Below are 55588 nucleotides of genomic sequence, written 5' to 3'. Positions count from 1 at the left end.
CACGTCGGCGACCGTGACCGGCCTGACGCCCTCGACGTCGTACTCGTTCCAGGTCGCGGCGGCCAACTCGGCCGGCGAGTCGGCGAAGTCGGCGGCGGTGACGGCCCGGACGGCCGCGTCCGGCGACAGCGGGGGGTCCGACCTGCCCGCGCACGCCGTGACCGGGTACTGGCAGAACTTCAACAACGGCGCGACGGTCCAGAAGATCTCGGACGTCCCGGCCGCGTACGACATCATCGCCGTCGCCTTCGCGGACGCGACCACGACGCCGGGCGCGGTGACCTTCAACCTGGACTCGGCGGGACTGAACGGCTACACGGTCGACCAGTTCAAGGCGGACGTCGCGGCGAAGCGGGCGGCCGGCAAGAAGGTCATCATCTCGGTCGGCGGCGAGAAGGGCACGGTGTCGGTCGCGGACGCGACCTCGGCGACGAACTTCGCGAACTCGGTCTACTCCCTGATGCAGACGTACGGCTTCGACGGCGTCGACATCGACCTGGAGAACGGCCTCAATCCGACGTACATGACCCAGGCCCTGCGCGCGCTGTCGGCGAAGGCGGGCCCGGACATGATCCTGACGATGGCGCCGCAGACCATCGACATGCAGTCGACGTCGGGGTCGTACTTCCAGACGGCGCTGAACGTGAAGGACATCCTCACGGTCGTCAACATGCAGTACTACAACAGCGGTTCGATGCTGGGCTGTGACGGCAAGGTCTACAGCCAGGGTTCGGTGGACTTCCTGACCGCGCTGGCCTGCATCCAGTTGGAGGGCGGCCTGGCTCCGTCCCAGGTCGGCCTGGGCGTACCGGCCTCGACCCAGGGCGCGGGCAGCGGGTATGTGGCGCCCTCGGTGGTCAACAACGCCCTGGACTGCCTGACCAGGCTGACCAACTGCGGCTCGTTCAAGCCGTCGAAGGCGTACCCGGAGCTGCGGGGCGCGATGACCTGGTCGACGAACTGGGACGCGACGGCGGGCAACGCGTGGTCGTCGGCGGTGGGTCCGCACGTGGACGCGCTGCCGTAGTCCCGCCGTTCAGTACGCCGCCGCGCTCGCCCTCGGCAGGGTCGCCCACATCCGGGTCCCGCCGCCGGGTTCCCTCGCCTCGCCGAAACCCCAGGTGCCGTCACAGGCCCGGGTGACGCGGGCGAGGACCCGCAGGGCGGCGCGGCGGCGTCCGTCGCAGGCGGTGGCGAGGTGGGGGTGGGTGTGCCGGGGGTGGTCGTCGTAGGCGATCACCCGAAGGGCGCCGAAGCGGTAACGCAGGCTCAGGTAGAAGTCGTCGGCGTCCGCGAACCGGTAGGCCACGGCGGCGAGTTCACCGGCCGCCTGGACGGGCGGGTCCGTCAGCTCCGCCAGCCCGTGCACCCGCAGCACGTGGCGCGTCGCCGCGCGGGCGAGGGCGGGGCTGGTCGCGGCGGCGGGGAGCGTGAGGCTGTAGGCGAGGGTTTCGGGGCGGGGGGTGGTGGGTTCCGCGGGGTGGGGGATCAGGCAGCGGGATGTGGACATCGATGACTCCTCAGTAGTCGGCGCGTCACTGAAAGTAGGCTCACGACAGTCACTGTGTCCATCGATTCGGAGATAATTACCCCCAGAGGCTGATGGACCCGAGCGGCACGCTCGCGGCAAACTGTCGCCCATGTCCACCAGAGCAGCTCCGACGCAACGGCAGAAGCGGCTCGGCGCCGAGCTGCGCAAAATGCGCCTGGCAGCGGGAGTCACCACCGAGTACGCCGCGTCCTTGCTCGGCATCGACAGGACCCGGCTGTCCAATATGGAGTCGGGCATCCGGCCCTTCTCCCCGGAGCGCATCCGCACACTGGCCTGCAACTACACCTGCACCGACGGCGACTACATCGAGGCGCTGGTGAGCATGGCCGAAGGAAAGGAGCGCGGGTGGTGGGAACGGCACCGCGGGACACTGTCCGCCGGACTTCTGGACATCGCGGAACTGGAGTGGCACGCGAAGCGCGTACGGACCGCCCAAGTCATGCACGTCCCCGGGCTGCTGCAAACCGAGGAGTATGCCCGAGGGGTCTTCGCTGCCGTGCTGCCCCCGCTCACCCGACTGGAGATCGAACTGCGCGTCGCGCACAGGAGGGAACGGCAACAAGTCTTCGACCGGCCGGACCCGCTGCCGTACGTCGCCTACGTCCACGAGGCCGCGTTGCGCATGCCCTACGGCGGTGTGAAGGCGACCCGGCAGCAGCTCGACCATCTGGTCGACCAGTCCCACCGCGAGAACATCGAGCTGAGGGTGATCCCGACTTCCAGGGGTGACTTCCCCGGCGCGGGCCACGCGTTGCTCTTCGCAGAGGGCGCGGTTCCACGGCTCGACACCGTACAACTGGACTCGGCCCACGGTCCGGAATTCACCGACGCCGAAGCGCAGCTCACCAAGTACCGCGCCCATCTGGACTGGATGGACGCGGCAGGATTGCCTCCGGCGTCGTCACGAACACTCGTCCACAAGATCGCCCACGAGCTGTAGGAGACTCAGTGACCCACCACATCGCCTGGGAAGACCCGTTCTGCGGCGAAGGAAACAACTGTTTCCGCATCGGCACCGACCCCGAAGGCAACGCCTATATCGCCATAGCCGGTGCCGAAGGCGAGTACCTCACCGACAGCCGTGACGCGCTGCGCCGCATGATTCTCGACATCAAGGCGGGCAAAGCCGACCACCTGCTCTGATGCCCGACTCGATGACACTTCGGCCCCGACTGTTCACCGTTCCGCCCGGACCCCCGGCAGGCCGGCCGCCGCGGTATCGGCCAGGTCCTGCGCCAGGCGGCACAGCGCGGCGACGGGACGGTCGCCGTCGCCCCTGATCGCGATGTCCAGGGTTTCCGCCAGTGGCCGGTCCGGGCCGGCGGAGTACGTCCGTTGCACCACCCGGACCTGGCACATGTCCGCGTCGTCCAGCTCCGGCTGGACGAACGCGCGGCGGCCCCGGACCCGGGTGGGTGTGCCCTCCCCCGCCATCGGCGGCCGGCCCCGGTCGAAGCGCAGGGCGACCTGGAGGTGACTGGTCGTGCTCCACCAGGTGCACGACCAGTTGCCGAACCCGGTGTCCGGATCGTCGGCGTCGACCCCCGGCACCGCCTCCAGCGCCGCACCGTCCAGCAGCGTGCACGCGTCGGTGCGGAAGAGGGAGTCCGCCGGGAACGTCTCCGGACGGGCGGGCAGCCGTCCCTCGGCGAGACCCTTGCTGAGCGCCTCGGCCGCGTACACGATGGCGGCATCGGCCATCTCGCACAGCGGCGCCGTCGTGCTGTCGCCGGTCTTCGCCAGAACGGTCACCGTGACGTCGTCGCCGTCCGGCAGCAGTTCCCGTACGCACCGATCGCTCGCCGCCGGCTGCCGTACCACCGCGATGCCGCCCCGGGCGCCGGCCGGGGACCGCTCCTGGCCGTGCTCGAAACCGACCATGACGTCGATCTCGGCGCCGTCCGCGCGTTCCACCAGGACGTCGCAGCGTTCGAAGCCGCCGTACGCGGGGTCCTGACCGGCCCGTCCGAAGCGGCCGAGCCCGGCGGGGTCGGTGAGCGCGCAGGGGTCGGCGGCGCGGTAGTCGATCGCGGGGGGCCGGTCGTCCGCGGGAGGCGTCGGCGGCAGCCGGGCCGGGGAGGTGGCCGCGAGGACGACGGCGGCGGTGGCGGCGGCCTGGCACAGCGCCCGGAAGCGTCGCTGCCAGCCGGCCGGCGGCAGGGGCCGGGCACCGCGTCCGCCGCGGTTGCGGACGAGGGTGATCTCATGGCCGACCCCCGTCGCCAGGTCCTTGGGCTCCGGCAGGCCCCGCGCGTTCAGGGCCTGCCGTACCTGGACGAAGAGATCCCGCATCGGCAACGGGTCGGGGGCGCCCGGGACACCGCGCGCGACGGCGCGGATCAGCGCGCCGGTGAACGCCGGGTACGTCTCCCCGTGCGGGGCGAAGGCCGCCTCCTGGGCGGCGCAGGACGTCATCAGGTAGGAACGCTCGACGGCCACCCGGTCCGTGATCTCCTCGGCGCCCCCCATGGTCTCCTCGACCGCCGCTCCGGAGTAGCAGCAGTCGAGGATCACCACCTGGTTCGCCGCCCGGCGTTCCTCCAGCAGGACGCGCCGCAGATCGCTGTACCGCACCGCGCCGTAGAGCGCGCCGGGGTGCGCCGCCGGCAGCATGAGGCGCAGGTCGGTGCCGCCGACCAGCCGGCCGTGGCCCGCGAAGTAGACGACCAGCGTGTCGGTGGCGGCCCGCGCCGCCTCGTACACCGTGTGCAGGATCTCGTCCGACGAGCCCGGGTTGGGCAGGACCTCGCAGTGGCCGTGGGGCAGGCCCCAGACCGCGGGATCGGTCAGCAGTTCCTTGAGCCGCCACACGCCGGCCGCGACCGACGGCAGCGGGTGCAGCGGCGGCTCCCGGTACGCGTCCACGCCGATCAGGACCGCCCGGGACCTGGCGGGGTCCGGCTGGGGCACTACGCGGGCTCCCGCGCCGCGCGGTCGAGGAGTTCGGCGATCCGGCGGACCGTCGCCTCGTCGCACTCGCCCTCCACCCTGATCGAGACGTCGTGCACGGTGAAGGTCACGGCGGGGGTCGGCGGCGCGGCGGGCCGGGTACCGCGCCAGGCGGCGTAGGACAGGGCCAGGTTGAGTGCCGCGACGCCCTGGCCGACCACGAGTTCCACCACGTCGAACGTCCCCATGGTGGCGGTGTCCGGCCGCGAGGACCCAAGGCGCAGCTCCGCGTGCCGCCGTACCCGGGGGTCCTGGCACAGCCAACGGTGCAGGTCGGCCGCCGCCGGCCCGCCGCCCTGGCCCAGCCGGATGTCGATGCGCATGCGTGTCCCTGCCGTTTCTCCTCGGGACACCACACCGTAGTTTCGCCGCTCCGGTGCCTCAGGCGACCGGAGGGCGGCCACCCGAACGGGCGACGTACCAGACAGGCATTCTTGACCCGTTCATGCCAGGCCGCCACTATGGGCGCCACATCCGCACCACCCGCCCGTCGCACTGAGACAACCCCCCACTCAGGAGAATTCATGCGACTTCACAGACGGGGCACGAGGCACACCACCGTCCTCGCCGCCCTGCTCGCGCTGGCGCTCGGCGCACCGCTCACCGCCTCGGTCACCACCGCCACGGCGACCAGCGCGCAGGCGCCCAGGGAATCGGCGGACGACATCCGCCAGTACGAGATCCACCAGCGCACCACCCCGGTGACCCGTACCGCGGTCCAGGCGTCCGGCGTCACTGTGGACGAGGCCGACGAGGAGACCGTCGTGGTCTCCGGCCGCGCCGACCAGATCAAGAAGCTCCGCGCGCAGGGCTACGAGGTCACCGCGCTGGGCGCCGCGCCCGACCGGTCGGCCGGCTCCGACGACGTACGGCTGCTCGACTTCCCCTCGGCCGACTCGCGCTACCACAACTACGCCGAGACGAACACGGAGATCGACCAGCGGCTCGCCGCCTACCCCGGCATCATGAGCAAGCGCGTGATCGGCAAGTCCTACCAGGGCCGGGACATCGTCGCGGTCAAGGTCAGCGACAACGTGGCGACGGACGAGTCCGAGCCCGAGGTGCTGTTCACCTTTCACCAGCACGCCCGCGAGCACCTCACCGTCGAGATGGCGCTCTACCTGCTGCGCGAACTCGGCGCGGGGTACGGCTCCGACTCCCGGGTCACGAACATGGTGAGCAACCGGGAGATCTGGATCGTCCCGGACCTCAACCCGGACGGCGGCGAGTACGACATCGCCACCGGGTCGTACCGGTCGTGGCGGAAGAACCGGCAGCCCAACAGCGGGTCCTCGTACGTCGGGACCGACCTCAATCGCAACTGGGCCTATCAGTTCGGCTGCTGCGGCGGGTCGTCCGGCTCACCGTCGTCGGAGACGTACCGCGGCGCGGCCGGCGAGTCGGCCCCCGAGGTGAAGGTGGTCGCCGACTTCGTGCGCTCCCGGGTGGTCGGCGGACAGCAGCAGATCACCGCCGGGATCGACTTCCACACGTACAGCGAACTGGTGCTGTGGCCGTTCGGGTACACCTACTCCGACACCACGACCGGCATGACGGCGGACGACCGCGACGCCTTCGCCACGGTCGGCGGCAAGATGGCGGCCAGCAACGGGTACACCGCCGAGCAGTCCAGCGACCTGTACATCACGGACGGCTCGATCGACGACTGGCTGTGGGGCAGCCAGAAGATCTTCGGGTACACCTTCGAGATGTACCCGACCTCCAGCGGCGCGGGCGGCTTCTACCCGCCCGACGAGGTCATCGAGCGGGAGACGTCCCGCAACCGGGACGCGGTGCTCCAGCTCCTGGAGAACGCCGACTGCATGTACCGGTCGATCGGCAAGGAGGCGCAGTACTGCTGACCGGCCGGCCCGGCGCCTACTCGCCGTCGCCCGGGAGGTTGAGCAGGTGGTCGACGAAGGCCCGGTAGGCGCCGGCGTTGCGTGAGTCGCCCTCCAGCTTGGCCTCCTCGTCGCTCAGCTCCGCGGAGAGCGGGGACCGCATCAGGTAGTCGCGAAGGTGCTGTCCGCCGACCCAGCGGCCGAGGTCCTTGGTGGCGGCGGCTTGGTCGCTGAACTTCCCCATCCGGTCCTGCTCCTGCATCCTGTCCAGGGCCGCCGCGGCGGCCGCGAACTGCGGTCGCTGCGGCGCCAGGGCGGGCTTGCGCTGGTCGAAGTCCGCGCTGAGCGCCGCGATGCTCTGGATGTCCGACTGGCTCACCCCGGCACCCTGGTACAGCGCCTGCCGGAACGCCTGGCTCTGCTCCATGCCGATGCTCTCGTACATGATGGTCTTGCCGGCCGAGAGCGCCTCGGAGGTGCTCTGGTTGCCGGTCGCCATCATGATCGGCTCGCTCGCCTTGATCAGTGTGAGCATGTCGTCGTGCGGGACGCGGTTAGTGGTGATCCAGTGCATCGTCTTGCCGGTGCCGCCGGTGCTCACGTCCGTACTGGTCAGCGTGGAACTCTTGCCGTCCACCGTCACCACCCGGACCCGGCCCACGCCGAGCGCGGCCAATTCGGCCTTCACCCGGTCGTCCAGCTCGGGCATCCCCTTGGGCGTGGACTGCACGATGTGCACGTCGTGTCCCTTGTCCCGCTCCAGCTCGGCCACGGTGCGCGCGAACCGCTGGGCGCTCTTGTTGGAGTAGGCGAAGTACAGCCGCGAGGAGGCGGCGGCCGCGAAGTCGCGCGCCGCCTGCTGCTGGTTCTCCGGGAAGAGCCCGGCGAGCAGTTCGGGGGACCTGAGCGCCTGGAGGTTCTCCAGGCGGGCGGCCCGCTTGGCATCCTCGCCCTGGATCTGGTCCTGCTGCTTCTTGTAGGCCCGCAGACCGGCGTCGAAGGTGATGCCGACCTCTTTCGGCGCGAGACCGGTGGTGTGGTCGTTGGCCCCGCCGGCGTTCGGCTTCGAGTACTCGGTCATCGCGGAGGCCGTGCTGCCCCACTTGCCGACGCTCTGCTCGAAGTCCTTGGTGACGGGGAGCTGCGGGGCGACGACGGTATGGAGCGGCCCCCGGCCGGGCAGGTCCGGTGCGCCGGGGCGGGTGCCCGGAAGCACCGTGAACGGGTGCCCGGCGTCGGCGAAGACGCCCGGTTGCTTCGTGACGGCCGCTTCGGCGGTCATCAGGGAGATGTCGTTCTTGTTGCGCTCGGTGCGGGGGAAGTTCGCGCGCAGCGCGTCGGCGGTCTTGACGCCGAGCATCAGGTCGCCCTTGCCCTGCGCCTCGTGGGTGAAGACCGCGATGGGTGCGCGGCCGGTCCACTCCAGGCAGCTGTAGAGCTGGTCGGTGAGGTGGCGCACGACCTTCTTCCGGTCGAACCCGGCGCCGGCGACGGACTTGGCCATTTGCTGGAACACCTCGTCGTCCAGCCCGTTCGCCGCGCGTCGGCGCAGGTACTTGCGCGGGGTGGTCAGCTCGTCGTCCAGTTCGTCCCTGGCCTGCGCGGCGTTGGCCGCGAAGTCCTCCACCGAGACGCGCTCGGAGGTCGCCCGTTCCCCGGCCGTCACGGGCACCGGAGGTGCGGCGGTGGCCCGGGTGGGCGGGGCCAGGGTGGATACGGGGGCGGCCTGCTCCGCGGTGACCGCCGCCGAGGACGACTGCTGCCCCGGACCGCCGAGCTTGGCCGGCTTGGGCTTCACCGGGGGCCGCGGCGGGCGGCCGGCCGGGGTCGCGGCCGACGGCGCGGGCGTCGTCACGGGCGTCGTCACGGCGGGCTGCGGGGCCGGCGCGGACGTGGACTGCTGCGCCTGCCCGATGCCCAGCGCCGCCGCCAGCTCCTCGATGGAGGAGTAGACCGTCGTGGGGTCGTCGTACGCCGCCTTGACCGCGCTGTACCGCACGGTCTGCCCCGGGTAACGGCTGCGGAGCTGCGCCATGACGTGCTGCACACCGAGGGACCCCAGCTCGCCCCCGAAGGACCGCTGCACGGGCGCGGTCTCCTGCCGCTGGGTCAGCGCGCGCTGCACCGCCGCGTTGCCCGCCTTGCCCTGTAGTGCGGAGACGGACCGGGTCGTCCACTCCGGGGCGCCGGCACCCCGGACCGAGGTGTCGACCGGCGGTGCGACGACGACCGGCCGGTGTTCACCGGCGCCACGGCCGCCCGGTCGCTCCTCTTGCGCGCGCATCGCCACTCCCCACACTCAGGCACAGAAAGTCAAGGATGCCGCCGTGGCCCCGCAGGGGCACAAGGGCCTCGGGGGCAGACCTGGGGGCAGACGGCCGGGGCCCGGCGAAGACGTCGGCCGCGCGCTAGAAGAACTCCGACCACGGCTGGTCCCAGACCTGCTTCACGCACAGCACCAGGAAGAGCAGGCCGGCCACCGCCAGCATGCCGTTGCTCAGGTGACCGTTGCGCCACTCGCGCGGGGTACGGGCGGAGTTGAGGAGCCAGACCAGGGTCAGGGCGAGGAACGGCATGAACGCCGCGCCCAGCACGCCGTAGACGATGACCAGCCGGAAGGGCTGGCCCTGGAAGAGCAGGGCGATGGGCGGGAAGGTCAGCCACAGCAGGTAGGCGCGGAACGGCCAGGAGCGTTCGCGGGCGCCGGAGGCGACCTTCTCGGCGGTCGCCGCCCGGGTGCCGGCCCGCAGCCGCGCCACGAAGTCCGCGAACATCAGGCTGACCCCGTGCCAGACGCCGATCAGCGAGGTGAAGGAGGCGGCGAAGAAGCCGATCAGGAAGAACTTCGCGGTCGCCGTGCCGTACTCGTCCGCCAGGATGTCACTGAGCTGGACCAGGCCCTGGTCGCCGCTGGCGATCGCGAGGTGCGCCGCGTGCAGCATCTCGGCGCCGACGAACAGCATGGCGACGACGAAGACGCCGGTGGTGGCGTACGCGACCCGGTTGTCCAGCCGCATGACCTTCATCCAGCCGGTGCCGGTCCAGCCCTTGGCGTTGACCCAGTAGCCGTAGGCGGCCAGCGTGATGGTGCCGCCGACGCCGCCGATCAGGCCGAGGGTGTTGAGGACGGAGTCCTTCTCGTCCGGGAGCACGGGCAGCAGGCCCGCGAAGGCGTCGCCGAGGTTCGGGGTGACGCGGACCGCCAGGTACACCGTGACCACGAACATGACGCCGACCAGCACCGTCATGACCTTCTCGAAGACCGCGTACTTGTTGAACCAGACGAAGACCAGGCCGACCACGCCGCAGGCCACGCCCCACCACTTCAGGTCCATCACGTCGGGGAACAGCGCCTGCAGCGGGAGCGCGCTGGAGGACATCGCCGCCGCGCCGTAGACGAAGCCCCAGACGACCACGTAGACCGCGAAGAACCAGGTGGTCCAGGGGCCGAGACTGGCCCAGCCGTCGAAGAGGGTGCGGCCGGTGGCCAGGTGCCAGCGGCCCGCCGCCTCGGCCAGGGAGATCTTCACCAGGCAGCCGATGACCGCCGCCCACAGCAGGGTGTAGCCGAAGTTCGCGCCCGCGATCAGCGTGGCGACCAGGTCGCCGGCGCCGACCCCGGTCGCCGCGACGACGATGCCGGGGCCGATGTGGCGCCAACTGGAGGTGCGGGGAGTGCCGGTGTCACTGAGGTTGCCCGTGGTGTCCGCCATGCAGGTCAACAAAGCTCACGGCGGACGGTCGGGCAAGAGGGCGTGCGGGGATCCTCACGCCTCCTGCGGTTCCTCCTGCTCCGCTTCCGGCTCCGCCGCGTCCTCGAAGTACGCGTCCAGCACCGCGTCCAGCGCGTTCTCCCACTCGGCGAAGCGGCTGCGGGCGGCCGCCTCGATCTCCAGGAAGTACCAGCGCCGGTCCGGCGTGTGCACGGTCACCGTGAACCGCTTGCCGAAGCGCGGCGTCTCCGTCTCGACCGCGCCGATCTCGTCCCAGCGGAACTCGCACTCCTGGTCGTCCAGGCTCAGGCGTACGCCCCTGTGGTCGGCGACGATCCGGGCGCGGCGGTCGGCCGCCTCGAAGACCGGGCCGTCGGCGGCCGGCTCGTCCGGAGCCTCCTCGTCGGCCTGCTCGGGCTCCTCCCGTGCGACGTCCGCCGGTTCGGTGTCCGTCGGCTCGGCGTCCGCCGACGCCACGTCCGCCGGCTTGGCGTCCGCCGGTTCGCCGGACCCGGGCGCGGTGAGCCCGGGGACGAAGGCCGGGTCGAATCCGGCGCCTTCCAGGGGCTGGCTGCTCGATCCAATGCGCTGCTCCACAGCGGGCAGTATGGTCGACAAACCTGTGCCGCACACAGCCGCCCCCGGCATCGTTACACGAGGGGAACGTCAGCCCAGTACGGCCAGCGCGTCGATCTCGATCAGCAGCCCGGCGGGCAGGCCGACGTAGACCGTGGTGCGGGCGGCCGGCGGCTGGCTGAGGCCCTGCTCCTCGAAGTACGCGTTGTAGATCGCGTTCATCTCGGCGAAGTGGTCCACGTCGGTGAGGTAGACGCGGATCATCATCGCGTCGTCCCAGCTCGCGCCGCCCTCCTCGAGGATCGCCTGGACGTTGGCGAGGGTCTGGAGGGTCTGCTCGCGCAGCGTCGGGCCGGCCGGGGTCGGGGCCTTGCCCTCCTCGTGCGGGAGGAAGCCGACCTGGCCGGCGACCTGGAGGATGTTGCCCCTCTTTACTCCGTGGCTGAACTTCGCCGGGGGGACGGTGTGGGTGGAGGGGGTGAGGGCGATCTTGTCGGTCATGTGCTGACTTCCTTGACGGGGGTCCGGCCGGAGTACTCGCCGCTGATCGCGTCCGCCGTACGGCGCACCAGCGGGAGCAGGGTGAGGAGTTCGTCGGCGGTGACGACGACGTTCGGCGCGGAGACCGACATCGCGGCGACCACCCGGCCGGCCGCGTCCCTGACGGGGGCGGCGACGCAGTTGATGGACTCCTCGTGGCCGCCGAGATCGGTGGCCCAGCCCTGTTCGCGCACCTTCTCCAGCTCGCGCAGGAAGGCGGCGGAGTTGGGCGTCGAACGGGCCGTGTACAGGGGGTAGTCGAGCGAGTCGGCGAGCGCCCGCCGCTCGGGCTCGGGGAGGTCGGCGAGCAGCAGTTTGGCGACGGCGGCGACGGTGAGGGCGACCGGCTTGCCGATCCGGGAGTACATCCGGACCGGGTAGCGGCTCTCCACCTTGTCGATGTAGAGGACCTCGTCCTCCTCGTGCACGGCGAGGTGCACCGTGTGGCCGCAGCTCTCGTTGAGGCGGACCAGGTGCGGGTGGGCGATCTCGCGGACGTCCAGGTTCTCCATCGCCTCCTGGGCCAGCGAGATGAGCCGGGCGCCGAGGCGGTAGCGCTGGTCGGACTGGCGGTAGACGAAGCCGTGTTCGTGCAGGGTGCGCAGCAGGCGCAGGGCCGTGGACTTGTGCACGCCGAGGGTGTCGGCGACCCGGCCCAGGTCGGCGGGGCCCTCGGCGAGCAGCGGCAGGATGCTGAGCGCGCGGTCGACGGTCTGGCTCATGGGCTGCGTACCTCCTCGGCGGCCCCCGGGACGTCCGGTGTCCAGCCGGGGCCAAGGCGCAGTCTCCCCCACTCCGCGTCGTCCAGGGCGACCAGCCGGTCGGCGTGGTCGCGGGCGGGGGGTGCGGCGAGGTCGCCGGGGACGGTGAGGGCCGCGGCGGCGGCGAGGTGCCCGTGCCGCAGCCGGTCCCGTACCGGCAGTCCGCGCAGGGTGGCGGAGAGGAACCCGGCGGCGAAGGCGTCGCCGGCGCCGACCGCGGCCACGACGTCGACCTGGGGAGCCGGGACGAAGGTGGCGTGCGGGCCGTGGAAGGCGGTGGCACCGGCGGCGCCCTGCTTGACGACCAGCAGGTCGGGTTCGGGCAGCGCGGCCCGGACGGCCTCGGGTCCGCCCAGGTCCCACGCCTCGTCGTCCCCGGCGAACACGAGGTCCGCGCCCCGCGCCAGCTCCCGCAGCACCTCGGGACCGTCCCCCCGGCCGCGCCACAGCCCCGGCCGGTAGTTGACGTCGAAGGAGACCAGCGGCCGCCCCGCGCGGCGGGCGGTCAGCTCCCGCATCAGCTCCAGGCAGCCCGCGGACAGCGCCGCCGTGATCCCGGACAGATGCAGGACCCGCCCGGAGCGGACCGCGGCCAGGTCCACCGTCCGCGGCGACATCGCGGAGGCGGCCGAGCCGGCCCGGTAGTACGCCACCTCGTGCGCGTCGGTGGCCCGGTCGCCGGCGGTGCGGAAGTACACGCCGGTCGGGCGGTCGGGATCGCGGCGCACCGCGCTCACGTCGACCCCGTGGCCGCCGATCGTCGCCACCAGGTGGTCGCCGAAGCCGTCCGCGCCGACCCGGCCGACCCAGCGGACCCGGTGCCCGGCGGCGGCCAGCGCGCAGGCGACGTTGGACTCGGCGCCGCCGATGGCCCGGTCGAAGGAGGGCACGTCGGCCAGCCGGCCGGGGCGCGAGGGCAGAAACGTGACCATGGACTCGCCGAGTGCGACGACATCGACGGCGTCCAGGTCCATGAGCAGACTCCTTGTCGTTGACCCCGGGTTCGTCGAGATGTTAGACAGCGGGGAGCGATATACGCAATGGTCGTTGCATTGTACGCAACGCACCTGAACAGGGAGGCTGGCATGGCCCTCGACACCGGTACCGAAGCCCTGGCCGAACTCGCCAAGCTCGCCGAGGAGCATGTCGACCACCGTTTCAAGGGCCTGCCGCCGGACGCGTACGGCCTGACCGTCGCCGAGCTGGCCGGTCAGCGCCGCAACCTCTTCACCGGCGGTTTCACCACCCCCGTACTGGCCCTGTCCGCCGAGCGCCTGGCGCACAACCTCGCGCTCATGGAGACCTACTCGGCCCGGCACGGCCTGGCCTTCGCGCCGCACGGCAAGACCTCGATGGCCCCGCAGCTCTTCCACCGCCAGCTCGAACACGGCGCCTGGGGCATCACGCTGGCCGTCCCGCACCAGGTGCGGGTGGCCCGCGCCTTCGGCGTCCGGCGGATCTTCCTGGCCAACGAGCTGGTCGACGCGGCCGCGCTGCGCTGGATCGCCGCCGAGCAGGACGCCGACCCGGACTTCCGGCTCGTCGCCTACGTCGACTCCGTGCCCGGCGTGGAGCTGATGGCCGCGGCGCTCGCGGGGGCGGTCCGGCCGCTGGACGTGGTGGTGGAGCTGGCGGCGGGCGCGGGCGCCCGGACCGGGGCGCGCACGGAGGCGGAGTGCGCGGCGGTCGCCGACGCGGTGACGGCCGCCGCGGGGCTGCGGCTGGCCGGGGTCGCCGGGTACGAGGGCGAGGTGCCGGACGCCGACCCGGAGCGGGTGCGGGCCTATCTGCGACGGCTGGTCGCGCTCGCCGCCGGCCTGGACCGGCGGGGGCACTTCGGCGAGGCGGCGGAGATCGTGCTGAGCGCGGGCGGCAGCGCCTGGTTCGACGCGGTGGCCGACGTGTTCGCCGAGGTCCCGGCGCTCTCCCGGCCGGTCCTGAAGCTGCTGCGCTCGGGCGCGTACGTCTCGCACGACGACGGCCACTACCGCGAGCTGACCCCCTTCAACCGGGTCCCCGGGGAAGGCGCCCTGGAGCCCGCGTTCCGGCTGTGGAGCCAGGTAGTCTCCCGCCCCGCCGCCGAGCAGGCGTTCACCAACGCGGGCAAGCGGGACGCGGCCCACGACCTGCACCTGCCCTTCGCCCAGGTGGTCCGGCGCGGCGGCGCGGAGCGGCCGGCCACCGGCGTCACCGTGACCGGCCTGTCCGACCAGCACGCCTGGCTGCGCACCGGCCCGGACGCGGACCTGGCGGTCGGCGACTGGGTCGGCATGGGCCTGTCCCATCCGTGCACGTCCTTCGACAAATGGCAGCTGATCCCGGTCGCCGAGGCGGACGGTACGGTCGTCGACTACATCCGTACGTTCTTCTAGGAGGCGGCCGTGGCGGAACTGGTCATCCGGGACGCGGACGTCGTCGACGGCTCCGGCGCGAGCTCCTACCGGGCGGACGTGGTGGTGGACGGCGGCCGGATCGTGTCGATCGTCAAGGAGGCGGCCCAGGCCGGCTGCCAGCGCCCCACCGCCCGCCGCGAACTGGACGCCGAGGGACTGACCCTCTCCCCCGGCTTCGTCGACATGCACGCGCACAGCGACCTCGCGCTGCTGCGCGACCCCGACCACAGCGCGAAGGCCGCGCAGGGCGTCACCCTGGAGGTGCTCGGCCAGGACGGCCTGTCCTACGCGCCGGTCGACGACCGCGTCCTCGGCGAGGTGCGCCGCGCCATCGCCGGCTGGAACGGCCCCGGCGACGACCTCGACCTCGACTGGCGCTCGGTCGGCGAGTACCTGGACCGCCTGGACCGGGGCGTCGCCGTCAACGCCGCCTACCTGATCCCCCAGGGCACGGTCCGCGCGCTCGCCGTCGGCTGGGACGACCGGGCGGCGACCGACGCCGAGCTGGACCGGATGCGGCGGCTGGTCGCCGAGGGCATGGAGCAGGGCGCGGTCGGCATGTCGTCCGGGCTGACGTACACGCCGGGCATGTACGCCAAGGACGCCGAGCTGACCGAACTGTGCCGGGTGGTGGCCCGGTACGGCGGCTACTACTGCCCGCACCACCGCTCGTACGGGGCGGGCGCGCTTCAGGCGTACGCGGAGATGGTGGACCTGGCCCGGGAGGCCGGCTGCTCCCTGCACCTCGCCCACGCCACCATGAACTTCGGCGTCAACAAGGGCCGTGCCGCCGAGCTGCTGACCCTCCTGGACGAGGCGCTGGCCGCCGGCGCCGACATCACCCTGGACACCTACCCCTACACCCCCGGCTCCACCACCCTGGCCGCGCTGCTGCCGAGCTGGGCGAGCGAGGGCGGCCCGGAGCAGATCCTCGAGCGCCTCGCCGACGACGGCACCGCCGAGCGGATCCGGCACGACCTGGAGGTGACCGGCGCCGACGGCTGCCACGGGGTGCCCGTCGAGTGGGACACCGTCGAGATCTCCGGGGTCGGCGACCCGGCCCTCGCCGACCATGTGGGCCGCACGGTCCAGGAGACGGCGACGGCCCGCGGCGAGACCCCGTGGACGGTGGCCCGCCGGCTGCTGCGCCGGGACCGGCTGGCGCCCAGCATCCTCCAGCACGTCGGCCACGAGGAGAACGTCCGCGCGATCATGCGGCACCGCGTGCACACCGGCGGCTCGGACGGCATCCTGCACGGCGCGAAACCGCACCCGCGCGCCTACGGCACCTTCCCGCACTACCTCGGGCACTACGTGCGCGAGCTGGGCGTGCTGTCGCTGGAGGAGTGCGTGGCCCACCTCACCTCGCGTCCGGCGGCCCGGCTGCGGCTGCCCGACCGGGGCCTGGTCCGCGAGGGCTACCGCGCCGACCTGGTCCTCTTCGACCCGGTCACGGTCGCGGCGGGCGCCACCTTCGCCGACCCGCGCCGGCTGCCGACCGGCATCCCGCACGTGCTGGTGGACGGCCGGTTCGTGATCGAGGACGGCCGGCGGACGGACGTACTGGCGGGGCGGTCGGTACGGCGGGCGCCGCGCTGAGAACGCGCCAGGGAACGGAAAATCCTCGCAAACCACCCGTCTCACGTGGCGGAAAACACGGCCCGGCGACCGTTACCTGCCCGTAAGCTCGCGGACATGCAGGTGATCCAGTCGACCAAGCTCGCCAACGTCTGTTACGAGATCCGGGGCCCGGTGCTCGAGGAGGCGATGCGGCTGGAAGCGGCCGGTCACCGCATCCTGAAGCTGAACACCGGCAATCCGGCCGCCTTCGGGTTCGAGTGCCCGCCGGAGATCCTGGAGGACATCCTCCGCAACGTCTCCACGGCCCACGGGTACGGCGACGCCAAGGGGCTGCTGGCCGCGCGCCGGGCGGTCGTCATGCACAACCAGACCCTCGGCATCGAGACCGACGTCGAGCACGTCTTCATCGGCAACGGCGTCTCCGAGCTGATCGTGATGGCGATGCAGGGGCTGCTCGACGACGGCGACGAGGTCCTCGTCCCGGCGCCGGACTACCCGCTGTGGACGGCGGCCGTCTCGCTCTCCGGCGGCACCGCCGTGCACTACCGCTGCGACGAGCAGGCCGACTGGATGCCGGACCTCGCCGACATCGAGCGCAAGGTCACCGACCGCACCAAGGCCATCGTCATCATCAACCCGAACAACCCGACGGGCGCGGTCTACGACGAGGCGCTGCTGCGCGGCCTGACCGACATCGCCCGCCGGCACAACCTGCTGGTCTGCTCGGACGAGATCTACGACAAGATCCTCTACGACGACGCCGTACACGTGCCGACCGCGTCGGTCGCCCCGGACCTGCTCACCCTCACCTTCAACGGCATGTCGAAGGCGTACCGGGTGGCCGGCTACCGGGTCGGCTGGATGTCGGTGTCCGGTCCGCGCGCGCACGCCGAGTCGTACATCGAGGGCCTGACGATCCTGGCGAACATGCGGCTGTGCGCCAACATGCCGGGCCAGCACGGGGTGGTCGCGGCGCTCAGCGGGCGGCAGACCATCAAGGACCTGGTGCTGCCGGGCGGCCGGCTGCGGGAGCAGCGCGACACGGCGTACGAGCTGCTGACCCAGATCCCGGGGGTGACGTGCGTGAAGCCGAAGGGGGCGCTGTATCTGTTCCCCCGGCTCGACCCCGACGTGTTCAAGATCAAGGACGACCGGCAGATGGTCCTGGACCTGCTCCGGCAGGAGAAGATCATGGTCGTCCAGGGCACCGGCTTCAACTGGCCGGAACCGGACCACTTCCGGGTGGTGACGCTGCCCTCGGCGGTGGACCTGCGGGACGCGGTGGGCCGGATCGGCCGCTTCCTGGACGGGTACGGCCAGCCCTGACCTGCTTCATTGGGGAACAGCTCAACTTTAGAATCAATCCAATGTAGGATGGTTTCCTGATTCACTAGGAGGCCGTCCATGTACGAACCGATCCGCACCAAGTCGGTCCACAGCACGACGGCCGGCCGCGCCCCGGAGTTCCCCCATCGGTCCCGTGAGGAAGAGCTGGACATCCAGCTCGCCGGCCATCTCGGCGCGCTGCTCGCCGTGACGGACCAGTTGCGGGCGCTCACCCCCGGCGCCGAGCTGGACACGGCGGCGGAGCGGATCGCCGCGCAGGTGGCGCGGTTGCGGGGCGGCGAGGTGCCGGCCCGTGTTCCGGTCGTCGACGCCGCCGAGAGTGCGCCGTTGGGCGCCCTGCATCGACGGGCGCATGCCCTGGCCGGGCGGGCGCTGGTCGTCGCCGCGTCCCGGGCGGACACGGCGGTGGCGATTCTGTCCGCCGAGATGATGGATCTGCACGCGGCGGCGTCGGAGCGGGGGGTCGCGCTGGCGCCGTAGGGGCCGCGCCCCTGACCGCGTTGCAGTCCCGGAGCCGATCCGACACCCCCCGTTCATGATCGAACACGGGGAATGTTCCGTTCCGGGAGCAGGCTTCCCGGTGTGAGACGAATCGCAGGGATAGTCCTCGCGGTCCTGCTGGTCGGCGGTGTGGTGGTGGCCGTCGTCGCGGGCCGGGGAACCGAGGACGCCGGCCCGGCAACGAAGACCGTGCGTGCCGTGATCGGGTCGGAGAAGGCGGAGTTCTTCGCCGACCCCGCCGTGGTCGAGGCCCTCGCCGCCAAGGGCTGGGCCGTGACCACCGAGACCTCCGGGTCCTGGGCGATGGAGCAGCTCGACCTCAAGGGCTACGACCTCGCCTTCCCCTCCAGCCAGGCCCCCGCCGACGAACTCGCGAAGCGGTACGGCGTCCGGGAGCCGCTGCCCCGGCCGTTCTACTCGCCGCTGGTCGTCGTCGCCCACCGGGCCGCCGCCGACGTACTGGCGGACAACGGGCTGGCCACCCTCGACCGCGACCACGGCGGCACCCTGAAGACGGCCGCCTTCCTGGACGCCGCCGCCGAGGACCGCACCTGGCAGCAGCTCAAGGGCGCGGAGGAACACGGGGAGTTGAGCGGGACGGTCTACGTCTCCACCACCGACCCGGAGTCCTCCAACTCCGGCGCCCTGTGGCTGGCCGCCGCCTCCTATGTCGCGGGCGGCAACCAGGTCGCCGCCTCGGCCGCCGACGTGGCCCGCACCGCACCGCTGATGCGCAAGCTGGTGCAAGTGCAGGGCGCCCAGCAGTCCAGCTCGGACGCCGCGTTCCGGGACTTCGTCAGCGGCGTCGGCAACCCGCTGGTGCTGGTCTACGAGTCCCAGGTCACCGCCCTGCTCCAGGAGGACCAGGACGTCGGCGACCTCACCGTCCTCTACCCGGACACCACCACGACCAGCGACCACACGGTCGTACCGCTGACCGAGGACGGCCGGAAGCTGGGGGAACTGCTGGCCGGGGACCCGGAGTTGCGCACGCTCGCCGTCCGGCACGGGTTCCGGCCGCAGGGTGCGACCGCCGAGTTCGGCCGGGCCACCCAGGACCACACCGCGTATCTCAACCAACAGCTGACCGGCGTCCGGCAGGCGCCCGTGCCCACCTCGAAGGTGCTGCGCGAGATCGCCCGCCGGGCCCGTGGATGACGGGGGACCCGGACATGACCGACCAGGACACGGACACGACCTTCACGCTCACCCCGCCCGAGCCGGTGGCCGCCGTGCCCCGGGAGAAGGCCGGCGGACTCGTCCCGGTGGACGCGGAAGTCCGCGCCGAGACGGCCCGCAGGGCCGCCGCCTTCGCGCGGTCGCTGGCGGCGCTGGACGCCCGCTCCCCGGAGTTCGCCGGCCAGGTCGGCGAGGTCACCGCACTGGGCGCCGGCGAGCTGCGGGCCGCCGCCGCGCAGTCCAACCGGATGCTGGAGCGCACCGTGCGCAGCCTGCCCGGCAAGGGCGGCGACGCCCAGGCCCAGGTGGCCGGCTCGCTGGTGGAGCTGCGCCGGGTGGTCGAGGACCTCGACCCGCGCGACCTGCCGGCCGCCAAGGCCCGCCGGTTCCTGTCCCGGCTGCCCGGTGGCAGCAAACTGCGCGACCACCTCGCCAAGTACGCCTCCGCGCAGGGCACGCTCAACGCGATCGTGGGCGCGCTGCGCGGCGGGCAGGACGAACTGCGCCGTGACAACGCCGCGTTGCAGACGGAGCGGGTCCGGCTGTGGGAGACGATGGGCAAGCTCCAGGAGTACGTGGTGCTGACCGAGGCGCTGGACACCGCCGTCGAGGAGCACATCGCCGGCGTCGGCGACCCCCAGCAGGCCGACGCGCTCCGCGCCGACGTACTCTTCCCCATCCGGCAGAAGCACCAGGACCTGCTGACCCAGCTCGCGGTGTGCGCGCAGGGCTACCTCGCCATGGACGTCGTACGCCGCAACAACGAGGAGCTGATCAAGGGCGTCGACCGGGCCGCCACGACCACCGTGTCCGCACTGCGCATCTCGGTGATGCTGGCCTCCGCGCTCGACCATCAGAAGAAGGTCGTCGAGCAGGTCGACGCGTTGCGGGGGACGACCGAGGACCTGATCCGGGGCAACGCGGAGATGCTCGCCACGCAGAGCGGCGAGATCCAGCGGATCGCCGCCGACCCGGCGGTCGGCGCGGACACCCTGCGCCAGGCGTTCCAGCAGATCTACCGCACCCTGGACACCATCGACAGCTACAAGGTGCGGGCCACCGAGGCGATGGCCAGCACGGTCGAGTCGCTGACCGCCGAGCTTCAGCAGGCGAGCACCTACCTGGAGCGCAGCCGCTCCAAGGGCGTCCTGGAAGGCGGCCCGGCATGAGACCCCGCCTCCTCGCCCTCGGCCTGACGGCCGCCCTCGCCCTGCTGACCGCCTGCACCCCCGCCGACGACGACGGCCCGCCGGCCGGCATCTCCACCCCCGGCGTCCCCGGCCCCGCCGCACCCGGCACCCTGCGCGTCCTCGCCTCCAGCGAGCTGACCGACCTGGCACCGGTCCTGGAGCAGGTCAGGAAGGACACCGGCGTCACCGTCCGGCTGACCGCGATGGGCACCCTGGACGCCGTCGACATGCTGGCCAAGGGGAAGACGGACGGGCAGTACGACGCGGTGTGGCTGTCGTCCAACGACTATCTGCGGCTGCGCCCGGAGGCCGCGAAGCGGGTCGTGTCCGAGACGCCGGTGATGACCAGCCCGGTCGCCATCGGCGTACGGACCGCCACCGTGAAGAAGCTCGGGTGGCAGCCGAACGACGTCACCTGGTCCCAGGTCGAGGAGGCCGTCGCGGCCGGGCAGCTGACATACGGCATGACCGACCCGGCCCGCTCCAACTCCGGTTTCGCCACCCTCGTCTCGGTGGCCTCGGCGCTCTCCGGTGCCGAGGCGGCGCTGACCGACGCGGACGTGGCGAAGGCCCGGCCCCGGCTGACGGAGTTCTTCCAGGGGCAGCAGCTGACCTCGGGCTCCTCGGCCTGGCTGGCGGCTGCCTACGAGCGGCGCGGCACCGTGGACGCGCTGCTCAACTACGAGTCCGTCCTCAAGGGCATCGACGGTCTCACCGTGATCCGCCCCCGGGACGGCGTGGTCACCGCCGACTACCCGCTCTCCTCGCTCACCGCCACCTCCGCCGCGACCCGCGAGGACGTCCGCGAGGTGGCCGCCGCGCTGCGCACCCCCGCGCGCCAGCGGCAGATCACCGAGACCACCCTGCGCCGCCCGGTGGTCCCCTCCGTGGCCCCCGCCGTTGGCCTCGACCCCGAACGCCGCCGCGAACTCCCCTTCCCCGGCACCCGCTCGGTCGCCGACGGCCTGCTCGACTCCTACGAGAACGAACTGCGCCGCCCCTCGCGCACGGTGTACGTGCTGGACACCTCCGGCTCCATGAAGGGCGACCGGCTGGACCGCCTGAAGACCGCGCTGACCGGTCTGACCGGCGACTTCCGGGAACGCGAGGAGGTCACGCTGATGCCGTTCGGCTCCGCGGTGAAGAGCGTGCGCCGCCATGTGGTCGACCCGTCCGATCCGCAGCGCGGCCTGACGGCGATCCGCGCCGACACCGACGCGCTCACCGCGTCGGGCGACACCGCCGTCTACACCTCGCTGGAGAAGGCGTACGACCATCTGGGCACCGGCACGGACACGTTCACGTCGATCGTGCTGATGACGGACGGCGAGAACACCACCGGCGCCGACGCGGCCGACTTCGACGGCTTCTACCGCGCGCTGAGCCGCGACCGGCAGCAGATCCCCGTCTTCCCCATCCTGTTCGGCGACTCCGACCGGGCGGAGCTGGCGCACATCGCCGAGCTGACCGGCGGCCGGCTGTTCGACGCCCAGCGGGGCTCGCTGGACGGCGCCTTCGAGGAGATCCGTGGCTATCAATGAGTACCTGGAGTCCCGGAAGAACATCGCGGGCAGCGTCTGCGGGCTGGCCGGGCTGGTGCTGACCTTCACCGGGGTGGCCGGTCCGTACTGGCCGGTGGTGGTCGCCGGTCTGTACGGCGCGGGCGCGCTGATCGCCCCGCCGGAGCGGCCCGCCCCGCCCGCCTTCCCCGACCCGTCGGCCCGGCTCGACGAGATCCGCGCCGACCTGGAACGGCTGCACGCCTACCTCGCCGACGTCGACCTGCCGCCGGCCGCCGCCGGGCGTCTCACCGAGCTGATGGACCTGCTGGGCGGGCTGCTGACGCCGGGCTGGGCCACCGAGGTGCTGGCCGAGGACCCGGAGGGCGTGCACACGCTGACCCGGGCGGTACGGCAGGACGTCCCCGAATCCGTCGACGCGTATGTGCGCACCCGCTGGTGGAGCCGGATGACGCCGGGCGGCGAGCCGCCGGAACGGCACCTGGAACGCCAGCTCGGTCTGCTGCACGAGGAGGCGGCGGCGCTGGCGGCGCGGCTGCGGGAGACCGAGGAGCGGCGCCAGGAGTCGCACACCCGGTATCTGGAGGACCGCTCCAACTGACAGTTTGGGCCGGGTCCGTCGCACGCCGTTGTGCGGGGACCCGGCCCGGACGAGGTCCGCCCCGATGCTCCGGGACATCGAGCTACTGGAGCGGGGCGGATCCCCCTCAACGGCCGGCCTTCGTGACGACAACGCTGGTCAGGGCTTGCCGGACCGGCCGCGGAGTTCTTGTGGACGGGAGCTCAGCCCAGGCGCTCCACCAGCGCCCGGTACTGGTCCCACAGCTCCTTCGGGGTGTGGTCGCCGAAGGTGTTCAGGTGCTCGGGGACCAGGGCCGCCTCCTCGCGCCAGACCTCCTTGTCGACGCTGAGCAGGAAGTCCAGGTCGGCCTCGGACAGGTCCAGGCCGTCGGTGTCCAGCGCGCCCTTGGCCGGCAGCACGCCGATCGGCGTCTCGACGCCCGCCGCCTTGCCCTCAAGCCGTTCCACGATCCACTTCAGGACGCGGCCGTTCTCCCCGAAGCCGGGCCACACGAACCGGCCGTCGTCGTCCTTGCGGAACCAGTTGACGTAGTAGATCTTCGGCAGCTTGGCCTGGTCCTTGTCCCTGGCGACGTCGATCCAGTGACCCATGTAGTCGCCCATGTTGTAGCCGCAGAACGGCAGCATGGCGAACGGGTCGCGGCGCAGCTCACCGACCTTGCCCTCGGCGGCGGCGGTCTTCTCGGACGCCACGTTGGCGCCGAGGAAGACGCCGTGGTTCCAGTCGAAGGACTCGGTGACCAGCGGTACGGCGGTGGCGCGGCGCCCGCCGAACAGGATCGCGGAGATCGGCACGCCTCCCGGGTCCTCCCACTCCGGCGCGATGATCGGGCACTGCGCGGCGGGGGTGGTGAAGCGGGCGTTGGGGTGCGCGGCCGGGGTCTGCGAGGCGGGCGTCCAGTCGTTGCCCTTCCAGTCCGTGAGGTGCGCCGGGGTCTCCTCGGTCATCCCCTCCCACCACACGTCATTGTCGTCGGTGAGGGCGACGTTGGTGAAGACCGAGTTGCCCCACAGCGTCTTCATCGCGTTGGCGTTGGTGTGCTCGCCGGTGCCGGGCGCGACGCCGAAGAAGCCGGCCTCCGGGTTGATCGCGTAGAGCCGGCCGTCCTCGCCGAACCGCATCCAGGCGATGTCGTCGCCGATGGTCTCCACCGTCCAGCCGGGGATGGTCGGCTCCAGCATGGCGAGGTTGGTCTTGCCGCAGGCGGACGGGAAGGCGGCGGCCACGTACTTGGACTCACCGCGCGGCGGGGTCAGCTTCAGGATCAGCATGTGCTCGGCGAGCCAGCCCTCGTCGCGGGCCATGACGGAGGCGATGCGCAGCGCGTAGCACTTCTTGCCGAGCAGCGCGTTGCCGCCGTAGCCGGAGCCGTAGGACCAGATCTCGCGGTCCTCGGGGAAGTGCGAGATGTACTTGGTGCTGTTGCACGGCCAGGGCACGTCCTGCTGTCCTTCGCCGAGCGGGGCGCCCAGCGAGTGCACGGCCTTGACGAAGAAGCCGCGCTCGCCCAGTTCGTCGAGGACCGGCTGTCCCATGCGGGTCATCGTGCGCATCGAGACGGCGACGTACGCCGAGTCGGTGATCTCGACGCCGATCGCGGACAGCGGGGAGCCCAGCGGCCCCATGCAGAACGGGACGACGTACATGGTCCGGCCGCGCATCGAGCCGCGGAACAGGCCGTTCGCCCCGCTGAAGGTCTCCCGCATCTCGGCGGGGTCTTTCCAGTGGTTGGTGGGACCGGCGTCCTCCTCCTTGGCGGAGCAGATGAAGGTGCGGTCCTCGACGCGGGCGACGTCGCTGGGGTCGGAGGCCGCGTAGTAGGAGTTGGGGCGCTTGATCGGGTCGAGTTTGCGGAAGGTGCCCTTGGCGACGAGCTCCTCGCACAGCCGCTCGTACTCGGCCTCGGATCCGTCACACCAGACCACGTTGTCCGGCTGCGTCAGTTCGGCGATCTCGGTCACCCACGAGATCAGCTCCTGGTGCTGGGTGGGGACGGGGGAAGCCGCGATGTCGCGCGCCACGATTGCTCCTAACTGAGGGATGTGGTGTTGGAGGCCCCGTGGGGGCTGCGACCCGGACGCCTGCCCAGGATCACTCGGGCGCTCATCCGGTGCCGACCGCACTCATTTGATCATCCGACGCCCTCGCCCATCTGTCCAGAGGGGCGCACACCTGAGCGGCGTGAGGAACGCCACGCACCTTGGCGAATCTCCGCGCGGGTCCCGGTTTTTTTTGCGTATACGTGGAGTTCACCTGGCACTTCTTTTACTCGACACCCGTGAGATCATGGAATGCGCGACCGAATTCGTACGGCTGTACTGACGCGTAACTTACGGTTCCGTAGGTACTCTTCGGCGTATGACTGCGTCCGCCTCCGATGCGCACACGGATTCCCCGGCCGCCGGCCGCGGTCCCGTCGCGCTCTCCCTGCCGCATCCGGTCAAGCCCAAGCTCCGCGGCTGGCTGCATCTCGGAATGTTCCCGGCCGTGCTCGTCGCGGGCCTCGCGCTCACCGCACTCGCCGACTCGACCAGAGCACGCGTCGCCTGCGGGGTCTACGTCCTGACCGCCTGCCTGCTGTTCGGCGTCAGCGCCCTGTACCACCGGGGCGACTGGAGCCCGCGGATGGACGGCGTGCTGCGCCGCCTGGACCACGCCAACATCTTCCTGATCATCGCGGGCACCTACACCCCGCTGACCATGCTGCTGCTCCCGGCGTCCCAGGGCCGGTGGCTGCTGTGGGGCATCTGGGCCGCCGCGGCGGCCGGCATCGCCTTCCGGGTCTTCTGGGTCGGCGCCCCGCGCTGGCTCTACACCCCCTGCTACCTGGCCATGGGCTGGGCGGCCGTCTTCTACCTGCCCGACTTCATGCGGGCCGGCGGCATCGCGGTCCTGGTCCTGGTGATCGTGGGCGGGGTGCTCTACAGCGTCGGCGGCGTGGTCTACGGCATCAAGCGGCCGAACCCGTCACCGCGCTGGTTCGGCTTCCACGAGGTCTTCCACTCCTTCACGCTGGCCGCGTTCATCGCGCACTACGTGGGGATCTCGCTGGTCGCCTACTAGACCTGTACCTGGACCGACAAGGGACCGACAAGGGAAGGCATGCCCCCGGCGCACACCCCCGCCTCCGCACCGGCCCGCCCGCCGGGCCTGCGGGAGCGGAAGAAGCTCAAGACCCGGCTCGCGATCAGGGCGGCGACGTACGCCCTGATCCGCGAACGGGGCTACGACGCCACCGGCGTCGAGCGGATCGCCGAGCGGGCCGAGGTCTCGCCGAGCACCGTGCTGCGCTACTTCCCCACCAAGGAGGACATCGTCCTGTGGGACGAGTACGAGCCCCTGGTGGAGGAACTGCTGGAGCACCGCCCGGCCGACGAACCGCTCCCGCAGGCGCTGCGCCGGGCCCTGCACCGCGCGACCGCCCTCACCCTCGGCGAGAACCCGCACTTCGGCCGGGACGACATGCTGCTCCGGGTCCGCCTGGTGGCCGAGGTCCCGGCCGTCCGGGCCCGGCTGATGGAGAGCATGTCCGTCACCGGCCGCCTGATGTGCCGCGCCCTGGCCGGCCGCACCGGCCAGGGCGAGAGCGACCTGGAGGTCCGGGTCTACGCGATGGGCCTGATGGGAGCCCTGCTGGAGACGGTGGTCCACTGGGTCGAGCAGGGCTGCCGGGACGACCTGACGCTGCTGACCGACCGCGCCCTCGCCGTCTTCCGCGACCTGCCCGAGACCCGGCGATCATGACATCCTGAACGGGTGAACGGTCCCGAGATCCACGTCGAGTTCGCCCCCGAGCTGCTCCTCTTCGTCCCCCGGGCACGGCCCACCGGTTCCACCCCGGCCGCCACCGACGGCGTCTCCACCCTCGGCCACGTCGTGGAGTCCCTCGGCGTCCCGCTGACCGAGGTCGGCACCCTGCTCGTCGACGGCCGCCCGGTGCCGCCCGGCCACGTCCCGGCGCCCGGCGAGTCGGTCACCGTCCGCCCCGTGGACCGCCCGCAGCGGGTGCCGGGCGCCCCGCTGCGCTTCCTCCTCGACGTCCACCTCGGCACCCTGGCCCGCCGGCTGCGCCTGCTCGGCGTGGACGCCGCCTACGAGTCGACCGACATCGGCGACCCGGCGCTGGCCGCCCGCTCCGCCGCCGAACGCCGGGTACTGCTCAGCCGCGACCGGGGCCTGCTGCGCCGCCGCGAACTGTGGGCCGGCGCCTTCGTCTACAGCACCCGCCCCGACGACCAGCTCACCGACATCCTGAACCGCTTCGCCCCCGCCCTGCACCCCTGGACCCGCTGCACGGCCTGCAACGGCCCGCTCCGCGAGGCGACGAAGGAGGAGGTGGCGGACCAGTTGGAAAGCGGCACGCAGCGGTCGTACGACGTGTTCGCCCGGTGCGAGTCATGCGGCCGGGCCTACTGGCGGGGAGCGCACCACGGGCAACTGGAAGCGATCGTCAGCACATACGTGCCCCGTTAGGGGCGCGGGGCTGTGTCATATGCGGCTCCGCCGCGTGGGCGCGACCAGCCACGACGCGCCGTCACTGAACCGCCTCCCGCAACCGCCCCACATCAGTGGTCGGCGCCTCACAGACAAACCCCCGGCACACATACGCCGCCGCCTCCCCACCGACCAGCCCCCGCCCGGCGAGCAGCGGAAACTCCTCACTCCCCTCCTCGCCGAAGGCCACCACCATCCCCGGCGCGGTCCCGAGCAGCGCGGCCCGCCGCAGCTCCCCGTCCCCCACCACCGCGACCTCCCGGGGCCCGTCGAGATACGCCTCCCCCACCGCCAGCCCCCACCCCACGAACCTCGGCACCCGCGGCCCGAGCGCCTTCACCACCCCCAGCGCGTGCTCCGCCGCCTCCCGGTGCGGCCCGGACCCGGTGTGCGCGGCGTACGTCAGCAACGCCCCCGCCGCCGCCGTCCACCCGGAGGGCGCCGCGTTGTCCGTCGGGTCCTGGGGCCGCCGGATCAGCCGCTCCGCGTCCACCGCCGTGTCGTACAGCGACCCGTCCGCGTCCCGGAACCGCGTCAGCACGTGGTCGAGCAGCAACCCGGCGAAATCCAGCCAGACGCCCTCCCCGGTGACGGAGGCCAGCGCGAGGAAGCCCTCGGCGACATCGGCGTAGTCCTCCAGTACCCCGGCGTTGCCACCCGCCCGCCCGTCGCGGCTGGTGCGGGTGAGCCGGCCCTGGTCGTCCAGATGCAGCCGGACCAGCAGATCGGCGGCGGCGACCGCCGCCTCCACCAGATCCGGCCGGTCGAAGTAGGCGCCGGTCTCGGCCAGCGCGGCGATCGCGAGGCCGTTCCAGGCGGCCACGACCTTGTCGTCCCGCCCGGGCGCGGGCCGTTGGGTCCGCGCGGCCAGCAGCCGTTCCCGTACCGACCGGACCCGCTCGGCGTCGAACACGCCCTCGTGCTGCGGGAGCTGGAGCACCGAGGCACCGTGCTCGAAGGTGCCCTCCTCGGTGATGCCGAAGTACTGCGTGGCGAGCTCGGCGTCGGCCTCGCCGAGCACCGCGCGCACCTGCTCGGGCGTCCACACGTAGTACGCGCCCTCGACGTGCTTGCCCGTGCCGTCGTCGCTGTCGGCGTCCAGCGCGGAGGCGAACCCGCCCTCGGCGGTGCGCAGTTCGCGGACCAGGAAGTCGGCGGTCTCCAGGGCGACCCGGCGGGCGAGGTCCGACCCGGTGGAGCGCCACAGGTGCGCGTACACCCGGCCCAGCAGCGCGTTGTCGTACAGCATCTTCTCGAAGTGCGGCACGACCCACTCCCGGTCGACCGAGTACCGCGCGAATCCCCCGCCCAACTGGTCGTAGATCCCGCCCCGGGCCATCCGCTCACAGGTGTCGGCCGCCATCTGCAACGCACCCTCGGCGCCGGTACGGGCGTGGTGGCGCAGCAGGAACTCCAGCACCATGGACGGCGGGAACTTCGGCGCCCCGCCGAACCCGCCGCGCCGCGCGTCGTACTCCCGGGTCAGCCCCAGCAGCGCCGCCGCGAGCTCCTCCTCGCCCGGCACCTGGGCGTCGCCGTAGGAGATCTCCCGCCCGGCCAGGTCCCGGACGATCTTCCCGGCCACGTCGGTGACCTCCCCGCGCCGCTCGGTCCACGCCTGCTGGACACCGGCCAGCACCTGCCGGAAGGACGGCATGCCCTGGCGCGGCGCGGGCGGATAGTACGTACCGAAGTAGAACGGCTCGGCGTCCGGCGTGAGGAAGACCGTCATCGGCCAGCCGCCCTGCCCGGTCGCCGCCTGCACCGCCTCCATGTAGACGGCGTCGACGTCGGGGCGCTCCTCGCGGTCGACCTTGACGGACACGAAGTGCTCGTTCAGGTAGGCGGCGGTGGCGGCGTCCTCGAACGACTCGTGGGCCATGACGTGGCACCAGTGGCAACTGCTGTACCCCACACTCAGCAGCACCGGCACATCCCGCCGCCGCGCCTCCTCGAACGCCTCGGCCGACCAGGGCCACCAGTCGACCGGGTTCTCGGCGTGCTGGAGCAGGTAGGGGGACGTCTCGCGGGCCAGTCGGTTCGCCATGGGGTCCATCCTGCCCCAGTACCCGCGGCGCGCCGGACAGCACACCGCCGGGGCTCTCCCCAGGGAGTTCACACGGCAGGACACTTGACCCGCCCGCCAGGTGGGAAGGACCCGAGGATGGGCGGGGCGACGCAGGGGACGACCGGGGCCCTCGGAGGGGGACGGGACATGCGGGACAGTCATCGGGTGGAGGCCGAACGGCTGCTGGTGCGGGCCGTGGAGGAGGAGGTGCGGCGCACCGGCGGGCGGGTGGACGGCGGGGTGCTGCTGTCCCGGGCGCGCGGCGCGCTGGACTCGATGGCGCGTACCGCCGCCGAGGAGTACGACGCCTACACCCGGGCGCTGGACGAGGCCGGCGCCGGGCAGCTCACGTTCCGCCAGCGCTGGGCCCGCGAGGGCGCCGGCACTCCGCTGCTGGTGGCGGCCGTCGCGGCGGTCGCGGCGGTGGTGGCCGACGTCGCGCTGGGCACCGGCACCGGCACCGCGGTGGGCGCGGGCCTCGCGGTCGGGGTGGTGGGCGCGGCGGCGGCCGTGGTGAAGGTGATGGGTGCGCATCTGCCGGCCGCGCACCACCAGGCGGGGGCCGTCAACCAGCCGGGCGGTCCCGGGCAGTTGCGGCTCCAGTGGCTCACCGCGCTGGAGGTGCGCGGCATCCGGCCGTTCCTGGACCAGCAGCGGGTGCTCGCCGCGTCGACGGCACCGAGCAAGCCGGGGCCGAAGCTGCGCGGCGCCGACAAGAGCGCGGCGGCCCGGGGACGGACGGTGCTCGAGCAGTCGTTCGGGCAGTTGCCGGTGCCGGACGGCGTGTTCGTGGGCCGCCGGCCGGAGACGGACCGGCTGCGGCAGTGGGTGCGGGCGGCCCGCGCCAGTACCGAGACCAAGCCGACGGTGGTGGTACTGCACGGGGCGCCCGGCAGCGGCCGTACGACACTCGCGGTGCGCGCCGCCCACGATCTGAAGGACTACTTCCGCGGCGCCTGCGTCGTCGATCTGCGCGGCGAGAGTGCCGGTGAGCCGCTGCCCACCCGGGATGCCCTGCTGCACCTGCTCAACCGGCTCGGCGCACCCCGGGAGCAGTTGCTGTTCCGCGAGCGGTCCTCGGCAGACCAGCAGGTCAGACGGCTGATTGAGCTGTACCACCAGCATCTGACCGGCGTCCCGGTCGTCGTCGTCCTGGACGACGCGAGTGACGTGGAACAGGTGCGCGCGCTGATCCCGGAACGGTCCGACAGTCTGGTACTGGTCACCGCGCGCCGGCCGCTCGACCTGCCCGCGGACCTGCCCGCCCGGGTGCACCACCTGCCGGTCGAGCCGCTGGACGCGGCGGGCGCGGAGGAGTTGCTGCGGGCCGGCGCGCAGGACACCGACGGGCCCTACGACGCCGAGTCCGCCGACCTGATCCGGGACCTGTGCGGCGGGCTGCCGCTGGCGCTGCGCGTCGCCGGTTCCGCGCTCGGCCCGCGCTCACCGCGCGCCCTCGCCGCCGACCTGGGCGCCTACGGTCCGGTGGAGCCGGTGGAGCGGGCGCTGTGGCTGCGTTACACCGACCAGTCCGAGCCCGCCCGCAAGCTGCTGCGCCGGCTCGCGCTGGCCGGCCGTACCTCGCTGGGCGCCGCCGCCGCGGCCGCGCTGCTGGCCACCGACGAGACGGAGGCCACCAAGCAGCTGACGGCACTGTCCCGGGCCGGGCTCATCGACCACGTCCGCGGCAGCCGCTACCGGCTGCACGACGTGGTGCGCGCCTTCGCCCAGGCCCGGCTGCTCGACGAGGAGGAACCGGCCGAGCGGACGGCGGCGCAGGAACGGCTGATCGCCAACTACGGCGAGCTGGCCGACTCGGTGCTGCGGCTGGTCGACGGCAACATGTCGACCCGCTCGGACCGGTTCGGCCCGCACGGCTTCACCTCGCTGGACGAGGCGCTGCGCTGGCTGGACGACGAGTCCAGCTTCATCACGGCGACGCTCCGGTACGCCGAGGGCGTCGACCAGGGCGCGGTGCTCAATCTGCTGGGCGCGCTGTGCGACTACTGCCTGCTGCGCGGCGACCTGTACCGGCTCGGCGAGATCAGCGACCTGGCGCAGGCCGTCGACCAGGGGCTGCTGCTGCGCTCGGTGCAGTGGCGCACCGGTATCGCGGCCCGGCAGGTCGGTGAGCTGGACAAGGCGCGCACCACGCTGGCCTCCGTGGTCGACCTGTATCTGGAGGCCCAGCACGACGCGGGCGCGGCGCGGGCGCTGACCTCGCTCGGCATCACCCTGCACCACCAGGGCAACCTGACCGGTGCGGCGGCCAAGCTGCACGAGGCGCTCGACCTCCAGGCCGCCCCCGACCTGGCCACCGACCGGGCGTGGACGCTGCACGCGCTGGCGGCGGTCCAGCGCGACCGCTCCCGGCTGGCGGAGGCCCTGGAACTGCTGGAGGAGTCGCTCGTCCTGCACCGCGCGGGCGAGTCGGTGCACGGGCAGGCGTGGGCGCACTTCCAGCTCGGCCAGCTCCATCTGCGCCGCGGTGACGTGCCGCGCGCGGAGGCCGAGCTGCGGGCCGCCCTCGGCCTGTACGGCCGTACCCAGGACCGGCGCGGCGAGGCGTGGGCGCTGACCCAGCTGGCCCGGGCCCGGCTGGTCGCCGGGGACGCGGCGCGGGCGGTGGAGGAGCTGCGCGGGGCGGTCGGCCGGCACCGGGACAACGAGGACGCGCGCGGCGAGGCGTGGACCCTGTACTACCTGGGCCAGGCGCTGGAGGAGACCGGCGACCTGGACCGGTCGGTACGCGAACTGGAGCGGTCCCGCACGATGTTCTCCCGGATGCGGGACGTCTACGGGCTGGCCTGCGCCCGGCACCACTCGGCCCGGGTCACCCGCGACCAGCGCGCCGCGCAGACCGGTTCGCTGCGCAACTCCGGGTTCGCCCGCCAGCTCCTGGTCGACGCCCGCGCCGACTTCCACCGCATCGGCGTCGCGCACGGCGAGGCGTGGACCTGCCTGGAGCTGGCCGTGGTCGACGCGGGCAACGGCCGCACCCCGCAGGCGCTCGCCCTGTGCGACGAGGCGGTCACCCTGTTCGCCTCCTACGGCGACCGGCGCGGCGACGACTGGGCCCGCTTCCTGCGCTGCACCCTGCTGCCGTACGCCGCGCCCGGCGGCGTCGAGATCGGCACGGCGGTCGCCCAGGAGGAACTGGCCCAGCTGACTCGCGCCACCCACCCGGCCCGCGACGAACGCCTGGAAGAGGGCCTGACCGCCTATGGCCTGCTGCTGGAACGCGGCGTCCGCCTGGACTCCGGCTGGCAGGCCTGGCGCCTGGGCATGGTGCCCAACCGGCACGCCCGGGAGGTCATGGGGGTGGAGGTGGAAGTCAAGCAGGGCTGACAATATGAGGAGTCATCACCGGGGGGATCGATGGACGAAGTGCTGCGCGGGCCGATTCCGCCGCTGCCGGTTCCGGAACCGTTCGCCGGGCGGGACGACGAGGTGCGGGAGCTGTCGTCGTGGCTGTCCGGCCCCGACGGAGTGGCACGGAGTCTGGTGCTGCACGGTCCGGCCGGGGTGGGGAAGTCCGCGCTGGCCGCCGTGCTCGTGCGCCGGCTGGGCGACGCGCTGCCGGTGCACTGGATCACCGCCGGTGCCGACGAGCACCCGGAAACGGTCCTGCTGCGGCTCCTCGCCGCGCACCGGGCACCCCGGCTGCCCATGCTCGAAGCGGCGGTGCGGACGGACCGGACGGTCTTCGCCGACCTGCTGCGCGACCAGTGCCGGCGGCACATCACCGGTTCCGTACTGGTGCTGGACGGCGTACGGCCGACCCTGGGCCGGGCCGTGCTGGACGCCGTGCGGCCGGGCACCAACATGGTCATCGTCACCGCCCGGCAGCGCGGCCGGTGGGCCGGCCCGACCGTCCGCCAACACCAGGTGCGTCCGCTGGGCGTGCGGGACGCGGCCGGACTGGTCGGCTCCCTCGCGGGCCCGGCCGCGACGGAAGACGCCGTGCGCCCGCTGGTCCGGGCGGCCCGGGGACTGCCGCTGTGGCTGCGGGTGGCGGGCGCGGTGCTGTCCGAGACCGGCAGCGGTTCGGCGCCGCGCACACCGGACGACCTGTTCGCACTCGCCGCCGGTCTGCTCGACGACCGGGCCCGGCAGACACTCACCCGGCTGGCGCTGCGGTCCCCGGACGGCAGGCCCGTCGCCGCCCGGCTGGCCGAGGAACTGATCGCCGCGACCGGTGATCCGGACCCGTTGCTGGGCGTTTTCGACAGCCTGCGGGCGTACGGACTGCTGCGGCCGGGCCGGGAGGGCACCCTCGTCCTGCCCGCGCCGGTCGCGCTCGCCGCGCTGCGCGGGACACCGGGCGGCGAGCGGGCCCGGGTGACCGCGGACCTGAGGGGCATCGCGTACGCCCTCGCCCGCCGTGCGGTGGGCACGCTCGACGGCCGCACCCCCGCCGCCCGGCCGCTGACCGACGGCGCGACAGCCGCCGGACTGGCCGCGCACATCGACGAGTTCATGGAACTGGCCGCCCGCGACGAGGAACTCGCCGAAGCGCTGGCCACCCTGCTGGCCGTCGGCGGCGACGCGCACCGGCTGGTCGCCCTGCACCGCACGTCGGGCCGCACGACCGGGGTCGCCCTGGCGGGTCTGCTGCGCGACCTGGGCCGGCCCGGGGCGGCGGGCCCCTTGTTCCAGGCGGGGCGCCGGGGGCAGGAGCTTTTGGCAGCGGAGGCGTGGGACCCCTGGCGCCGGGGCTACGTCGAGAACATGTACAGCTCCGGTGAGCTGACCCGCGTCCTGACCGCCGCGCAACGGGCCGAGCCCCGGGACGAAGCCGAGTTGGCCTGGCTGGCGACGGTGCAGGGGGCCGCGCTGTGCGACCAGGGACGCCCGCTCGAAGCGCTGGCGGCGATCGAGTCGGCGATCGAGGGGCACCGCCGCACCGGTTGCGCCCGGGGGCACGGCTGGGCGCTGCTGCACCACGCCCGGACCCTGCTGTCGACCGGCCGACTGCTCCAGGCCGAGCACTCCCTGGGCCAGGCCGCCGCGTCGCTGGCCGGCGCGGGCGACACCCGCGGCCGCAACTGGGTCGCCACCGAATCCGTCCGGCTCCTTCTGCTGCGGGAACGCGGCCGGGAGGCCCTTGACGCGGCTCAGCGGGCGCTCACCGCGCACGAGGTGGCCGAGGACGCCCGTGGGCTGGGCTGGACCTGCCTCTACTTGGGGCTCGCCCAGGAACTGCGGGGGAGGACCGGTGAGGCCCGGGTGGCATTGCGGGCCGCCTCCAGGCACTTCCTGGACTGCGGGGACCAGGTGGGCGCGGCGTGGGCCCGGCACCGCTTCCTGCTGCTGAGGCCCGGCCGGAGCCGGGCCGGGGAGCTGGAGGCCGTGGCGAAGGAGTTCGCCGCCGCCGGCTGCCCCGTCGGCCGGGCGTGGTCGCTGGTCGAGAGCGTCCTACGCGCCGACGGACCGGACCGTGCCGACCGGCTGCTGTGGCCCGCCCGGTCCACGTTCCGGGACCTCGACGACCAGGTGGGGCTCGCCTGGCTGGAGGCGGTACGGCGGTTCCGCGAGGGGTACGACGAGGTGCACGTCCCCGCGCCCGCCCGGCGGGCCCCCTTCCCCGCGGACTTCGCCGGGCGGGAGGCTCTGGATGCCGGTCTCCGGGCGTTCTGGCGGGTTGTGGACGCCGGGAAGCTGCCCGCTATCCCGATGCGCGCCCGCGACATCGTCGGTGTCCCCGTCCGCCATCGGACCAAGCCACTGGCGCCGTACATCACGAACCGCGCGGGCTCCAGCCCTCTCCCCCGCTGCCAGGTCCGCCTCACCCTCCTCGACCCCTCCCGCATCCTGCTGCGCGTGATCCCCGCCGAGGACCACCCCTGGGCCGCGGCCGACGACGACCGCCCCTGGCTCACCGCGGTGGCCCTCCCCCTCACCCCCGCCACGGTGGAACCGGCCACCGCCCTGCTGCGACCGTCCGAACGGGAAACCCACGGTGCCGAGTTCGACTTCACGGCGGCCCGCCCGGGCCTGCACGTCATCCGCTTCACCGTCGCCCTGGAACGCACCGGCACGGTCCTCCAGCAGGTCGAGACCGAACTGGAGATCCTGGACGCCGACCGGGCGGACGGCCTCGCCGCACCGCACGCGGTCTCGGGGTGGGGACGGTAACGGCGTATGAGCACCGAACTGCGCGTACGGATCGTGCAGGACCCCAGCGACGGCTTCACCCGGCTCCCGGACGACCTGGCCGAGGGCCCCGACATCACCGTCAGCCTCGACGCCCTGGCCGACGGCCGGATACGCGCCCGGCTGTACGGGCCCGCCGTGCCGTACCAGTACGGAACCGAGCACCGGGTGGACCTGGCCGTGCGCCCGGAGGAGGTACGCGCGGCCGCCGCGCGGCTGTGCCGGCACTGGAAGGACCTGCTGATCGACTTCCGGGCGCTCGCCCCAGACGGCCGCCCGCTCCCGACCGGGCCCGAACAGCCGTACGCCTCTCTGGTCGACCTGCGGTCCCGGCCGCCGGGCGAGCTGTACGACTTGCTGCACGAACTGGCGCTGGCCGGGTCGGAGTTGCTGTTCGGCACGCTGCTCGGCGGGGACGATCCCCGGGTCCGGCGGTTCAGCGCCCACCTGGCGCAGGCGCTGGACGGCCGGGAGGGGCTGCGGGTCAGGTTCGACTCAGAACTGTACGTTCCCTGGCCGATGGTCTGCCTGCCGCTCGACGATCTGCCGCCGCCCGGCGAGGGCGGCGATCCCCACACCCTCTTCCCGCGCTTCCTGGGCCACCGCCACCAGATCGAGCAGACCGGCGGCGCCTACCCGTGGCTGGACAGCCGGCGCGAGCCGCCCGTGGTGCCGTCGGTCAGCCTCAACCACGACCTGCGGGTCGACCGCCAGGGCCGGACCCGGGCCGCCGAGGTCGCCGCGGTGCTGGCCAAGGACACCCGCTTCGTGGAGCGCACCACGCGCGCCGAGTTCGTACGGGCGCTCGCGGACGCCTCCCTCGACGAGCACCTGATGTACTTCTGGTGCCACGGTCACTTCGTCGCCAACGGCGCCCAGCCCGCCTGTCTGGCCGTGCGGCTGACCGACCAGGTGCCGATCGACGCCCAGACGGTCCGGGACCGGCGGCGCCGTTTCTCCCACACCAGTCCGTTCCAGCCGTTCGTCGTGCTCAACGCCTGCCACGCGGGGGTTCCCGAAGGCGGCGGCGACGTGGCGTTCCTGGGCCGGGAACTGATCCGGGCCGGTGCCCGCGGTGTGCTCGGCCCTCAGATCGAGATGCCGCAGATGTTCGCCGCCGAGTACGCCCTGGAGTTCGTCACCCGCTATCTGCGCGGTACGGCGACGGCCGGCGCGGTGGCCCACGCCGTGACCCGGCACTTCACCGACGAGCTGGGCAATCCGCTCGGCCTCGCCTACGCCTTGCACCACGGCATGGACAGCCGGCTGGAGCGGGCCGTCACCGACACCGCCGGCGGAACCGGCGCCGGCCAGGAGATCACCGTATGACCGAGCATGTCCTCGACCACAGCGTCCGCGTCGTCGACCTTGCAGCGGACGGCTGGTTGCTGGAGGACACCGCCTCGGGCCCCCGGCCGGTCCCCGCCGACCGGCTGGCGAACCACTTCGCCGAGGAGCTGGCGCCGCCCGACTGGGCGACGGACCTGATCGTCTACGTCCACGGCTGGCAGACCGGCCCGGAGTCCGCGCTCGACGCGGTGCGCCGGCTGCTGGCCCTGACAGCCGCGCGGTACGGCGCCGGGGACTATCCGCGGCTGAAGCCGTGGCGGCCGTGGACGGTGCTGGTCCGCTGGCCGTCCCGCTCGCTGTACTCCTTCGGCGGCTACCGCCGTATCCGGGACCGGGCGCACGCCATGAGCACGGAGGGACACGCGGCCAAGGTCATCGGCCGGCTGCTCGGCTATCTGGACCGGCACCGGGCGGACCCTGCCGCACCGCCCGTTCTGGCCAATCGCGACGGGCAGTACCTGCACCTGATCGGGCACTCCTTCGGCTGCCGGTTCCTGTGCGAGGCCGTGCAGTGGGCGGCGGACGAACCGCTCACGCTGGGCTGGAGCGCACCGGAACCGGCGGGCCGGCCGTTCACCGTCGACTCGATGCTGCTGTTGCAGATGGCGGCGCCCCGTGACGCCTTCACGACCACCTTCACCGCGCTCGGTGAGGCCCCATTGCGCGGCCCGGTCGTGGCCACCTACTCGCAGCACGACCGGGCCACCGGGTTCTGGCATCTGCGAGCTGAGAAGACGGCGGGCATCGGCCACGCGGGCATCGGCACGGCGCCCGCGCCGGTGTCCACGATCCGCATGCTGCCGCCGGGCGAGCCCTATCCCCTCGCCATCCTCGACCACCGCTTCGTCAGCGTGGACGCGAGCGACGTGTTTGTGCACGGCAACGGCTTCGCGGGGGCCCACTCCGACCATCTCCGGTCGGAGTCGGCCCATCTGCTGCTGTCCCTGGCCGAACACTCCAGGTGACGGGGTGCTGCGTCAGGCCGCCCCGGAGCCGGAGGTGAGGTCGGCACGCGGTGGTTCCTTCCCGCAGGGGCGCACCGAGTGGGAGCCCCTCGGCCGTCCTTGAGACCTCCCGCGAGCGGGAGACGACCCGTGCCGCCGACGGCGGCCGCACCGTCCACCGCACCGCGTCCCTGCCCGCCCACGACGACGTCCTCAACCTCCTCGGTCCACCCGCCTGGACCGAGACGCGCCACCCGCGCGGAGCCCAGCACAACCAACTCCCCATCACCGGCCCTCATCCCCCGGGTCCGCACCGTCTGCAGCATTACAACGAGGCGTCGGGTCGTCTCTCTCCCCCGCCAGTGGCACTCCGCCAGCCGGCGTCCCTTACACGGCATTGGACGCGAGTCGAGGCAGAGGTCTCAGATGCTCTGATCATCTTCGGAATATCCCACGTCATGTCGTAACTGTGGTCAGCGCTGCCCGTTCCGGCCTCCACCAAGGCGCCCGGCAGCGACGAACCCGCACGAACGCTGTCGACACAACCGCCCTGTGCCTCACTGAGGACGGTGCGATCAGACATCCGGTAGACGCGTGCCACGCTCGCGCGCCATCAGATCATCCAGTCGATCCCGCACGCCCTTCACGCCGCAACCCCGAGGTCTGACGCCCACGCGGCCTTGATCTCGGCGCCCCGCACGCCCTCGAAGACACCGTGCAGGACCGCGAGCGTCAGCGCCAGCCACTGATCGTCGGCCAAGTAGTCCGGCTGCGTGACAGCCATAGGCGGGCACTGTTCCGCCTGCGGCATAGCCGCTTCTTCGTCTCGCACAGCAGTTGACCGCCCGCCCTGGTTCGCCTGTCCCGATCAAATGATCAAGAGCACTCATACGATCGGGTGAACGCAGCCGCTCACCGCAACCACACCAGCCCTTTACGAGTCATACACGCACACCGCACGAACCGATCCTCGGGGGCAACGTGAACCAGCAGTACCCGCAGCAACCCGGCCAGCCCCAGCAGCCGGCCCAGCCGTACCCGCAGCAGCAGCCGGGGTGGGGCGGTCCGCATCCCGGCGGCCACGCGGCACCCGGCTATGTCCCCCCGGGCCCTCAGCCTCCGAAGAAGAACAGCACCGGCAAGATCGTCGGCTTCGGGTGCCTCAGCGTCGTCGCCCTCTTCGTCCTCGTCGCGATCATCGGCACGATCGGCAGTGGCAACGACACTTCCGGCAACACCGACAACAAGGCTGCCAGCGCCGAGCAGCCCTCCGAGGCCGAGGACAAGCCGGCGTCCGAGGACAGCAAAGCGGGCGACCAGGAGCAAGAGCCTGCCGCAGAAAACCCGTCCGTGAAGATCACGGCGAAGCCCACCGCCTTCTCCCCCTCCGTCATCGCCCAGGGCACCGACTACACCAGCGTCCTCGTGGAGATCACCAACAACAGCGACGACACCATTGACGTCAACCCGCTGTACTTCGCCATCACCGACAGCGACGGCACCAAGCACGCCTCCGAACTCGCCGTCGACACCCACCAGATCGACACCGTGAAGATCGCTCCCGGCGAAAACGTCAGCGGTGCGATCACCGGTGAAGGCAAGTTCACCGCGAAGACCGTCACCTACACCGACGGCCTCCTCGGCGACCCCGTCCGCATCGACATCTCCTGACCGCTCCACCCCTGGGAGATTCCATGCGTCGAGCCATCGCACTCATCGCAGGCGGCGCCCTGATCCTCGCCGGCGGAGTGACCGGCACCGCCATCTGGCTCAGCCAGCCGTCGTACGACGACATCGCCGCCGACTGCGCCGCGGCACTGACCGAGCGCGCCGAAGGCAACAAGGCCAAGCCGAGCGCCTGCCACGGGGTGAATGAGGACGACTACCAGGCGCTCGTCATGTCGGCAGTCATCGACGACCTCGGCTGGATCGACGAAGAGGGCAACGTCGACAAGAACGAGATACTCAAAGACGCCCTCGAAGCCACGCCGTAGCCGTCACGCTGACGAAACCACCGCACCGCGCCACCCCACTCGCGGGGTCCTCGCTCCACGGGGAGAGCATCCGTGAAGCGAGGACCGGCTCCCATGAGAAAAGCATGGGAGATGATCTCGCCGAGTAACCCGGAAGGCTCTGCAGGTATCGCTACCTACTCGCCGCTTCGGTCCTTGCTTACGGGCGTGCGCCCACCAGCGTCACCGCCAGTCGACGCGCCGGCCTCGGCATTCTCGCTTTCAGCGAAGTCGACCTTGCCCATGTGCCGGTTCATGCTCTTCATCAGGAACCACACCGCCACGGCCAGTACCGCGAAGACGATGAAGCCGAGGACACCGGGGGTGACCTTGTCCTCGTCCACCTCGGCGAGGGTGACGAGGTGTGCCATTGCCAGGCTTGCGCTTGCGCTCATGTCAGGCATTGTCCCGGATGCCCGCGAAGAGGTCGCCCTCGGGGAGGGAAGTGTCCACGAGGGACTTCGCGAGCTCGTACTCCTCGGTGGGCCAGACCTCCTTCTGGAGATCCATCGGAATCCGGAACCAGCCGCCGTCGGGGTCGATCTGGGTGGCGTGCGCGATCAGCGCCTTGTCGCGGATCTCGAAGAACTCGGCGCACGGCACATGCGTGGTGAGCGTGCGCTCCACCCGCTCCATCTCGTTCCACCGCTTGAGCCACTCCCCGTACGGCGACTCCAGGCCGCGCTGGAGCATCGCGTGGTGCAGCGCCTCGGTGCGCTGCCGGTTGAAGCCCTGGTTGTAGTACACCTTCTGCGGCTGGTACGCCGGTCCGTACTCGCTCTCCGGGTACTTCTCGGTGTCCGTCGCCCCTTCGAACGCCACCATCGTGATCTTGTGGGTCATGATGTGGTCGGGGTGCGGGTAGCCGCCGTTCTCGTCGTAGGTGGTGATCACCTGGGGGCGGAAGGCGCGGATCTTGCGCACCAGCTCACCGGCCGCCTTGTCGACGTCCTCCAGGGCGAAGCAGCCCTCCGGCAGCGGCGGCAGCGGGTCGCCCTCGGGCAGTCCCGAGTCGACGAAGCCGAGCCACTCCTGCTTGACGCCCAGGATCTCGCGGGCCTCGTCCATCTCCTTCCTGCGCACCTCGTGGATGTTCTCCTCGATGTACGGGTCGCCCTGGAGCTTCGGGTTGAGGATGGAGCCGCGTTCCCCTCCCGTGCAGGTCACCACGAGCACGTCCACCCCTTCGGACACGTACTTCGCCATGGTGGCCGCGCCCTTGCTCGACTCGTCGTCGGGGTGGGCGTGGACGGCCATCAGTCGCAGCTGGTCAGTCAAGACTCGATCCTCGGTTAAGTCGGCGCCCCGGTGTCGGTGAGGGCGTTCGGCGGCTTCTATAGTGACCGAATCGGGGGGCGAATAATTCCGGGGCCCGGCTCCGGGGGCCCTGCCGGGGCTTCCGTCCCGCTCCTGCCGAGAGGACGATCATGAGTACGGCGACCACGCGCCCGCCCGAGAGCCGCTACGGCCGCTCCTCGGACGCCCAGGCCGACCGCACTCTCAAGGTCGTCGGCACCGTTCTCGGCATCGCCCTGCTCGCGCTGATCGGCTGGTTCGGCTACCACTACGTGGCGCAGAGCGAGATCAGCGGCGAGGTGATCACCTTCGAGACCGGCGAGAAGTCGGTCAAGATCCACCTCGAGGTCCGCAAGGACGCCGGCGTCAGCGGCTACTGCACCGTGCGGTCCCAGGCGGAGGACGGCGCCGAGGTCGGCCGGGCCGACTTCCGGTTCGAGGGCGAGCAGACCCGCTTCGACAAGGTCGTCACCCTGCGCACCAGCGCCCCGGGCTCGACTGCCGAGCTGCTCGGCTGTCACACGGACTGACCGTCCCAGAGCGTCGAACGATTCCGTCGCCGCTGACCTGCGCCGACGTGACACTGACGGCTTATGTCCTCCCCCTTTGGCCCGTCAATTGTTAGGCTCGTGGTTTCGCCCTTCCGTAGAGGAACATGTTCCTGGGTAGGGCGATGCTTTGTATTCCCAGTACCGACGAGGAGCACCCTGTGACCCAGACCAGCGAGAACGTCACCTGGCTGACCCAGGAGGCGTACAACAAGCTCAAGGAAGAGCTTGACTACCTTACTGGTCCTGCGCGCACGGAGATCTCTGCCAAGATCGCCGCGGCGCGTGAGGAGGGGGACCTGCGCGAGAACGGCGGGTACCACGCGGCGAAGGAGGAGCAGGGCAAGCAGGAGCTCCGTGTCCGCCAGCTGACCCAGCTCCTGGAGACCGCCAAGGTGGGTGAGGCGCCCGCGGCGAACGGCGCCGTGGCGCCCGGCATGGTCGTCACGATCGCGTTCGACGGCGACGAGGACGACACTCTGACGTTCCTGCTCGCCTCCCGCGAGTACGCGAGCTCCGACATCGAGACCTACTCGCCGCAGTCCCCGCTGGGCTCCGGCGTGAACGGTCACAAGGTCGGCGACGACGCGGAGTACGAGCTGCCGAACGGCAAGAAGGCCTCCGTGAAGATCCTCAAGGCCGAGCCGTACAACGGCTGACCCGTCCCCGTTGCCCTTGACCGGCCCCGGCGTCCGCTTCCAGCGTGCCGCCGGGGCTTCGTCATGCGGGCGTCGGCGGTGCGGTCACGCGGCCGCCGAGCGGTACTTGCGGACCGCCAGCGTCCGGAAGACCACGATGATCAGCACGGACCAGATGAGCGAGGCCCAGACCGGGTGCTGCATGGGCCAGGCGTCGGACTGCACGACGCCGGGGTTCCCGAACAGCTCACGTGCCGCCTGCACGGTCGCGCTGAACGGGTTCCACTCGGCTATGTGCCGCAGCCAGGGCGTCATCTGGCTGGAGTCGACGAAGGCGTTCGAGATGAACGTGACCGGGAACAGCCAGATGATGCCGCCCGAAGTCGCCGCCTCCGGGGTACGGACGGCCAGGCCGATCAGGGCGCCGATCCAGGTGAAGGCGTAGCCGAGCAGGAGGAGCAGGCTGAAGGCGCCCAGGATCTTCCCGGCGTTGGTCGGTTCCGCCGAGCCGGTGCGCCAGCCCACGAGCAACGCCACGATTGCCAGGACGAGCATCGTGATGCACGTCTGCACGAGATCGGCGACGGTCCGGCCGGTCAGCACCGCCCCTCGGGCCATCGGCAGGGAACGGAAACGGTCGACCAGCCCCTTCTGCATGTCGTCCGCAATGCCCGCGGCCGATCCCGCGGTGGCGAACGTGACGGTCTGCGCGAAGATGCCCGCCATGAGGAAGTTCTTGTAGACGCCGGCGTCGGTGCTGCCCCCGACGCTCATCGAGCCACCGAAGACGTAGGTGAAGAGAACGACGAACATGACCGGCTGGATGACCCCGAAAAGGAGCATCTCAGGAATCCTGGTCATCCGAATTAGGTTCCTGCGGGCGATGACCAGCGAGTCGGCAACCATGCTCATGCGACGCTCCACTCCCCCGCACCTAAACGCTGACCAGGGATGCAGCGGGTCATCCGGATCAGGTTGCGGCGGGCGACGACCAGGGAGTCCTTGACGGACTGGACGGCGCGGCTGCGGGGTGGCTCGATGCGGACGGTGTCGGTGAGGGCACTCACTTGGCGGCCTCCTTCTCGGTCTCCTCGCCGGCTCCCTCGTCCTCGGCCGTGTGGCCGGTGAGGGAGAGGAAGACGTCGTCGAGGGTGGGGCGGCGCAGGCCGATGTCGTCGATCTCCATGCCGCGGGTGTCCAGCTCGCGGATGATCTCGGAGAGCAGCTTCGCGCCGCCGGTGACCGGGACGGTGATCTTGCGCATGTGCTCCTCGACGGTGGTGTCGCCCTTGCCGAAGCCGCGCAGTATCTGCGCGGCGGCCGGGATGTGCTCGCGGTCGTGCACCACCACCTCGACGCGCTCGCCGCCGGTGCGGGCCTTGAGCTGGTCGGAGGTGCCCTGGGCGATCACCCGGCCGTGGTCGACCACCGCGATGTCGTGGGCGAGGTGGTCGGCCTCCTCCAGGTACTGGGTGGTGAGCAGCAGCGTCGTCCCGCCGGACACCAGTTGCTTGATGACCTCCCACAGTTGCTGGCGGTTGCGGGGGTCGAGGCCGGTGGTCGGCTCGTCCATGAACATCACGGGCGGCGAGACGACGAGGGCGGCGGCGAGGTCGAGCCTGCGGCGCATGCCGCCGGAGTAGGTCTTGGCGGTGCGGTCGGCGGCGTCGGCGAGGTGGAACTGCTCCAGCAGCTCGGTCGCACGCCGCTTCGCCGTCTTCGCCCGCATCTGGTAGAGCCGGCCGACCATCTGGAGGTTCTCCCGGCCGGTCAGATATTCGTCGACCGCCGCGAACTGGCCGGACAGGCCGATGGACCGGCGTACCGCGTCGGGCTGTTTCAGTACGTCGAGGCCGGCCACGACCGCGCGGCCGCTGTCGGGGCGCAGCAGGGTGGTCAGGCAGCGGACGGCGGTGGTCTTGCCCGCGCCGTTCGGCCCGAGCAGGCCCAGGACGGTGCCCTCGGGGACATCGAGGTCGACGCCGTCCAGAGCCCTTACACTGCCGAAGGTCTTCACCAGACCCTCGGCATAGATGGCGCCAGGCATATCAGTCTCCACGTCGTCGGGGATTCTTCGGATGGCCTGTCTTCGCGACTCACGCTATCGCGATGTATCGCGTCTCACAATGGACTTGCTCGAACGAGTGACAAGGCGGTGCCGAGCGGCGCCGGGCGCCCCCGTCCCCCCCGTCCCCACCGTCCCTGCCGTTTCTGCCGTCCCTACCGCATGACGGTGTAGCCCGCGTCGCCCAGGGCGCGGCCGACCTCCACGCAGTGCTCGGGGCCCTTCGTCTCCAGGTGCAGTTCGACCTCCGCCTCCGTGAGGCCCAGCCGCGGATCGGTCCGCACGTGGCTCACATCCAGGACGTTAGCGTCGACCACTGACAATGCCCCGAGCAGCGTGGCGAGGGCGCCCGGCCGGTCCGGCAGCCGCAGCCGGACCGCGAGGTAGCGGCCCTGCGCGGCCATGCCGTGCCGCAGCACGCCCTGCATCAGCACCGGGTCGACGTTGCCCCCGGACAGCACCGCCACGACCGGGCCCTCGAACGACCCCGGCTCGGCCAGCAGCGCCGCGACCGGGCTCGCGCCGGCCGGCTCCACCACCAGTTTGGCCCGTTCCAGGCACAGCAGCAGCGCCGCCGACAGCTGGTCCTCGGTGACCGTGCGGACCTCGTCGACCAGGTCTCCGACGATCCGGAACGGCACGTCCCCGGGCCGCCCCACCCGGATGCCGTCGGCCATCGTGGCGGGGTGGGCGAGAGAGACCGGGTGCCCGGCCGCCAGGGACGGCGGGTACGCCGCCGCGCCCTCGGCCTGCACGCCGACGACCCGCACCTCGGGCCGCAGCTCCTTCACCGCGACCGCGATCCCGGCCGCCAGTCCGCCGCCGCCGACGCCGACCACGATCGTGCGGACCTCGGGGCACTGTTCCAGGATCTCCAGGCCGACCGTGCCCTGGCCGGCGATGACGTCCGGGTGGTCGAAGGGGTGGATGAACACCGCGCCCGTCTGCCGCGCGTACTCCTGGGCGGCGGCCAGCGTCTCGTCGACCACCTGGCCGTGCAGCCGCACCTCGGCGCCGTAGTCCTGGGTGGCGCTGATCTTGGGCAGCGGGGCGCCCTTCGGCATGAACACGGTCGAGGTCACGCCCAGCAGCGCCGAGGCGAGAGCGACGCCCTGCGCGTGGTTGCCGGCGCTCGCGGCGACCACGCCGGCGGCCCGCTCCTCGGGCAGCAGGCCGGCGATCCGCACGTAGGCGCCGCGCAGTTTGAAGGAGCCGGTCCGCTGGAGGTTCTCGCACTTGAGGTGCACCGGGGCGCCGACCAGCTGGGACAGGTGCCTGCTGCCTTCCATGGCGGTGGTCCGCGCGACGCCCGAGAGCATCTTCTGCGCCCCGCGCACGTCGTCGAGGGTGACGGTCCGCGAAAGGCCAGCCGTGCTGTAGCTCATGACACCAGCATCGCAGTTCGCGGCCGGCGCACGTCTTGGTGACCACCGTCCGAGACCGGCTTTGCGCAGCGCCGGTACGCCCCGCGCCCAGTCCGCGTACCCTGTCCCCCAACCCAGCAGCCCTTCACGAAGTGAGCCCCCGGCCATGCCCACAACACCTGAAATGTCGATGGACATGACGACCGCCGGTGACCCCGGTCTTCTCGACACGTTGCAGCACGAGGTGGCGGTGTTCGCCCGCCGTGCCGAACAGACCCGGCTCGGCGGTGTCGGGCAGGTGCGCAACACCATGGACCGCGCCGCGTATCTGCTGCTCAACCGCCTCGACAAAGAGGGTCCGATGGGCGTCAAGGCGCTCGCCGCGAGCATGGGGATCGACTCCTCCACGGTCACCCGGCAGGTCGCCCCGCTCGTCGACACCGGACTCGTCAAGCGCACCTCGCACCCCGAGGACGGCCGCGCGGTCGTGCTCCAGTTGTCTCCGCGCGGGGTGTCGCGGCTGGAGGAGGTGCGTTCTTCCCGCCGTCAGCTGATGGCCGAACTGACCGAGGACTGGGCGCCGGAGGAGCGTGAGGCGTTCTGCGCGCTCCTCACGCGCTTCAACGGCGCGCTGTCCGCCCGTACCTCTCAGGGGGCGGCGGGGACGGAGACCCCGCCGGTCTCCTGAGCCCCGCCCGCACGGCGAAGTCGCTCGCGGCCCCGCCCGGCGGTACGCGCGCGTACCGATGTGTTCCCGGCCCTTGACCGGCGGACCGCCGCTGTCCTCAGATGAGACCGGCGGGGTCGCCCGTAGGTGGGAGGCGCGGTGCGCGAACGGCATGCGGTGCGGGGTGTCCGCCGGGCCCGGGAGTTCCAGGCGTTCGTCGCGGGCGCGGCGGGGCGGCTGCTGCATGCCGCGACCCTGCTCACGGCCGAGGCGCCGGACGACAATCCGCACGCGCGGCGCCTGCTGACCCTCTCGCTGGCGCACACCTACGTCTGCTGGGACCGCCTGCGCGGCGAGGACCCGTACGACCGCGCCCGCCAGTACCTCGCCACCCGGTTCGCCCGCGAGTTCCGGCACCGCTGCCTCGGTCCCGGACGCGGCCGTCCGGGACCCCGCGGTCCGCTGGCCGCGCTGAGCCCGCGGGAACGGTTGATCCTCGTCCTGCGGCTCTACGAGGGTGTCGCCGAGGAGCAGGCCGCGGCCCTGCTGGGGCTGCCGCGGGAACGCGTCCGCGTGCTCTGCGACCGTGCGACGGCGACCTTGCTGCACGCCCCGCCCCGGCCGCCGACAGCGGTGGTACGGGGACGGGGGCGGGGCGGCGTCGACATGCGGGTGCCGTCGTCGTGAACCGGGCCCAGCGGGAGGCCGCGGTGCGACGGATCATGGAGCAGACGCCACCCCGGGTACCGCCCGGACTGTACGCCGAGGCCGTCCGGCGCGGCAGCCGACTGCTGCGGCGCAGGGCCGCCGTCCGCCGGCTGCTGTGGCTGCTGCTCCTCGCCGCCGCCGTGGCCTTCGCCGTCTGGGCGCTGACCGTCCAGCCGTGGGTGCGGCCGCCGTCCGAGACGACGCCGCCGCTGACCGGGTGGTGACCGGACCGGTCAGCCCAGGGCCTGCTGGAGGTCCGCCAGCAGGTCGTCGGCGTTCTCGATGCCGACCGAGAGGCGGACCAGGTCGGCCGGGACCTCCAGGGCGGAACCGGCCGCCGAGGCGTGCGTCATCCGGCCCGGGTGCTCGATCAGCGACTCGACGCCGCCGAGGGACTCGCCCAGCGTGAACACCTTCGCGCGGTTGCAGACCTCGACGGCCGCCTCCTCGCCGCCCGCCACCCGGAAGGAGACCATCCCGCCGAACGCCCGCATCTGCTTGGCGGCCGTCTCGTGCCCGGGGTGGTCGGGCAGGCCCGGGTACAGGACGTGCGTCACGCGCGCGTGCCGGGTGAGCAGGTCGGCGACCTTGCCGGCGTTCTCGCTGTGCCGGTCCATGCGTACCGCGAGGGTCTTGGCGCCGCGCAGCACCAGCCAGGAGTCGAAGGGCCCGGCGACCGCGCCCATCGCGTTCTGGTGGAACGCCAGTTCCTCGCCCAGTTCCGGGTCGCTGACGACCAGCGCGCCGCCGACGACGTCGGAGTGACCGCCCATGTACTTGGTGAGGGAGTGCACGACGACGTCCGCGCCGAGGGCCAGCGGCTGCTGGAGGTAGGGCGTGGCGAAGGTGTTGTCGACGACCAGCCGGGCCCCGGCCTCCCGGGCCACCTGGGCGACGGCGGCGATGTCGGTGATGCCGAGCAGCGGGTTGGAGGGCGTCTCCACCCAGACGGCCTTGGTCTTCGGGGTGAGCGCGGCCCGTACGGCGGCCGGGTCGGCGGAGTCGGCGACCGACCACTCGACCCCCCAGCGGGTGGCGACCTTGGCGAAGAGCCGGAAGGTGCCGCCGTACGCGTCGTTGGGGATGACCACGTGGTCGCCGGGGCGCAGCAGGGTACGCAGCAGGCAGTCCTCGGCGGCCAGTCCGGAGGCGAAGGCGAGGCCGCGGCGGCCGCCCTCCAGAGCGGCGAGGTTCTCCTCCAGCGCGGTCCGGGTCGGGTTGGCGCTGCGGCTGTACTCGTAGCCGCCGCGCAGGCCGCCGACGCCGTCCTGCTTGTAGGTCGACACCTGGTAGATCGGCGGGACGACCGCGCCCGTCAGGGGGTCGGCGGTGTTGCCCGCGTGGATCGCGAGGGTCTCGAAGTGCTGACTGAAATGCCTGTCGCTCATGGGCCCGAGCGTAGTGCGCCGCGGGGTTGTGCGAGGCCGCACGAGGGCGGACGGTCCGCGGTGCGCCCCGGGGACTCCCGAGCCGATGTGTTCCACAGGCACACCGGCAGCGCACCAGCAGCACACCGGCCGGGTTTTCCACAGCCGCCGGGACGGGTTGGCCAATTGTCGGCGCGGTCTGGTTCGCTTGTGGCATGGAGATTCTCTGGGTCCTGCTGGCACTGGTCATGATCGGCTTCGTGCTGCTCCCCGTCTTCCGGCGCAGACGCGGCATGATCGAGCAGGTGCCGCCGGGGCATCCGGACGCGGCGGACCCCGCGCACTACGGCTTCGCCCTGGAGGAGGAGCTGGACATCCGGATGCCCGGCCCCGACCAGGACCTGCTCGATGTCCTCGACCTGGTGCAGCGCACCCAGGACTACCGCGCGGCGCGGCAGCTCCTCGCCGGGACGGAGGCGGACGGCGAGCGGCGCTGGCAGCGCGTGCAGGCGTTCGCGGGCGCCGCGGCGCTGGAGTTGCAGCAGCGGCCGGGCGGGGTCGGGGAGACGCCGGGCGGTCAGTGGCTGCGGGTGTGGCGGGCGGAGCACCCCAAGGACGCGGGCGGTGCCGCGGTGCACGCGGAGTTCCTGGTGCAGCAGGCGTGGCGGACGTCGACGCCCGGTACGGACGAGTTCCGGATCATCATGGAGGAGGCGAGGGCGGCGTGCGGTGACGCGGCGCTGCTCGCGCCCGGCGACCCGGTCCCGTACATCGTCGAGCTGTCGGTGGCCCGCGGGCTGGGCTACGAGCGCGCGGAGTTCGAGCAGCTCTGGCTGAAGATCCTGGACCGCGCCCCGGCGCACATGGGCGCGCACCTGGCGGCGCTGCACTACTGGTGCGAGAAGTGGCACGGCTCGCGGGAGCTGGCGTACTCGTTCGCGGAGGCCGCGGCGGCGCGGGCGCCCCGGGGGTCGCTGCTGGCCGCGATGCCGCTGTTCGCGGTGTTCGAGCATCTGCCCGAGGTCAACCTGGTCAGCGGTTTCCACCAGAGCGAGGTCGTCACCAAGGCGGTGCACGGCGCGCTGCACGCGGTGCACTCCGCCCGTCCCGACGACCCGATGTCGGCGCACGTCCGCCATCTGCTGCTGTTCTTCCTGGTCCGCGGCGAGCGCTGGGCCGAGGCGATGGACCAGTTGGTGCACATAGACGGCCACGTCGGCGCGCTGCCCTGGACCCTGTCCGCCGACCCGGCGGCGGAGTTCGCGGTCTACCGGGCGCTGGCGGTGGCGGGGTACGAGGCGAACGGGGGGAGTCCGGCTACGTTGCCGCACTGAGCCTTCGGCGGACCCGACGCCCTCATCGCCCCTCCCCTTCCCCCTCCCCCTCCCCCGTTGACCTTGACACGGTGACAAGCCCTTCACTGCTTTCACTGCCTGTCGAGAAGGCCGAGGAGGCCGAGAAGGCACAAGTAGGCCGAGAAGGGGGTCCCATGACCATGACCATGACCGAACCGGACTCGGAGGTGCCGAAGGCGCTCCGGGCCCTGGCGGACGATCGTGCCGCCGTGCGGCTGCGGGCCGCGCTGGCGGTCGGTACGGCGCCGGATCCGGCGTACGTCGGCGCGCTCGTCGAGCGCTGTGCCGTCGAGGACGAGTTCTTCGTCCGCGACATGCTGACCTGGGCGCTCACCCGGCATCCGGTGGCCCTGACGCTGCCCGCGCTGGTCCGGGAGGCGGGTTCGGAGCGGGCGCGGGCGCGGAGTCAGGCGTTGCACACGCTGTCCAAGATCGGGGACCGGCGGGCGTGGCCGGCGATCACCCGGGAGCTGCTGACCGACGCCGACGAGGAGGTGGCGCGCAGTGCCTGGCGGGCCGCGGTGCTGCTGGTGCCCCAGGGTGCGGAGCCGGAGCTGGCGGCGGTGCTGGCGACGCGGCTCGGGCGCGGTGGGCGGGAGACGCGGCTGAGTCTGAGCCGGGCGCTGGCGGCGCTGGGCGAGGTGGTCGTGCCGGTGTTGCGGGACGCGGGCGCCGGCCCCGATCCGGAGGTCCGGGCGCACGCGCTCGCCACCGAGCGGCTGCTGCGGGACCCGGACGCCGGGTTCGAGTCCGCGATCGAGGAGGCGAAGCGGATCGTGGCCCTCGGGGGAGACGGTTGAGGGATGCTGATCGGTGAGGTGGCGCGGCGCTCCGGGGTCAGTGCCCGCATGCTCCGGCACTACGAGTCGCTGGGGCTGCTGCGGCCCGCGGGGCGGACGGGCTCGGGTTACCGGGAGTACTCCGATGCGGACATCCGGCGGATCTTCCACATCGAGAGTCTGCGGTCGCTGGGGCTGTCGCTGCGGGAGATCGGACGCGCGCTCGACGACCCCGGTTTCGCGCCGTCGGCGCTGGTCGACGACCTCGTCCGGCAGACCCGGGAACGCATCGCGGCGGAGACCGAGCTGCTCACCCGGCTGCGCCGGATCGGGGCCGCCGAGCCGGCCGGGTGGGAGGACGTCCTCCAGGTCGTCGCGGTGCTCCGGGGGCTGGGGGCGGAGAGTGCCGCCGCGCGTCAGCGGGCCGCGCTCGCCTCGGTCGACGAGGCGCCGGTGCCGGTGGAGGCCCTGGTCGAGGCGGTGCTGAGCGAGCCGGACCCCCATGTCGCCGGGGCCCTGCGGTGGGCGCTGGCGCGTTCGGGCCACGACAGCAGCGCGCTGCTGGCCGAGGGCCTGGGCTCACCGGTGGCCGCGGTGCGCGAACGGGCCGTCCGGTGCCTGGCCGGGATACCCGGTGCGGAGGCCGGCGCCCGGCTGCGGGACGCCCTCGGGCACCCCGACCCGGCCGTCCGTAGCCAGGCGGCGGTGGCGCTCGGGACGCGCGGCGAGGCCGCGGCCGGGCCGGTCCTGGTCGACATGATCGTGACCGGGCGCAACGACACCGACGCGGCGGACGCGCTGAGCGTGCTGGCCGGCGACCCGGCGACGGCGGAGCGGATCGCCGCCCGGCTCGTCGGCCGCCTCGCCCACGACACCACCGGCGCACCGGCCCGGGTGCGGCTCACCCAGGCGCTCGCGGACATCCCGGGGCGCACGGCGTCCCGTGCGCTCGTACGGCTGTCGGCGGACCGGGACCGGGCGGTCTCGGTCACCGCGACGTATCTGCTGCAACTGCGGGACGCCGACGCGCGAGGCGGGTCGTGAGGGTCAGCCCTCGGCGCGGGCCGGCAGCCGCCAGCCGGGGCGCGGGAAGTGGCAGGTGTAGCCGTTCGGGTACCGCTGGAGGTAGTCCTGGTGCTCGGGCTCGGCCTCCCAGAACGGGCCGACCGGCTCCACCTCGGTGACGACCTTGCCGGGCCACAGCCCCGAGGCGTCCACGTCCGCGATGGTGTCCTCGGCGATCCGCTTCTGCTCGTCGTCCACGTAGTAGATCGCCGAGCGGTAGCTCATGCCGATGTCGTTGCCCTGGCGGTTCTTCGTGCTCGGGTCGTGGATCTGGAAGAAGAACTCCAGGATCGCGCGGTAGTCGGTCCGCTCGGGGTCGAAGAGGATCTCGATGGCCTCCGCGTGCGTGCCGTGGTCGCGGTACGTCGCGTTCGGCACGTCTCCGCCGGTGTAGCCGACCCGGGTCGCCGTCACGCCCGGCTGCCGGCGGATCAGCTCCTCCATCCCCCAGAAGCATCCGCCCGCCAGTACGGCCCTCTGTGTCTGCGCGGCCATCACGGCCCTCCCATTTCTACGGTTGTCCTCGGTCGACTCGGTTCACCCTGGTCAACGCGCGAGGACACCGAGCGATTCCGGAGGGCCGTGCGGCCGGCCGGCCGGGGTCAGATCGTCGCCGTGTCGATCACGAAGCGGTAGCGGACGTCGCTGGCGAGGACCCGCTCGTAGGCCTCGTTGATCTGGCTGGCCTCGATCAGCTCGATCTCCGCGCCGATGCCGTGCGCGGCGCAGAAGTCCAGCATCTCCTGGGTCTCCGCGATCCCGCCGATCATCGAACCGGCCAGCGTCTTGCCGCCGCCGATCAGGGAGAACAGGTTGAGGGAGATCGGCTCCTCGGGGGCGCCGACGTTGGCCAGGGTGCCCTCCGCCGTCAGCAGGCCCAGGTACGCGCCGAAGTCGAGCGGCGCCGAGACCGTGGAGACGATCAGGTCGAAGGTGCCGGCCAGCTCGGTGAAGGTGGCCGGGTCGCTGGTGGCGTAGTAGTGGTCGGCGCCCAGCTTGAGGCCGTCGTCCTTCTTGCGCAGCGACTGGGACAGCACGGTCACCTCGGCGCCGAGCGCGTGCGCGATCTTGACGGCCATGTGGCCGAGGCCGCCCAGCCCGATCACCGCGACCTTCTTGCCGGGGCCGGCGCCGAACCGCTTCAGCGGCGAGTACGTGGTGATGCCGGCGCACAGCAGCGGGGCGGCCTCGTCGAGGGACAGGCCGTCCGGGATGCGGACCGTGAACGCCTCGTCGACGACGACCTTCTGCGCGTAGCCGCCGTAGGTGGGCTCACCGTCGTGGCCGATGGCGTTGTAGGTGCCGATGTTGCCCTTGACGCAGTACTGCTCCTGGCCGGCCTTGCAGTTCTCGCACTCGCGGCAGGAGTCGACCATGCAGCCGACGCCCACCCGGTCGCCGACCTTGAACTTCGTCACGCCGGGGCCGACCTCGGAGACCACACCGGCGATCTCGTGGCCGGGCACCATCGGGAAGATGGCCTCGCCCCAGCCCTCGCGGGCCTGGTGGATGTCGGAGTGGCAGATTCCGGCGTACTGGATGTCGATCAGCACGTCGTGCTCACGGACGTCCCGCCGCTCGATGGTGGTGCGCTCCAGCGGAGCCTTGGCGGCGGGGGCGGCGTACGCGGCGACAGTGGTCATGCCGGGTTCTCCGGAATTCCTCGTAGTGGTGCTTGGGTACGCCCTCCAGCGTGCCGACCGGACGGACGGCCACCCAGACCACGGTTTTGCGTACGTCCGCCGTGCGTACCACTGGCAGGGTCAGGCTCCGGTGCCTACGACCAGGAATACTGGATCGCATGGACGTATCGCCCGATTCCGTACCCGAGGCCGGCCCGGGCCTGGACCAGCGTGCCGAGCTGAGCGAGTTCCTGCGCACCCGGCGGGCCCGGCTGAAGCCGGAGGACGTCGGGCTGCCCTCGTACGGGCGGGCCCGGCGGGTCCCGGGGCTGCGGCGCGAGGAGCTGGCGCAGCTCGCCGGGGTGTCCGTGGCGTACTACACCCGCCTTGAGCAGGGCAACGGGCGGAACGTGTCGGCGGAGGTGCTGGACGCCATCGCCCGCGCGCTGCGGCTGTCCGACGCGGAGCGGGCGCATCTGACGCACCTGGCGAAGCCGAAGCAGCAGCGGCACCGGCAGGCGGCGGCGCGGGCCCAGCAGGTCCGCCCGGCGCTGCGGCAGCTGCTGGACTCGTTCGACACGGTCCCGGCGTACGTCACCGGGCGGCGCACCGACGTCCTCGCCTACAACAGCATGGCCTCGGCGCTGTTCGGCGGCTGGGACCGGATGCCGGCCCGGGAGCGGAACTGGGCCCGGCTGGTGTTCCTGCGGCCGGACTACCGCGACCTGTTCCTGGAGTGGGACGGGAAGGCCGCGGACATCGTCGGCTTCCTCCGGATGGACGCCGGCTGCCACACCGACGATCCGCAGCTGGCCGCGCTGGTCGGGGAGCTGTCGGTGAAGAGCGAGACGTTCCGGCGGCTGTGGGCGGCGCACGACGTGAAGGAGAAGAGCCACGGCGTCAAGCGGATGCGGCATCCGGTGGTCGGGGAGCTGACCCTGTCCTTCGAGACGTTCCGCCTGGTGGACGACGCGGACCAGTCCCTGATCACGTACCACGCGGAGCCGGGCTCGGCGTCGGCGGACGCGCTGCGGCTGCTGGCGAGCTGGAGCGCGGAGGCGACCGCGCGCGCGTAACCGCCGGACGCGGCGCCGGGGCCCCAACTACCCTGCCCCTCATGCTGCTTCGCGGAATGATACGAGTAGTCATGACATTCGCCGTGGCACTTACGGGGGTGGTCGCGGCGGGCGCGACGGCGGGGGCCGCCGACGCCGGACGGGAACCGCTGCTGTACTTCAACCACGCCTACGGGGTGCTGGACCGGGAGACCGCCGACGCGATCGAGGACTCCGCCTATCTGCGCGAGTTCGCCAACTTCCAGGTGCGGACCACGACCGGGGCGGACGGGCAGACCTGGACCGGGCGTTATCTGATGGGGCGCGAGACGTACGTCGAACTGTTCGGGGTGGGTGACCTGGCCGGGCCCGACGGGGCGCTGGGCGCCGCCGGGCTGGGGGTGTCGGCCGAGCGGGCCGGCGACCTGGCGAAGGCCGTCGACCGGCTGCCGGACTACGGCGTCCCCGAGCCGGTCGCCTTCCAGCAGACCCGGGACTTCGGGGACGGGGTGCCGGTGCCGTGGTTCGACGCGGTGTTCACCGACACGCAGTACGACGCCTTCGGGGCGTGGGGGATGGAGTACCGGCCGGAGTACTTCGCCGACCCGCGCGGCAACACGGAGCCGGCGAGCGGGCCGGGCGACGTGGGCCGGGAGCGGTACCTGTCCGACGCCTACCAGGATCACCTGATGCGGGACGTCACCGCCATCCGCCTCGGCGTGACCCCGGCCGACCTCGCGGACACGGTGCCGTTGCTGCGCGCGGGCGGGTTCGCGGTGCGGGACCTGGCGGGCGGCGGTGTCGTCGCCGACGACGGCATGACCAAGGTACGGCTGGACGCCGTGCCGCGCGCGGAAGCGGGCCTGCGGCACATCGGCTTCGCGCTGAACCGTCCGGTGGCGGAGCGGCAGGTGCGGCGGATCGGCAACTCGACGCTGGCGGTCGGGCCGGGGGCCCGAGCCTCCTGGACGTTCGAGTAACGCCGCCGTCAGCGGGCCTTGAGCGCCGTGATGAACGGTGCCCAGGCGGGGGCGGTGAGCAAGAGGACGTGTCCGTCCGGGACCTTGGAGTCCCGGACGGGGACGAGGCCGGGCACTCCGTGGGCTACCTCGACGCAGTTGCCTCCACTGCCGTTGCTGTAGCTGCTCTTCCTCCAGCGCGCGTCACTCAAGTCGTCCCGCCTGCTTGCCATTTCGGTAGTCCTCTGCCGCTGCCTCGATCAGGGCCAGGGACGCCTCCGGTGACAGCGCGACGGCCCTGAGCCGATCGTACGACTTGCGGTACTCCTCCACGAGCGCCGGATCATCGATGGTGAATCCGGTGTGCAGAGACTCTGTGTAGACGAGTGGCGGCGCGTCCGGGAAGGTCATGAACATCAACGTGCCGACCATGAAGGGGTGCGGGCTACAAGTCCGCGGCAGCACCTGCGGAACGATGCGCCGCCGCGCGGCCAGCCCCGCCACTTGGTCGAGTTGTTCCGCCATCTCCCGCGCGGGCAGGATCGCGTCCAGCAGCAAGGATTCGTGCAGGATTACCCAGTACGACGGGACGTGATGGTCCTCCTCGAAGAGTCTGGCGCGTGCCATCCGGGCGCTGACCTTCGGCTCCACCTCCTCGTCCAGGGCTTGCGGGTGAGTCGCCAGGACAACAGCACGCGCGTAGGCGGGGGTTTGCAGGAGCCCTGGGAAAAGGCTCGGGCACCACTCCTCGATGGTCTTGGCGTGCTTCTCCGGATGGCGTCCCGCCGAGTGGTGTAGCCGATCAACGGACCGGAACTCGCAGGTCACGCCGTGTATTTCGGTCGGCCCG

General features: G+C 72.2%; 54 protein-coding genes (1 of these 54 cut by a window edge). 31 read left to right on the top strand and 23 right to left on the bottom strand.

The window, feature by feature from the left end; all coding sequences use genetic code 11:
* A protein-coding gene (locus tag ACTT8P_RS11945) for a chitinase (protein ID WP_442831564.1) crosses the window boundary here: on the top strand, positions 1-1027 show its 3' portion. 677 nt of this gene lie to the left of the window's left edge; the window shows 1027 of its 1704 coding nt (coding positions 678-1704); its start codon lies beyond the left edge, outside the window; the stop codon is at positions 1025-1027.
* Between the two features lie 9 nt (positions 1028-1036).
* Here ACTT8P_RS11945 and ACTT8P_RS11940 read toward each other — a convergent pair whose 3' ends face one another.
* Positions 1037-1510 carry an ATP-binding protein gene (locus ACTT8P_RS11940; RefSeq protein ID WP_442831563.1) on the bottom strand — a complete coding sequence of 158 codons (474 nt, stop codon included), beginning with the start codon at positions 1508-1510 and terminating at the stop codon, positions 1037-1039.
* A 130-nt stretch (positions 1511-1640) separates the two neighbouring features.
* Here ACTT8P_RS11940 and ACTT8P_RS11935 point away from each other — a divergent pair, with 130 nt between their 5' ends.
* A complete protein-coding gene (locus tag ACTT8P_RS11935) occupies positions 1641-2492 on the top strand; it encodes a helix-turn-helix domain-containing protein (RefSeq protein WP_442831562.1) in 852 nt (283 codons plus the stop codon).
* Positions 2493-2500: 8 nt separating this feature from the next.
* On the top strand, positions 2501-2695 hold the full coding sequence (locus ACTT8P_RS11930; RefSeq protein ID WP_442831561.1) for a hypothetical protein: 195 nt from the start codon (positions 2501-2503) through the stop codon (positions 2693-2695).
* A gap of 33 nt (positions 2696-2728) precedes the next feature.
* On the opposite strand, the gene ACTT8P_RS11925 is transcribed toward ACTT8P_RS11930, so the two are convergent.
* The gene (locus tag ACTT8P_RS11925; RefSeq protein ID WP_442831560.1) at positions 2729-4462 is read right to left on the bottom strand and encodes a caspase, EACC1-associated type; all 1734 of its coding nucleotides are present in this window, start codon (positions 4460-4462) and stop codon (positions 2729-2731) included.
* Positions 4462-4824: an effector-associated constant component EACC1 gene (locus tag ACTT8P_RS11920; RefSeq protein ID WP_442831559.1), complete on the bottom strand. Its 363-nt coding sequence runs from the start codon at positions 4822-4824 to the stop codon at positions 4462-4464. Before ACTT8P_RS11920 ends, ACTT8P_RS11925 begins: the two co-directional genes overlap by 1 nt.
* A 201-nt stretch (positions 4825-5025) precedes the next feature.
* Here ACTT8P_RS11920 and ACTT8P_RS11915 point away from each other — a divergent pair, with 201 nt between their 5' ends.
* Complete coding sequence (locus tag ACTT8P_RS11915) at positions 5026-6363, top strand: M14 family metallopeptidase (protein WP_442831558.1); 1338 nt, start codon at positions 5026-5028, stop codon at positions 6361-6363.
* A gap of 16 nt (positions 6364-6379) precedes the next feature.
* Here the strand turns inward: ACTT8P_RS11915 and ACTT8P_RS11910 are convergent, their stop codons facing one another.
* The 6 genes from ACTT8P_RS11910 to ACTT8P_RS11885 form a co-directional block, all read right to left on the bottom strand.
* Positions 6380-8626, bottom strand: a complete 2247-nt coding sequence (locus tag ACTT8P_RS11910) for a hypothetical protein (RefSeq protein ID WP_442831557.1) — start codon at positions 8624-8626, stop codon at positions 6380-6382.
* A gap of 124 nt (positions 8627-8750) precedes the next feature.
* Positions 8751-10055: an Nramp family divalent metal transporter gene (locus tag ACTT8P_RS11905; RefSeq protein WP_442831556.1), complete on the bottom strand. Its 1305-nt coding sequence runs from the start codon at positions 10053-10055 to the stop codon at positions 8751-8753.
* Between the two features lie 54 nt (positions 10056-10109).
* Positions 10110-10652: a hypothetical protein gene (locus ACTT8P_RS11900; RefSeq protein WP_442831555.1), complete on the bottom strand. Its 543-nt coding sequence runs from the start codon at positions 10650-10652 to the stop codon at positions 10110-10112.
* A 69-nt stretch (positions 10653-10721) separates the two neighbouring features.
* Complete coding sequence (locus ACTT8P_RS11895) at positions 10722-11132, bottom strand: RidA family protein (RefSeq protein ID WP_442831554.1); 411 nt, start codon at positions 11130-11132, stop codon at positions 10722-10724.
* On the bottom strand, positions 11129-11893 hold the full coding sequence (locus ACTT8P_RS11890) for an IclR family transcriptional regulator (RefSeq protein WP_442831553.1): 765 nt from the start codon (positions 11891-11893) through the stop codon (positions 11129-11131). The genes ACTT8P_RS11895 and ACTT8P_RS11890 overlap by 4 nt, the downstream gene beginning before the upstream one ends.
* Positions 11890-12906 carry a sugar kinase gene (locus tag ACTT8P_RS11885; protein WP_442831552.1) on the bottom strand — a complete coding sequence of 339 codons (1017 nt, stop codon included), beginning with the start codon at positions 12904-12906 and terminating at the stop codon, positions 11890-11892. The genes ACTT8P_RS11890 and ACTT8P_RS11885 overlap by 4 nt, the downstream gene beginning before the upstream one ends.
* Positions 12907-13017: 111 nt before the next feature.
* On the opposite strand from ACTT8P_RS11885, the gene ACTT8P_RS11880 reads away from it, so the two are divergent.
* From ACTT8P_RS11880 to ACTT8P_RS11845, 8 genes are all read left to right on the top strand, one after another.
* The gene (locus ACTT8P_RS11880) at positions 13018-14304 is read left to right on the top strand and encodes an alanine racemase (RefSeq protein ID WP_442831551.1); all 1287 of its coding nucleotides are present in this window, start codon (positions 13018-13020) and stop codon (positions 14302-14304) included.
* A 9-nt stretch (positions 14305-14313) separates the two neighbouring features.
* Entirely contained in the window at positions 14314-15924 is a 1611-nt protein-coding gene (locus tag ACTT8P_RS11875) for an N-acyl-D-amino-acid deacylase family protein (protein WP_442831550.1), read from the top strand.
* A gap of 96 nt (positions 15925-16020) precedes the next feature.
* A complete protein-coding gene (locus ACTT8P_RS11870) occupies positions 16021-17232 on the top strand; it encodes a pyridoxal phosphate-dependent aminotransferase (RefSeq protein WP_442831549.1) in 1212 nt (403 codons plus the stop codon).
* 78 nt (positions 17233-17310) lie between these two features.
* Positions 17311-17733 carry an SCO4983 family protein gene (locus ACTT8P_RS11865; protein ID WP_442831548.1) on the top strand — a complete coding sequence of 141 codons (423 nt, stop codon included), beginning with the start codon at positions 17311-17313 and terminating at the stop codon, positions 17731-17733.
* A gap of 102 nt (positions 17734-17835) precedes the next feature.
* A complete protein-coding gene (locus ACTT8P_RS11860) occupies positions 17836-18912 on the top strand; it encodes a substrate-binding domain-containing protein (RefSeq protein ID WP_442831547.1) in 1077 nt (358 codons plus the stop codon).
* Between the two features lie 14 nt (positions 18913-18926).
* Positions 18927-20102, top strand: a complete 1176-nt coding sequence (locus ACTT8P_RS11855) for a toxic anion resistance protein (protein ID WP_442831546.1) — start codon at positions 18927-18929, stop codon at positions 20100-20102.
* Positions 20099-21664, top strand: a complete 1566-nt coding sequence (locus tag ACTT8P_RS11850; protein WP_442831545.1) for a substrate-binding and vWA domain-containing protein — start codon at positions 20099-20101, stop codon at positions 21662-21664. The genes ACTT8P_RS11855 and ACTT8P_RS11850 overlap by 4 nt, the downstream gene beginning before the upstream one ends.
* On the top strand, positions 21651-22244 hold the full coding sequence (locus ACTT8P_RS11845; RefSeq protein ID WP_442831544.1) for a hypothetical protein: 594 nt from the start codon (positions 21651-21653) through the stop codon (positions 22242-22244). Before ACTT8P_RS11850 ends, ACTT8P_RS11845 begins: the two co-directional genes overlap by 14 nt.
* A 182-nt stretch (positions 22245-22426) precedes the next feature.
* Here the strand turns inward: ACTT8P_RS11845 and ACTT8P_RS11840 are convergent, their stop codons facing one another.
* The gene (locus tag ACTT8P_RS11840; protein WP_442831543.1) at positions 22427-24247 is read right to left on the bottom strand and encodes a phosphoenolpyruvate carboxykinase (GTP); all 1821 of its coding nucleotides are present in this window, start codon (positions 24245-24247) and stop codon (positions 22427-22429) included.
* A 337-nt stretch (positions 24248-24584) separates the two neighbouring features.
* Between ACTT8P_RS11840 and trhA the strand changes: the two genes are divergently transcribed.
* From trhA to ACTT8P_RS11825, 3 genes are read left to right on the top strand one after another with little or no spacing between them, the layout of a single operon-like run.
* A complete protein-coding gene (gene trhA, locus ACTT8P_RS11835) occupies positions 24585-25289 on the top strand; it encodes a PAQR family membrane homeostasis protein TrhA (RefSeq protein WP_442831542.1) in 705 nt (234 codons plus the stop codon).
* 39 nt (positions 25290-25328) lie between these two features.
* Positions 25329-25970, top strand: coding sequence for a TetR/AcrR family transcriptional regulator (locus ACTT8P_RS11830; RefSeq protein ID WP_442831541.1), 642 nt, complete (start codon positions 25329-25331; stop codon positions 25968-25970).
* A 12-nt stretch (positions 25971-25982) separates the two neighbouring features.
* A complete protein-coding gene (locus ACTT8P_RS11825; protein WP_442831540.1) occupies positions 25983-26699 on the top strand; it encodes a Mut7-C RNAse domain-containing protein in 717 nt (238 codons plus the stop codon).
* 61 nt (positions 26700-26760) lie between these two features.
* Here ACTT8P_RS11825 and ACTT8P_RS11820 read toward each other — a convergent pair whose 3' ends face one another.
* A complete protein-coding gene (locus ACTT8P_RS11820; protein ID WP_442831539.1) occupies positions 26761-28767 on the bottom strand; it encodes a thioredoxin domain-containing protein in 2007 nt (668 codons plus the stop codon).
* A 168-nt stretch (positions 28768-28935) separates the two neighbouring features.
* Here ACTT8P_RS11820 and ACTT8P_RS11815 point away from each other — a divergent pair, with 168 nt between their 5' ends.
* From ACTT8P_RS11815 to ACTT8P_RS11800, 4 genes are read left to right on the top strand one after another with little or no spacing between them, the layout of a single operon-like run.
* Positions 28936-32136: a tetratricopeptide repeat protein gene (locus ACTT8P_RS11815; RefSeq protein WP_442831538.1), complete on the top strand. Its 3201-nt coding sequence runs from the start codon at positions 28936-28938 to the stop codon at positions 32134-32136.
* Between the two features lie 30 nt (positions 32137-32166).
* The gene (locus tag ACTT8P_RS11810; protein WP_442831537.1) at positions 32167-34926 is read left to right on the top strand and encodes an AAA family ATPase; all 2760 of its coding nucleotides are present in this window, start codon (positions 32167-32169) and stop codon (positions 34924-34926) included.
* A 6-nt stretch (positions 34927-34932) separates the two neighbouring features.
* Positions 34933-36273 carry a CHAT domain-containing protein gene (locus ACTT8P_RS11805; RefSeq protein ID WP_442831536.1) on the top strand — a complete coding sequence of 447 codons (1341 nt, stop codon included), beginning with the start codon at positions 34933-34935 and terminating at the stop codon, positions 36271-36273.
* The gene (locus tag ACTT8P_RS11800; protein ID WP_442831535.1) at positions 36270-37259 is read left to right on the top strand and encodes a hypothetical protein; all 990 of its coding nucleotides are present in this window, start codon (positions 36270-36272) and stop codon (positions 37257-37259) included. The genes ACTT8P_RS11805 and ACTT8P_RS11800 overlap by 4 nt, the downstream gene beginning before the upstream one ends.
* 622 nt (positions 37260-37881) lie before the next feature.
* Here ACTT8P_RS11800 and ACTT8P_RS11795 read toward each other — a convergent pair.
* Complete coding sequence (locus ACTT8P_RS11795; protein ID WP_442831534.1) at positions 37882-38022, bottom strand: hypothetical protein; 141 nt, start codon at positions 38020-38022, stop codon at positions 37882-37884.
* A 197-nt stretch (positions 38023-38219) separates the two neighbouring features.
* Here ACTT8P_RS11795 and ACTT8P_RS11790 point away from each other — a divergent pair, with 197 nt between their 5' ends.
* Positions 38220-38909 (top strand): DUF4352 domain-containing protein, encoded by a 690-nt coding sequence (locus ACTT8P_RS11790; protein WP_442831533.1) that lies wholly within the window; start codon positions 38220-38222, stop codon positions 38907-38909.
* Between the two features lie 23 nt (positions 38910-38932).
* Entirely contained in the window at positions 38933-39232 is a 300-nt protein-coding gene (locus tag ACTT8P_RS11785; protein WP_442831532.1) for a hypothetical protein, read from the top strand.
* Positions 39233-39387: 155 nt separating this feature from the next.
* Here ACTT8P_RS11785 and ACTT8P_RS11780 read toward each other — a convergent pair whose 3' ends face one another.
* A complete protein-coding gene (locus tag ACTT8P_RS11780) occupies positions 39388-39654 on the bottom strand; it encodes a hypothetical protein (protein WP_442831531.1) in 267 nt (88 codons plus the stop codon).
* On the bottom strand, positions 39647-40507 hold the full coding sequence (gene mca, locus ACTT8P_RS11775) for a mycothiol conjugate amidase Mca (RefSeq protein ID WP_442831592.1): 861 nt from the start codon (positions 40505-40507) through the stop codon (positions 39647-39649). The genes ACTT8P_RS11780 and mca overlap by 8 nt, the downstream gene beginning before the upstream one ends.
* Positions 40508-40677: 170 nt before the next feature.
* On the opposite strand from mca, the gene ACTT8P_RS11770 reads away from it, so the two are divergent.
* Both ACTT8P_RS11770 and greA read left to right on the top strand, forming a co-directional pair.
* Positions 40678-41076 carry a DUF4307 domain-containing protein gene (locus tag ACTT8P_RS11770; RefSeq protein ID WP_442831530.1) on the top strand — a complete coding sequence of 133 codons (399 nt, stop codon included), beginning with the start codon at positions 40678-40680 and terminating at the stop codon, positions 41074-41076.
* A 179-nt stretch (positions 41077-41255) separates the two neighbouring features.
* The gene (gene greA, locus ACTT8P_RS11765; RefSeq protein ID WP_361162659.1) at positions 41256-41753 is read left to right on the top strand and encodes a transcription elongation factor GreA; all 498 of its coding nucleotides are present in this window, start codon (positions 41256-41258) and stop codon (positions 41751-41753) included.
* An 84-nt stretch (positions 41754-41837) separates the two neighbouring features.
* On the opposite strand, the gene ACTT8P_RS11760 is transcribed toward greA, so the two are convergent.
* The 4 genes from ACTT8P_RS11760 to ilvA all read right to left on the bottom strand — a co-directional run bounded on the left by ACTT8P_RS11760 (position 41838) and on the right by ilvA (position 45182).
* Positions 41838-42644, bottom strand: a complete 807-nt coding sequence (locus ACTT8P_RS11760; RefSeq protein WP_442831529.1) for an ABC transporter permease — start codon at positions 42642-42644, stop codon at positions 41838-41840.
* A complete protein-coding gene (locus ACTT8P_RS11755; protein ID WP_442831528.1) occupies positions 42641-42799 on the bottom strand; it encodes a hypothetical protein in 159 nt (52 codons plus the stop codon). The genes ACTT8P_RS11760 and ACTT8P_RS11755 overlap by 4 nt, the downstream gene beginning before the upstream one ends.
* Positions 42796-43779, bottom strand: a complete 984-nt coding sequence (locus ACTT8P_RS11750; RefSeq protein ID WP_442831527.1) for an ATP-binding cassette domain-containing protein — start codon at positions 43777-43779, stop codon at positions 42796-42798. Before ACTT8P_RS11750 ends, ACTT8P_RS11755 begins: the two co-directional genes overlap by 4 nt.
* Before the next feature lie 173 nt (positions 43780-43952).
* Positions 43953-45182, bottom strand: a complete 1230-nt coding sequence (ilvA, locus tag ACTT8P_RS11745; RefSeq protein ID WP_442831526.1) for a threonine ammonia-lyase — start codon at positions 45180-45182, stop codon at positions 43953-43955.
* A 163-nt stretch (positions 45183-45345) separates the two neighbouring features.
* On the opposite strand from ilvA, the gene ACTT8P_RS11740 reads away from it, so the two are divergent.
* The 3 genes from ACTT8P_RS11740 (at position 45346) to ACTT8P_RS11730 (ending at position 46760) form a co-directional block, all read left to right on the top strand.
* The gene (locus tag ACTT8P_RS11740) at positions 45346-45849 is read left to right on the top strand and encodes a MarR family winged helix-turn-helix transcriptional regulator (RefSeq protein ID WP_442831525.1); all 504 of its coding nucleotides are present in this window, start codon (positions 45346-45348) and stop codon (positions 45847-45849) included.
* Between the two features lie 138 nt (positions 45850-45987).
* Positions 45988-46515: a sigma factor-like helix-turn-helix DNA-binding protein gene (locus ACTT8P_RS11735; protein ID WP_442831524.1), complete on the top strand. Its 528-nt coding sequence runs from the start codon at positions 45988-45990 to the stop codon at positions 46513-46515.
* Positions 46512-46760 (top strand): hypothetical protein, encoded by a 249-nt coding sequence (locus tag ACTT8P_RS11730; protein ID WP_442831523.1) that lies wholly within the window; start codon positions 46512-46514, stop codon positions 46758-46760. Before ACTT8P_RS11735 ends, ACTT8P_RS11730 begins: the two co-directional genes overlap by 4 nt.
* 9 nt (positions 46761-46769) lie before the next feature.
* Here ACTT8P_RS11730 and ACTT8P_RS11725 read toward each other — a convergent pair whose 3' ends face one another.
* On the bottom strand, positions 46770-47924 hold the full coding sequence (locus ACTT8P_RS11725; RefSeq protein ID WP_442831522.1) for a cystathionine gamma-synthase: 1155 nt from the start codon (positions 47922-47924) through the stop codon (positions 46770-46772).
* 194 nt (positions 47925-48118) lie between these two features.
* Here ACTT8P_RS11725 and ACTT8P_RS11720 point away from each other — a divergent pair, with 194 nt between their 5' ends.
* From ACTT8P_RS11720 to ACTT8P_RS11710, 3 genes are all read left to right on the top strand, one after another.
* Entirely contained in the window at positions 48119-49237 is a 1119-nt protein-coding gene (locus ACTT8P_RS11720) for a hypothetical protein (RefSeq protein WP_442831521.1), read from the top strand.
* Positions 49238-49398: 161 nt separating this feature from the next.
* The gene (locus ACTT8P_RS11715; RefSeq protein ID WP_442831591.1) at positions 49399-50058 is read left to right on the top strand and encodes a HEAT repeat domain-containing protein; all 660 of its coding nucleotides are present in this window, start codon (positions 49399-49401) and stop codon (positions 50056-50058) included.
* Between the two features lie 3 nt (positions 50059-50061).
* The gene (locus tag ACTT8P_RS11710; protein ID WP_442831520.1) at positions 50062-51081 is read left to right on the top strand and encodes a MerR family transcriptional regulator; all 1020 of its coding nucleotides are present in this window, start codon (positions 50062-50064) and stop codon (positions 51079-51081) included.
* A 3-nt stretch (positions 51082-51084) separates the two neighbouring features.
* Here the strand turns inward: ACTT8P_RS11710 and msrA are convergent, their stop codons facing one another.
* A complete protein-coding gene (gene msrA, locus ACTT8P_RS11705; protein WP_442831519.1) occupies positions 51085-51597 on the bottom strand; it encodes a peptide-methionine (S)-S-oxide reductase MsrA in 513 nt (170 codons plus the stop codon).
* A 107-nt stretch (positions 51598-51704) separates the two neighbouring features.
* Positions 51705-52745 carry an NAD(P)-dependent alcohol dehydrogenase gene (locus ACTT8P_RS11700; protein WP_442831518.1) on the bottom strand — a complete coding sequence of 347 codons (1041 nt, stop codon included), beginning with the start codon at positions 52743-52745 and terminating at the stop codon, positions 51705-51707.
* Between the two features lie 158 nt (positions 52746-52903).
* Between ACTT8P_RS11700 and ACTT8P_RS11695 the strand changes: the two genes are divergently transcribed.
* Positions 52904-53800, top strand: coding sequence for a helix-turn-helix domain-containing protein (locus ACTT8P_RS11695; RefSeq protein WP_442831517.1), 897 nt, complete (start codon positions 52904-52906; stop codon positions 53798-53800).
* Between the two features lie 71 nt (positions 53801-53871).
* Entirely contained in the window at positions 53872-54759 is an 888-nt protein-coding gene (locus tag ACTT8P_RS11690; protein WP_442831516.1) for a DUF5829 family protein, read from the top strand.
* An 8-nt stretch (positions 54760-54767) separates the two neighbouring features.
* Here the strand turns inward: ACTT8P_RS11690 and ACTT8P_RS11685 are convergent, their stop codons facing one another.
* Positions 54768-54971, bottom strand: a complete 204-nt coding sequence (locus tag ACTT8P_RS11685; RefSeq protein WP_442831515.1) for a DUF397 domain-containing protein — start codon at positions 54969-54971, stop codon at positions 54768-54770.
* A partial coding sequence (locus tag ACTT8P_RS11680) for a DUF5753 domain-containing protein (protein WP_442831514.1) occupies positions 54943-55588 on the bottom strand: 646 nt, incomplete at its 5' end. The genes ACTT8P_RS11685 and ACTT8P_RS11680, both read right to left, overlap by 29 nt.

The sequence above is a fragment of the Streptomyces sp. JW3 genome (genome assembly GCF_052216785.1).
Classification (GTDB): domain Bacteria; phylum Actinomycetota; class Actinomycetes; order Streptomycetales; family Streptomycetaceae; genus Streptomyces.
The sequence above is the reverse complement of the archived record's forward strand: the minus strand, read 5'-3'. Positions and strand labels throughout refer to the sequence as shown.

Bases quoted from the DNA above. Each gene is read 5' to 3' on its own strand.
- ACTT8P_RS11940 (WP_442831563.1), bottom strand. From the start codon at position 1,510: ATGTCCACATCCCGCTGCCTGATCCCCCACCCCGCGGAACCCACCACC.
- ACTT8P_RS11935 (WP_442831562.1), top strand. From the start codon at position 1,641: ATGTCCACCAGAGCAGCTCCGACGCAACGGCAGAAGCGGCTCGGCGCC.
- ACTT8P_RS11920 (WP_442831559.1), bottom strand. From the start codon at position 4,824: ATGCGCATCGACATCCGGCTGGGCCAGGGCGGCGGGCCGGCGGCGGCC.
- ACTT8P_RS11915 (WP_442831558.1), top strand. From the start codon at position 5,026: ATGCGACTTCACAGACGGGGCACGAGGCACACCACCGTCCTCGCCGCC.
- ACTT8P_RS11910 (WP_442831557.1), bottom strand. From the start codon at position 8,626: ATGCGCGCGCAAGAGGAGCGACCGGGCGGCCGTGGCGCCGGTGAACAC.
- ACTT8P_RS11905 (WP_442831556.1), bottom strand. From the start codon at position 10,055: ATGGCGGACACCACGGGCAACCTCAGTGACACCGGCACTCCCCGCACC.
- ACTT8P_RS11895 (WP_442831554.1), bottom strand. From the start codon at position 11,132: ATGACCGACAAGATCGCCCTCACCCCCTCCACCCACACCGTCCCCCCG.
- ACTT8P_RS11890 (WP_442831553.1), bottom strand. From the start codon at position 11,893: ATGAGCCAGACCGTCGACCGCGCGCTCAGCATCCTGCCGCTGCTCGCC.
- ACTT8P_RS11885 (WP_442831552.1), bottom strand. From the start codon at position 12,906: ATGGACCTGGACGCCGTCGATGTCGTCGCACTCGGCGAGTCCATGGTC.
- ACTT8P_RS11880 (WP_442831551.1), top strand. From the start codon at position 13,018: ATGGCCCTCGACACCGGTACCGAAGCCCTGGCCGAACTCGCCAAGCTC.
- ACTT8P_RS11870 (WP_442831549.1), top strand. From the start codon at position 16,021: ATGCAGGTGATCCAGTCGACCAAGCTCGCCAACGTCTGTTACGAGATC.
- ACTT8P_RS11865 (WP_442831548.1), top strand. From the start codon at position 17,311: ATGTACGAACCGATCCGCACCAAGTCGGTCCACAGCACGACGGCCGGC.
- ACTT8P_RS11855 (WP_442831546.1), top strand. From the start codon at position 18,927: ATGACCGACCAGGACACGGACACGACCTTCACGCTCACCCCGCCCGAG.
- ACTT8P_RS11850 (WP_442831545.1), top strand. From the start codon at position 20,099: ATGAGACCCCGCCTCCTCGCCCTCGGCCTGACGGCCGCCCTCGCCCTG.
- trhA (WP_442831542.1), top strand. From the start codon at position 24,585: ATGACTGCGTCCGCCTCCGATGCGCACACGGATTCCCCGGCCGCCGGC.
- ACTT8P_RS11830 (WP_442831541.1), top strand. From the start codon at position 25,329: ATGCCCCCGGCGCACACCCCCGCCTCCGCACCGGCCCGCCCGCCGGGC.
- ACTT8P_RS11820 (WP_442831539.1), bottom strand. From the start codon at position 28,767: ATGGCGAACCGACTGGCCCGCGAGACGTCCCCCTACCTGCTCCAGCAC.
- ACTT8P_RS11815 (WP_442831538.1), top strand. From the start codon at position 28,936: ATGCGGGACAGTCATCGGGTGGAGGCCGAACGGCTGCTGGTGCGGGCC.
- ACTT8P_RS11810 (WP_442831537.1), top strand. From the start codon at position 32,167: ATGGACGAAGTGCTGCGCGGGCCGATTCCGCCGCTGCCGGTTCCGGAA.
- ACTT8P_RS11805 (WP_442831536.1), top strand. From the start codon at position 34,933: ATGAGCACCGAACTGCGCGTACGGATCGTGCAGGACCCCAGCGACGGC.
- ACTT8P_RS11800 (WP_442831535.1), top strand. From the start codon at position 36,270: ATGACCGAGCATGTCCTCGACCACAGCGTCCGCGTCGTCGACCTTGCA.
- ACTT8P_RS11795 (WP_442831534.1), bottom strand. From the start codon at position 38,022: ATGGCTGTCACGCAGCCGGACTACTTGGCCGACGATCAGTGGCTGGCG.
- ACTT8P_RS11785 (WP_442831532.1), top strand. From the start codon at position 38,933: ATGCGTCGAGCCATCGCACTCATCGCAGGCGGCGCCCTGATCCTCGCC.
- ACTT8P_RS11780 (WP_442831531.1), bottom strand. From the start codon at position 39,654: ATGCCTGACATGAGCGCAAGCGCAAGCCTGGCAATGGCACACCTCGTC.
- mca (WP_442831592.1), bottom strand. From the start codon at position 40,507: ATGGCCGTCCACGCCCACCCCGACGACGAGTCGAGCAAGGGCGCGGCC.
- ACTT8P_RS11770 (WP_442831530.1), top strand. From the start codon at position 40,678: ATGAGTACGGCGACCACGCGCCCGCCCGAGAGCCGCTACGGCCGCTCC.
- ACTT8P_RS11760 (WP_442831529.1), bottom strand. From the start codon at position 42,644: ATGAGCATGGTTGCCGACTCGCTGGTCATCGCCCGCAGGAACCTAATT.
- ACTT8P_RS11750 (WP_442831527.1), bottom strand. From the start codon at position 43,779: ATGCCTGGCGCCATCTATGCCGAGGGTCTGGTGAAGACCTTCGGCAGT.
- ilvA (WP_442831526.1), bottom strand. From the start codon at position 45,182: ATGAGCTACAGCACGGCTGGCCTTTCGCGGACCGTCACCCTCGACGAC.
- ACTT8P_RS11740 (WP_442831525.1), top strand. From the start codon at position 45,346: ATGTCGATGGACATGACGACCGCCGGTGACCCCGGTCTTCTCGACACG.
- ACTT8P_RS11725 (WP_442831522.1), bottom strand. From the start codon at position 47,924: ATGAGCGACAGGCATTTCAGTCAGCACTTCGAGACCCTCGCGATCCAC.
- ACTT8P_RS11720 (WP_442831521.1), top strand. From the start codon at position 48,119: ATGGAGATTCTCTGGGTCCTGCTGGCACTGGTCATGATCGGCTTCGTG.
- ACTT8P_RS11715 (WP_442831591.1), top strand. From the start codon at position 49,399: ATGACCATGACCGAACCGGACTCGGAGGTGCCGAAGGCGCTCCGGGCC.
- ACTT8P_RS11710 (WP_442831520.1), top strand. From the start codon at position 50,062: ATGCTGATCGGTGAGGTGGCGCGGCGCTCCGGGGTCAGTGCCCGCATG.
- msrA (WP_442831519.1), bottom strand. From the start codon at position 51,597: ATGGCCGCGCAGACACAGAGGGCCGTACTGGCGGGCGGATGCTTCTGG.
- ACTT8P_RS11700 (WP_442831518.1), bottom strand. From the start codon at position 52,745: ATGACCACTGTCGCCGCGTACGCCGCCCCCGCCGCCAAGGCTCCGCTG.
- ACTT8P_RS11695 (WP_442831517.1), top strand. From the start codon at position 52,904: ATGGACGTATCGCCCGATTCCGTACCCGAGGCCGGCCCGGGCCTGGAC.
- ACTT8P_RS11690 (WP_442831516.1), top strand. From the start codon at position 53,872: ATGACATTCGCCGTGGCACTTACGGGGGTGGTCGCGGCGGGCGCGACG.
- ACTT8P_RS11685 (WP_442831515.1), bottom strand. From the start codon at position 54,971: ATGGCAAGCAGGCGGGACGACTTGAGTGACGCGCGCTGGAGGAAGAGC.